Below are 55,680 nucleotides of genomic sequence, written 5' to 3' on the forward strand. Positions count from 1 at the left end.
CTCCCCGGCTGAACCGCACCCCAAGCGCGGCCCCCCCTCCTCCCTGGGCCAGCGTTGCGCGGCGGCGCCCCCTCCTCCTCCCAGGGCGCCGCCGCTTTTCCCGGACCGCTTCTGGAACCGTCCCTTCCGCGTCACGTTATCGTTGCGTCAGCGGAAAGGCGTCGCCATGGCCAAGCATCGCGTCGGATCGAAGGTCGAATGGGATTGGGGCAAGGGCACGGCCACCGGCACGATCGCCGAATCCTTTACCGAGCCGGTCGAGCGCACCATCAAGGGCAGCAGGATCAAGCGGAACGCCGACGCGGACAACCCCGCCTATCTGATCGAACAGGACGACGGCGGCCGGGTGCTGAAAAGCGATTCCGAATTGCGCAAGGCGACATAGGGCTTTCGGTGCCGACCGTCGCACGCTAAGGCGGATCATGCTCAGCTATCAGCACGCCTATCACGCCGGAAACCTGGCCGACCTGCACAAGCACGCGCTGCTGGCCGTTGCGCTGGATTACCTGACCCGCAAGGACAAGCCGCTGTCCTATCTGGAAACCCATGCCGGGCGCGGGCTTTACCACCTGGACGGAATCGAGGCGGCCAAGACCGGTGAAGCGCAAGCCGGCATCCGACGCGCCGAAACCGAGGACTGGCTGCCCGGCGACCATCCGCTTTTGGCCGCCATGACACAGGTCCGCCGATCGCATGGATCCCATGTCTATCCCGGATCGCCCCTGATCGCCGCGCATTTCCTGCGCCGGGGCGATTCCGCGCATCTGGCCGAACTGCATCCCGCCGAATTCGACGCCCTGTCCCTGGTCGCGGGCTTTGCCACCCTGCATCGGCAGGACGGGTTCCAGATGGCGCAGGCCGTGTGCCCGCCCACGCCCCGGCGCGGCCTGATGCTGATCGATCCCAGCTATGAAGTGAAAGCCGACTATGCCGCGATTCCCCGCCAGATCGGGCTGATCGCGCGCAAATGGAACGTGGGCGTCATCGCGCTGTGGTATCCGATTCTGACCGATGCCCGCCACGCGCCCATGCTGGAGGCGCTGGAAACGTCCCATCCCGGCGCGCTGCGATCCGAAGTGGCCTTTGCCCCCGCCCGCCCCGGCCATGCGATGATCGGGTCGGGGATGTGGATGCTGAACGCTCCTTTTGGCCTGGGCGATGAGGCCGCACGCATCGAAGCGGTCTTTCGCCACCGCGCCTGATCGGGGGAATTCCCCTGCCCCGGCGCTTGTGCCATGATGATTGCAGTCAACCAAGGCGGTCCCCTCATGTCGCAGCGACTTTCCATCAGCGCCACTGTTCTCATGGCCTTGTCCGTGGCATTGGGCCTGTATTTCGCCTTTGCCGCCGTCCAGGGACCGTCCGGCATCCTGCGGCGCATCCAGATCGAATCCGAAACGGCCGAACTGGCCGCCGAACGCGACCGACTGAAGGCCGAAGTGCAAGAGATGCAGAACCTGACCCGCAGGATGTCCGACGAATATCTGGACCTCGATCTGTTGGACGAACGCGCGCGAGAGGTGTTGGGGCTGATCCGCGCGGACGAGGTTCTGCTGCGCTGACGCATCGTCACCCTGGCCCCATCGTCGCGGATTGCACCCCCTTTCGTGATCGGCTACGGATAGTTTAACGCTGAACTATTCTGACCGCGCTTTGAGGAGGACCCCCCGCATGGCCAGGAAGCCTGCCCCCGCAGCCCAGACACAGACCGCCCAGGCGCCGTCCAACGTGTCCAGGGACGAGCTGCTGCAATACTATCGCGACATGCTGCTGATTCGCCGGTTCGAGGAAAAGGCGGGCCAGCTTTACGGCATGGGCCTGATCGGCGGCTTCTGCCATCTGTACATCGGCCAGGAAGCGGTCGTGGTCGGGCTGGAGGCCGCCACCAAGGACGGCGACAAGCGCATCACGTCTTATCGCGACCATGGGCACATGCTGGCCTGCGGCATGTCCGCGCGCGGCGTGATGGCCGAACTGACGGGCCGCGAGGGGGGATATTCCAAGGGCAAGGGCGGCAGCATGCACATGTTCAGCCGCGAAAAGCATTTCTACGGCGGTCATGGCATCGTCGCGGCGCAGGTGCCGCTGGGCGCGGGCTTGGCCTTTGCCGACAAGTATCTGGGCAACGACAACGTGACCTTCGCCTATTTCGGCGACGGCGCGGCCAACCAGGGCCAGGTCTATGAGACCTACAACATGGCCGTCCTGTGGGATTTGCCGGTCATCTTCGTGATCGAGAACAACCAGTACGCCATGGGCACCTCGATGAAGCGGTCAACACGCTCGACCACGCTTTATGGCCGGGGCGAGGCGTTCGGGATTCCCGGCGAACAGGTGGACGGCATGGACGTGCTGGCCGTGAAGGCGGCGGGCGAAAAGGCCGTGGCCCACTGCCGCGCGGGCAAGGGGCCGTATATCCTGGAGGTCATGACCTATCGCTATCGCGGCCATTCGATGTCCGACCCGGCGAAATACCGCACGCGCGAGGAAGTGCAGAAGATGCGCGACGAACGCGACGCCATCGAACACGTCCGCGAACTGCTGCTGCAAGGCAGCCACGCGTCCGAAGACGACCTGAAGGCCATCGACAAGGACATCAAGGACATCGTGAACGATTCGGCCGAATTCGCCAAGGAAAGCCCGGAGCCGGGCTTGGAAGAACTGTGGACCGACATTTACGCCAAGGATCTGCCGCAGGGCAGCGCCGAAGAACACGCCTGAGGGAGGGTCGAACGAATGGCTGTTGAAATCCTGATGCCCGCCCTGTCCCCGACGATGGAGGAAGGGACGCTGGCCAAATGGCTGAAAAAGGAAGGCGATGCGGTGAAATCCGGCGACATCATCGCCGAGATCGAAACCGACAAGGCCACGATGGAATTCGAGGCCGTCGATGAGGGCATCTTGGGCAAGATCCTGATCGCCGAAGGATCGCAAGGTGTGAAGGTCAACACCCCCATCGCCGTGCTGGTCGAGGAAGGCGAATCCGCCAACGACGTGAAGGCCCCTGCCCCGCAGGCCGCCCCTGCCGAGGCAAAGGCCGAAGCCCCCGCCGCGTCTGCCGTCGAACAGGTCAGGACGCCCGAACCCGACCGCAGCCCCGACTGGCCGGAAGGCACCGCGATGAAGACCATGACCGTGCGCGAGGCGCTGCGCGAGGCCATGTCCGAGGAAATGGAGCGCGACGAGACCGTCTTCCTGATGGGCGAGGAAGTCGGCGAATACCAGGGCGCCTACAAGATCAGCCAGGGATTGCTGGACAAGTTCGGTCCGCGCCGCGTCGTGGACACCCCGATCAGCGAAATCGGCTTTGCAGGCATCGGCACCGGCGCCGCCCTGGCGGGCCTGCGCCCCATCGTGGAATTCATGACCTTCAACTTCGCCATGCAGGCGATGGACCACATCATCAACTCGGCCGCCAAGACGCTGTACATGTCGGGCGGGCAGATGGGCTGTCCCATCGTGTTTCGCGGCCCGAACGGCGCCGCCGCCCGCGTGGGCGCCCAGCACAGCCAGGATTATGCGGCCTGGTATGCCTCGGTTCCCGGCCTGAAGGTGGTGATGCCCTATACCGCCGCCGACGCCAAGGGCCTGATGAAGCAGGCGATCCGCGATCCGAACCCGGTCATCTTCCTGGAAAACGAGATTCTTTACGGCCGCAGCTTCGAGGTGCCGGACCTTGAGGATTTCACCATTCCCTTCGGCAAGGCCCGCATCGCGCGGCAGGGCAAGGACGTGACCATCATCAGCTTCGGCATCGGCATGGCCCATTCCCTGGAAGCGGCCGAAAAGCTGGCCGGGGAGGGCATCGAGGCCGAGGTGATCGACCTGCGCACCCTGCGCCCCATCGACTATGCTACCATCATTGAATCGGTGAAAAAGACCAACCGCTGCGTCACGGTCGAGGAAGGCTTTCCGGTCGGCGCCATCGGCAACCACCTGTCGGCCCATATCATGGAAAACGCCTTTGATTACCTGGACGCGCCGGTCATCAACTGCACGGGCAAGGACGTGCCCATGCCCTATGCCGCCAATCTGGAAAAACTGGCCCTCATCACCGCCGCCGAGGTTGTCGAGGCGGTGAAGAAAGTCACCTACAGGTAAAGGGAACGCGTTATGCCGACAGAAATCCTGATGCCCGCGCTGTCCCCGACCATGGAGGAAGGGACGCTGGCCAAATGGCTGGTCAAGGAAGGCGACGCGGTGAAATCCGGCGACATCATCGCCGAGATCGAGACCGACAAGGCCACGATGGAATTCGAGGCCGTCGATGAGGGCAAGATCGGGAAAATCCTGATCGCCGAGGGCAGCGCCGGGGTCAAGGTCAACACCCCCATCGCCGTGCTGCTGGAAGACGGCGAGGACGCGTCCGCCGTATCCAGCCCCGCCCCCGCCAAGACCGCCGCGCCTGCCTCCGAGGAAAAGGCCGCCGCCGAAAAGGGCTATGGCGGTCCCATCGGCGCGCCGGTCGCGGGCGATGGTGGTCCGGAAAAAGCCGCGCCCGCCAAGGCGGAGGGCGGCCGGGTCTTCGCCTCGCCCCTGGCGCGCCGCATCGCCGCCGAAAAGGGCATCGACCTGTCGGGCATCACCGGCACCGGTCCGCGCGGCCGAATCGTCAAGGCCGATGTCGAGGGCGCTAGGCCCGGCGCCGCCAAGGCCGCACCAACTCCCACTGCCGCGCCGTCGGCCGCCCCGGCCCCCACAGCGGCCCAGGCGCCCAAGGCGCCCTCGGCCGACGCCATCCTGAAAATGTATGCCGACCGCGAAACGACCGAAATGCCGCTGGACGGGATGCGCCGCACCATCGCCGCCCGCCTGTCCGAGGCCAAACAGACCATCCCGCATTTCTACCTGCGCCGGTCGGCCAAGCTGGATGCGCTGATGACGTTCCGGGGCGATCTGAACAAGCAGCTTGAAGCCCGCAAGGTCAAGCTGTCGGTCAACGACTTCGTCATCAAGGCCTGCGCCCTTGCCCTGCAAGAGGTGCCGGATGCCAACGCCGTCTGGGCCGGCGACCGGATCCTGAAGCTGAAGCCGTCCGACGTGGCCGTGGCCGTCGCCATCGAAGGCGGCCTGTTTACCCCGGTCCTGAAGGACGCGCATCAAAAGACCCTGTCGGCCCTGTCGGCCGAAATGAAGGATCTGGCGGGCCGCGCCAAGACCAGGAAGCTGGCCCCCCACGAATACCAGGGCGGCAGCTTCGCCATCAGCAACTTGGGCATGTTCGGGATCGAGAACTTCGACGCCGTCATCAACCCGCCGCACGGCGCGATCCTGGCGGTCGGCGCAGGGATCCAGACCCCGGTGGTGGAAAATGGCGAGGTGGTGATCCGCAACGTCATGTCCATGACCCTTTCGGTCGATCACCGGGTCATCGACGGCGCCTTGGGTGCGCAGCTGCTGGAGGCCATCGTGAACCATCTGGAGAACCCGATGGGAATGCTGGCCTGAAACCCCTTTTTTACTCACAAGGGGCGCCCCCGTGGCGCCCCTTTCGCATCTTTGCCTTGGTGTAAATATCCTCGGGGGGTCCGGGGGGCGAAGCGCCCCCGGCCTTCGCGGAACGCAGATCAGGCCAAAGCCTTTTCGATGGCGCCGACAAAGGCGTCCAGATCGTCCGGGTTGCGGCTGGTGATGATGCCCCGGTCCACGACGACCTTCTCGTCCACCACATCGGCGCCCGCATTCTTCATGTCGGTGCGGATCGAGCCATAGCTGGTCAACCGTCGGCCCTGCGCCAAGCCCGCCTCGGCCAGCAGCCAGGGGGCATGGCAGATCGCGGCCACCGGCTTGCCCGCTTCGGCAAAGCTGCGGATCAGATCGACCGCCGTCTTGTCGGTGCGCAGGGTATCGGGGTTGATGACGCCGCCGGGCAGGACCAGGGCGTCGTAATCGTCTGCGCGGATGTCCGAAATCGCCTTGTTCGCTTTGACCGACTTGCCCCAGTCGTCCTTGTCCCAGCCCTTGATGTCGCCCGTGTCGGGGGCGGCGATGTCGACCTGATGGCCCCCGGCCTTCAGCTTTTCCAGCGGCACGAACAGTTCGGACTGTTCGTATCCGTCCGACGCCATAATCAGAACCTTTGCCATGATGGTCTCCTTTGCGCGTTCAGCCCACCCAATGCGACCTGGCCCGCGAAGTTCCGATCATTCCGCCGGTTGCCGGGGCCGGTTCAGCCCGATCCGCCGGGACACCCAGCCGGTCAGCCGGTCCTGCCCGCCATGGATCAGCGAGAACAGCGACGGCACGAACAGCAGCGACAGCACCGTAGACAACAGCAGCCCGCCGATCACCGCGATGGCCATGGGTGCGCGGAATTCGCCCCCTTCGCCCGTCGCCAGGGCCGACGGGATCATGCCGGCGCTCATGGCGATGGTGGTCATGACGATGGGGCGGGCGCGCTTGTGCACGGCGTCCAGGATGGCGTCGCGCTTGGTCGCCCCCTTTTCGATGGCGGACAACGCGAATTCCACCAGCATGATCGAATTCTTGGTGACAATCCCCATCAGCATCAGGAACCCGATGACCACGGCCATGCTGATCGAATGTCCCGTGACAAACAGTGCCAGGATCGCGCCGCCGATGGCCAGCGGCAGCGACAGCAGGATCGACACCGGCGTGATGAAGTTGTGAAACAGCAGCACCAGCACGACATAGACCAGCATAACCCCCGCCCCCATGGCCGTGCCGAAGGCACCGAACACCTCGCCCATGATCTCGGCATCGCCGGACGGCTGGATGCGGGTGCCGGGCGGCAATTCGATCCGCGCCTGCAATTCCGCCACCTGGGCGCTGACCGGGCCAAGCAACTGCCCGTCGGCAAGGTTTGCGCTGACCGTGGTCTGGAACTGGCGGTCATAGCGCCCGATCTCGGTCGCGCCAGCCGATAGGCTTACATCGGCCACGGCGCCCAGCGGCACCTGGCCCTGCGATGAATTTACCCGCAGATTCTGGACCGTCACCAGGTCGGCGCGGGCATCGGCGTCCAGCCGGACGACGATGGGGATCTGTTCGTCGCCCGCGTTGAACTTGGCCAGGTTCGATTCGACATCGCCCAGTGTCGCCACCCGCAGCGTCGTCGCCATCTCGCTGGTCGAAACGCCAAGCTGGGCGGCGACATCGGCACGCGGGGTGATCTGGATTTCGGGCCTTTGCAGCCGGGCCGTGGTCGTCACGGTTTCCAGGGACGGCAGCGCCGACATGGCGGCGGCAAGCCGTTCGGCGGCCAGCGTGGCGCCGTCCTCGGTCGTGCCCAGGACGTTGATGGTCAGGTCGTTCTGGCCGTCTTCATTTTGAAAGTTGATGCGCATGTCGGGCGTGCCGGACAGGCGTTGCTTCAGGTCTTCCTCCAGCACGAATTGCGACCGCTCGCGGGTTTCCTTCTTGCCGTAATTAATCATCGCCCGCGCCTCGGTCACGTCGGACCCGTCGCTGTAGACAAAGACCGACTGCACCTCGGGCACCTCGTCGATCCGGGCGGACAGGCTGCGGGCCGAGTCCTCGGTATCGGCGATGGTGGCGCCGGGGGGCAGTTCGACCTCGATCTGGCTGCGGCCGATGTCGGATGCGGGGATGAATTCGGTGGGCAGCAGCGTCGCGGACCAGATCGACCCCGCAAAGATCCCCAGGCCCGTCAGCAGCGTCAGCCCGCGATGGCGCAGGGTCCAGCGGACGATGCGCATCAGGCCCCGCATGACGAAGCCGTCGCGCTGTTCCGTGCCATGCACCGTGCCGCGCATCAGATAGGCGGCCATCATCGGCGTGATGATCCGCGCCACCAGCAGCGAGAACAGGACCGACACCGCGACCGTCAGCCCGAACTGCTTGAAATACTGCCCCGGAATGCCGCCCATGAAGCTGACCGGCGCAAAGACCGCGACGATGGAAAAACTGATGGCGATGACAGTCAGGCCTATCTCGTTGGCGGCTTCCTCGCTGGCCTCGTATGCGGGAACGCCCATGCCGATATGACGGACGATGTTCTCGATTTCCACGATGGCGTCGTCGACCAGGATGCCGGTGACAAGCGTGATCCCCAGCAGGCTAATGCCGTTCAGCGTGAACCCCAGCCAGTGCATCACGAAGAACGTGGGAATGATCGACAGGGGCAGCGCCACGGCGGCGACCAGTGTGGCGCGCCAGTTGCGCAGGAACAGGAACACCACGATCACGGCCAGGGCCGCGCCTTCGTACAGCGTTTCCATGGCGCTGTGATAGCTGGCCTCGGTATAGGTGGTGGCATCGTCGATCAGGGTGATGCGGACGTTCGGGAACCGTTCACCGATCTGGGCCAGGCGTTCCTTGGCCCCGTCCCCCGCCGCAAGGTCGGACGCGCCGGTGGTGCGATAGATGCCGAAGGCCACGACCGGCTGGCCGTCCAGCAAGGCAAAGCTGCGTTCCTCGGCCGGGCCGTCGATCACCCGGCCCAGCTGATCCAGCCGGATTGTCCTGCCCAGGGCGATCGAGATGGGCGCGCCCGCCAACTGTTCGACGCTGTCCGCCGCGCCCAGGGCGCGGATCGAATATTCACGCCCCACCAGATCGCCGCGCCCGCCGCCCAGATCGATGTTGCGTGCCCGCAGCTGGTTCGACACATCCGCTGCCGTCAGTCCATGGGCCAGCAGCCGGTCGGGATCCAGATCGACCTTGATCTCGCGGGCCGCCCCCCCGATCCGAGAGGTCTTGCCGACGCCCGGAACGGTGGACAGCTCGCGCCCGATCACATCGTCCACGAATTTCGACAAGGCTTCGATGGACTGGGTGGGATCGCTGACGGCATAGGTCAGAATCGGCATTCCCGTCACGTCCAGACGCTGCACCAGCGGTTCGCTGATGCTTTCGGGCATTTGCTGGCGGACGTTCGACACCGCGTCCTTGACGTCGTTCACCGCCCGGTCGCTGTCGGTTTCCAATTCGAATTCCACGACGATCATCGCCGTGCTGTCCGTCGCGGTCGAGGTGATGTGCCGCACGCCCGTGACGGATGCGATGCTGTCCTCGACCGGCTGGATGACCTGAGAGGTCAGTTCGGACGGCGCCGCGCCGGGCTGGTCGATCATCACCTGCACGATGGGCAGGTCGATATTGGGCATCGCCGTGACCGGCAGGCGGTTGAAACTGTAAAGCCCGACGATCAGCAGAACCAGAAACACCGCGATCGGCGGGACCGGATGACGGATCGACAGGGTGGAAAAGTTCATGGCCCGGTCCTCTCGGCCGCGACCGCGCGCACCCGGTCGCCCGTCCGGAAAAACGCCCCGGACCGGGCAATGACCTGTTCGCCCGCGGCCAGCCCCTCAATGATTTCGCGCCGTCCATCCCACAGCAGGCCTGCACGGATGGGGCGGGTTTCAACGACGTTGTTCCTGACGACCTGAACGCGTTCGCCCTGGCTGTCGGCCAGAACCGCGCTGGCGGGAACGGTCACGGCCTGTCTCCGGTCGGTGATGATCCAGCCGCTGGCGAACTGGCCGACCCTGATCCCGGCCGAGGAATCGACGGAAATGCGCGTGACGCCCAGCCGCGTGACCGGATCGACCGAGGCCGGGACCAGCCGCACCGTCCCCGCAACCGTTCCGATACCGGCCACGGTGATTTCGGCCGGATCGCCGACGGACAGGCCCGCCAGGGCGGTTTCAATCACCTCGGCCGACATTTCGACCGCGCCATCGGCCAGCAGGGTGAACAGCGGGTCGGCTCCGCCACCAGCCATGGCACCCAGTTCAGCGCGGCGGGCAACCACAAGGCCCGCGACCGGGGCAACAATGGCGGCACGATCCAGGTTCAGTTCCGCAATCCGCCGCGCGGCCTGGGCCTGGGCCAGTGCGGCACGGGCCACCGCCAGCCCGTCCGCAGCCGATGCCGCCTGGGCGCGGGCATTCGCCTCGGATGCGACGGCGTCGTCCAGCGTGGACTGAGAGGCGGTCCCACCCTCGCGCAGCCGCTGGACGCGCTGCAAGACCGTTCGGGCCTGGGTCAGGGACGCGGTGGCGCTGTCGATGGTGCTTTGGGCCTGGCCCACGCCCGCCTCGGCCCGCAGATATTCGGCCTGGGCCTGCTCCAGTTGGGCGGACAGCGTTTCGGTGGACAGGCGCGCCAGCACCTGCCCCTTGGCTACGCTGTCGCCCGCCTCGGCCAGGATCGCGGTGATCTCGTGGCCGGAAACCTGGGGAAAGACCTGCACTTCCCGGCGCGCGACGATGGTGCCCGACATCGGAACACGGGCCTGAACCGCGGATCGGACGGCGGCTGCGACGGTCACGGACGGCGCCGGCCGGGCCGACGCTTCGGATGCGGCGGCGGGTTCATTGGCCGAAACGGTCAACGGCAGGATCAGCGCAGCAAGAAGAACGGCAAGAAGTCGCATGGTGCATCCCGACATCCCGATGACCTGACCGGCAACATAATCACCCGACCGCCCGGCAACAACGCGTCCTGTTGGCGCAAGGTCAGAAGTTGACCGCGACCCCCGGCAGGTTCAGTTCCGCGATCAGGTCGCGCAGTTCCTGCCGCGCGGCGATGTTGGACATCGACAACTGTTCGGTGCCGATGTCCTTGAGATCGAGCAGCGTCAGCCCACGCGGAAACAGTTCGCGAAAGATGACGCGTTCGGAAAAGCCCGGCGCAACGCGGAAACCGATGCGTTTCGACAGCGATTGCAGCGCGCCGCCGACCTTGCGCTTGTTGTGCATGGCCTGTGTGCCCAATCGGTTGCGCAGCACCAGCCAGTCGATCGGTCCCGCCCCCGCCTGCGCGCGCATCTGCCGCGCGGCCCAGACCATTTCCGCATAGATCGACGGCCCCAGGATCTTTCCTTCGGGCGACAGCCGGGCCAGCAGGTCGAAATCGACAAAGCTGTCGTTCATCGGCGTTATCAGCGTATCGGCCAGCGTGTGCGCCATCTGGCTCAGCTTGGTATGCGATCCGGGGCAGTCCAGCAGGATGAAATCGCAGCACGTTTCCAATGCGGTCAGGGCGGGCGTCAGTGGATCGCCCCCGTCGCCCATGACGCCCATCACGGGCATGGGCAAATCCAGCCCTTCGCGCTGCGCGAAATGGGCCCGGTTTTCCAGATACCGGCCAAAGCTGCGCTGGCGCACGTCCAGATCCAGCCCGCCGACGCGGTGGCCCATGCGGACCAAGGCCGTCGCCACATGCATCGAGGTGGTGGATTTGCCGCTGCCACCCTTTTCGTTGCCCACAACGATGATATGCGCCACACGCCGCCCCTTGCCGGTCTTCGTTGGCGCGGACCCTAGCCGGGCACCGGGCCAAAGGAAAGCGCCGCCCGTCCGAACGCCAGCCCGATGATGCAAGAACGCCGCGCAGGGTGCCATCTGCATGATCTGCAAAGATAATCAATCACGATCAAGAAAGTCGATTTTTCTTGCGCGGCGGGTGGAAGTTTGGCCTAATGGGCCTCAAGCCGCTTTTGGGAGGAAGCCGCCATGACCCCGAACTTCATCACCGGACTTGCCGTATCCACGCCCACCGCCGTGGCCGATCCGCTGGCCTTGTGGATGGACGACCTGCCGGCCGTGCGCCGGAACCTGGGCTTTGCCACCATCGTCATTGGCGCGCGCCAGCAGGCGCAAGGCCCGGTGCTGCATTATCTGCGCGACGGGCGTGTCTGCATCGACGCAGGCGGTCGCGTGCTGACTGGCCGCAGCGTGACGCCCAAGCCCGCGCCCCGCAGTCTTTGGTCGCGACTCAGCGGTCGCCACCCCAGCTAGGGCGCAACCCTGTCGGTCCGCAGCAGCAAGGCCAAGGCGCCGAGAATGGCCAGAAGGCCGGGCAAAAGGGGGGCGCCCGGCCTTTCGGCGCCGAACGCGGCCTCCAGCAGAATGACCCACACCGGCGTCAGATAGGTATAGGCCATCACCTTGGCCGCAGGCAGGCGCAGCGCGGCATACTGGACCAGCATCGTGGACAAGGCGCTGGCAAAGACCGCCACATAGAAGATGGTGATCCAGACGATCGCGGGCAACGCGCCCCAGGCGGTCCCCGCCAGCGCCCCCCATCCCCAGACCGCCGTCAGCATCCCGCCCGCGGCCAGCGTCCCGAGAGAGGAGATCACCGGCCCCTCGCCCCGGTTCAGCCGCCGCACCAGCGGGGTATACAGCGCGTGCAGCGCGCAGCCGGCGAAATAGATCGCCTCGCCACGACCGATCTCCAGCCGGATCAGCGCGGCCGGATCGCCGCGAAAGATCACCCACAGCGCCCCTGCCCCGCCCAGGGCCAGCGCCGCCGCCAGATGCCCGGTCATGCGTTGGCGCAACAGCAGCCAGCCGAACCCGGCCGCCATGATCGGCGTCAGCGTGAACACGGCGCTGGCGGCCACGGCGGGCGCGGTCTTCAGCCCTTCGAACATCAGAACAAAGTATCCCGCGAAGGCGCCTCCCAGCGCCAGATACCGCCACGGCGCCTCCAGCAGCGCGTGCGGTCTGCCGCGGCCGGGGGCCAGCGCCGCGATCCCGGCCAGCACGCCCGCCGCGATGACGAACCGCGCCACCGTGATCGCCGCCGGGTCGATCAGGTTCGCGGTGCGCACCCCCAACGAAAAGGATCCCGCCACGACCGCCGAAAACAGTCCCATCGCGGCATGGCCGCGCAGGGCCTCGGATCGGCTCACGTCCGGCCAAGCATGTAGAATTCGTCGTTGGCGCGGAAATCCCCGGCATTGGCCATCCGGTTCGACATGCCGAAGAACGCCGCGATCGCGCCGATGTCCCAGATTTCGTCCGCGTCGAACCCGGCATCGCGCAGCGCCTGATGATCGGCATCGCCGATCCGGTGGGCGGCCACCGTGACCTTTTCGGCATAATCCAGCATCGCACGCTGCCGGTCGGTCAGGTCGGCCTTGCGCCAGTTGACCGCGATCTGGTCGGCGATCAGCGGATTCCTGGCCCGGATACGCAGGATCGCGCCATGGGCCACCACGCAGTACTGGCAGTTGTTGATGCCGCTGACCGCCACCACGATCATCTCGCGCTCGGCCTTGGTCAGGCCGGTGTCCTTGTCCATCAGTGCCTGGTGATAGGCGAAAAAGGCGCGGAATTCGTCGGGCCGGTGCGCCAGCGCCAGAAAGACGTTCGGCACGAAGCCGGATTTTTCGGCGACCTGGGCGATGGCCTCGCGCATGTCGTCGGGCAGGGCTTCCAGATCGGGCACGGAAAAGCGGCTGATGGGATGGGTCATGGGTTCCTCCTGCCCGTCACCTTGGCTTGCGCGCGGGCGCAAGAAAAGGGTCAGCCGTCGCGCAATGCGGCAAGCGCCGCCTGCACCTTGGGCATGCGGTGCAGGTCCACATGCGTGACCAGCCACAGCCGCGAATCCCATTCCGGCAAGGACATCACCTCGGCCAGCCCTTCGGCGCGCGACGGGGACAGGGGGCCGATGGCCAGGCCCGCGCGGATGGCCGCTTCGCGCGCGGCATCGTCGTTGGCGGTCAGCACGACCTGGTCCGGCCGGATCCGGTCGCGCAGCCAGACCATCAGCGGCGCGTTGCGGGCCTGCGGTCCCGGCAAGGCAAACCGATGGCCCGCGATGTCCGCGACCGGCCCATGCGCCGCGACATAGGCGTGCGCGGCATAGATCGGATGACGCACCCGGCCCATCGGGCGGACGACATAATCCGGCTCGGTCGGCTGGCTGCCTGCGCGGATCGCCACATGCGCCTCTCCGGCGTCCAGGCGGAACAGGCGCACATCGGTGGCATAGTTGATCCGCAGGCTGGGATGCCGGCGCATCAGATCGATCAGCCGCGGCATGACGACATCGGCCAGATCGGGCAGAGAGGTGACGACCAGTTCCCCCTCGATCCGGTCGCTGCCGCCCGCGATCTGCGCGGCCAGTTGGGCAAAGCGTTCGTCCGCGTCGCCCGCCACCTTCAGCATCGCCTGCCCCGATTCCGTCAGCGCGTAACCGCGCGGGTGACGCTGGAACAGCCTGGTCCCCAGCCGGGATTCCAGACTGTCGATGCGGCGGATGACAGTGGCGTGATGGACACCCAGCGCCTCGGCGGCGCCGCTGACGGTGCCGGTGCGCGCGACCGCTAGGGCAATGCGCAAATCGTCCCAACTGTCGATGCTCATGTGCACCTCCGCACAGACATTGCGCGTTTATCGCCCTTTCGTTCGCTGATGCATAGACCTAAATCCAGAACGACGCATCAGACCCGAACGGACCCCGCAATGAACATCCTGCATATCGACAGCGCCATCACCGGCGACGCCTCGGTCTCGCGCAAGCTGACGGCCGATATCGTGGCCAAGCTGACCGACGCCAATCCCGGTGCGACCGTCACTCATCGCGACCTGAACGATGGCGTGCCCGCCATCGACAGCGACTGGTTCGCCGCCGTCCGCCTGGCGCCGGAACATCCGACGCCGGAACAACAGGCGCTGATCGCCACCTCGGACGCCTATCTGGCCGAGGTTCAGGCGGCGGACGTGCTGGTGATCGGCTTGCCCGTCTATAACTTCAACCTGCCTGCGCAGTTGAAGAACTGGCTGGACCAGATTGCTCGGGCCGGAAAGTCCTTCCGCTATACCGCCGAAGGCCCGGAAGGGCTGTTGACGGGCAAGCGCGCCATCGTCGCCTACAGCGCGGCGGGCACGCCCTTCGGGTCCGACTTCGATCATGCCTCGGGCTACCTGCGCTTCATGCTGGGGTTCCTGGGCATTGCGGATGTCGATTTCGTGGCCGCCGACCGGCTGGCCATGGACCGCGACGCAGGCCTTGCCCGCGCGCAGGACGCGCTGGACAAGCTGGCGGCCTGATCTGCATTGTTAAAGAGTGTGGCGGCCTGCGTTGACTCGCGGGCCGTTTTTGCGTATCAGGCCCCGGATTCCCGGAAGGATTGGCCTTCCGGTCCCTGCGCCATCGTGGGGATCGACCCCCGTCAGCGCGTCGCGCCCACGGGGGCCGCACTGTTTTGGACCCAAGGAGGCCCGGCGATGTTCGAGAACCTTTCCGACCGTTTGGGCGGCGTCTTCGACCGGCTGACCAAGCAGGGCGCCCTGACCGAGGACGACGTGACCGCCGCCATGCGCGAGGTCCGCGTGGCCCTGCTGGAGGCGGACGTGTCGTTGCCGGTCGCGCGCAACTTCGTCAAGGCCGTCACGTCCAAGGCCACCGGATCCGCCGTCACCAAATCGATCACGCCCGGCCAGCAGGTCGTCAAGATCGTCCATGACGAACTCATCAAGACCCTGCAAGGCGATGACGCGCCCGACGCGCTGCGCATCGACAACCCGCCCGCGCCGATCCTGATGGTCGGGCTGCAAGGGTCGGGCAAGACCACCACCACCGCAAAGCTGGCCCTGCGCCTGAAGGACCGCGAGAAAAAGCGTGTGCTGATGGCCTCGCTGGACACCAACCGCCCGGCGGCGATGGAGCAGTTGGCGATCCTGGGCCAGCAGATCGGGGTCGATACCCTGCCCATCGTGCCGGGCCAGACCGCCACGCAGATCGCGAGCCGCGCGAAACAGCAGGCCAGCCTCGGCGGCTATGACGTGGTGATGCTGGACACCGCCGGACGTCTGCACATCGATCAGACGCTGATGGACGAGGTTCAGGCCGTCCGCGACATAGCAGGGCCGCGCGAGACCCTGCTGGTGGTCGATGGCCTGACCGGCCAGGACGCGGTGAACGTCGCGACCGAGTTCGACGGCAAGGTCGGCATCAGCGGCGTCGTGCTGACCCGGATGGACGGCGACGGACGCGGCGGCGCGGCGCTGTCGATGCGCGCCGTTACCGGCAAGCCGATTCGTTTCGTCGGGCTTGGCGAAAAGATGGACGCGCTGGAAGCCTTTGACGCCGGGCGCGTCGCGGGCCGGATCCTCGGCATGGGCGACATCGTGGCCCTGGTGGAAAAGGCCCAGCAGGTGCTGGAGGTCGAGCAGGCCGAACGCATGATGAAGCGGTTCCAGAAGGGGCTGTTCAACATGAACGACCTGCGGGGCCAGCTGGAACAGATGCAGAAGATGGGCGGAATGCAGTCCATCATGGGCATGATGCCCGGAATGGCCAAGATGGCCAAGCAGGCCGAGGCCGCAGGCATGGACGACACGGCCATCACCCGCCAGATCGCCCTGATAAATTCCATGACGAAAAAGGAACGCGCCAATCCCGACATGCTGCAAGCCAGCCGCAAGAAACGGATCGCCGCAGGCGCGGGCATGGACGTGTCGGACCTGAACAAGCTGCTGAAGATGCAGAAGCAGATGGCCGACACGATGAAAAAGCTGGGCAAGATGGGCAAGGGCGGGATGCTGAAACAGGCCATGCGCGCCATGACCGGCAAGGGCGGCGGGCTGCCCGACATGGAAAACTTCGATCCCGCCAAGATGGCCGAAGCCCAGAAGATGTTGCAGGATCCGCGCGGCCTTGGCGGCCAGTTGGGCAAGGCCGGCCTGCCGGGCGGGCTGTCGGGCCTGTTCGGGAAGAAGTGATGGACGCCCCCACCGATAACGCGACCGATCCCGTCGCCCGCGCCGCCGCCCTGTTGCGCGACCACCGCGCCAGCATCGACCGGCTGGACGCGATCCTGGTCTATACGCTGGCCGAACGCTTCAAGCACACCCAATCCGTCGGCCGCCTCAAGGCCGAACACGATCTTCCGCCGTCCGATCCCGCCCGCGAAGCGCAGCAGATCGAACGGCTGGAACGCCTCGCGCGCGAGGCCGACCTGGACCCGGAATTCGCGCGCAAATTCCTGAACTTCGTGATCGCCGAAGTGATCCGGCACCACGAAACCTTCCAATCCTAGGGGCATTGCCCCACCACGCCATTCTGCAAGGAGAAACCCAATGGCAACGAAAATCCGTCTGGCCCGTGGCGGCAGCAAGAAGCGCCCGCATTACGCCATCGTCGTGTCCGATTCCCGAATGCCGCGCGACGGTCGCTTTCTGGAAAAGCTGGGCACCTACAACCCGCTGCTGGCCAAGGACAGCGAGGACCGCATCACGCTGGACTTGGACCGCGCCAAGCACTGGCTGGACCAGGGCGCCCAGCCGACCGACCGCGTGGCCCGCTTCCTGGAAGCCGCCGGCGTTCGTGAAAAGGCCACCCGCGCCAACATGAAAAAGGCCGAGCCGGGCAAGAAGGCCAAAGCCCGCGCCACCGAAAAGGCCGCGAAAGCCGCCGCCCCGGCCGAGGCCGAATAATCCGGACGGGCGGGGGCGACCCCGCCCTTTGCCTTTCACGGGGGCCGCATGACACAGGACCGCATCTGCGTGGGCGCGATCGCCGGGGCCTTCGGGGTCCGGGGCGAGGTGCGGCTGAAAAGCTTTTGCGCCGAACCGGCGGATATTGCCACCTACGGCCCTTTGACGACCGAGGACGGCAAGCGCAGCTTTGCCGTGAAACTGACCCATCCCGTCACCGGCGGCCTGGGCGCGCGGCTGTCGGGCGTCGCCACGCGCGAGGATGCCGAGGCCTTGCGGGGCGCGACCCTTTGGGCGCCGCGCGCCGCCCTGCCCTCGCTTCCCGACGACGAATTCTATCACGCCGACCTGATCGGGCTGGAGGTCGTCGATACCGGCGGCGCCCCTCTGGGCCGGGTCCGCGCGATCTTCGACCACGGCGCGGGCGACATCCTGGAGGTGGTGGGCGGCAAGGACGTGCTGCTGCTGCCCTTTACCCGCGGCGTGGTGCCGACCGTGGACCTGACCGCGCGCCGCATCGTGGCCGATCCCCCGGCCCCGGATGAGTGACCAGCCCAAATCCCATGGCCGGCTGTCCATCACAGCCAGCCTGCGCCCGCGCGAACTGATGGCGGAACCGCAGGTGCACGGCGCCTGGACCGCCAGCATCGTCACCCTGTTCCCCGAGGCGTTTCCCGGCATCCTGGGCCTGTCCCTGACCGGCAAGGCCCTGGCGCAGGGGCTGTGGAACCTGCGCACCATCCCCCTGCGCGACTTCGGCATGGGCAAGCACCGCAACGTGGACGACACGCCCGCAGGCGGGGGCGCGGGCATGGTGATCCGCGCCGACGTGATGGACGCCGCCCTGCGCGAGGCCCGGCAAGGCCCGCCCCGCCCGGTGATCTACATGTCCCCGCGCGGCGCCCCACTGACCCAAGCCCGCGCCCGCGATCTGGCGCAAGGCCACGGCGTCACCCTGATCTGCGGCCGGTTCGAGGGCGTGGACCAGCGTGTCCTGGACGCCCACGCCATCGAGGAAATCAGCATCGGCGATTATGTCCTGACCGGAGGAGAGATCGCCGCCCAGGTCTTGATCGACGCGACGGTTCGCCTTATACCGCGCGTGCTGGGGAATCACGACTCTCTGGCCGAGGAATCCTTTTCCATCGGCAACAGGGGGCTTCTGGAAGCCCCCCAGTTCACGAAGCCCGCCCAATGGGACGGCCGCGCGATACCCGAGGTTCTGCTGTCGGGCAATCACGCGGCCATTCAGCGTTGGCGGGCGAGTGAGGCCGAAAGGCTGACCAAGCAACGCCGCCCCGACCTGTGGCGGGCATACCAGGACGGTATGGACCCGGCAAAGGACCGACAGCTCTCGGGCGCATCAGACCAATCGCGGAACCACCGCGAGCATGACAAGGATCAACAGCGATGAACCTGATCGCAGAACTCGAAGCCGAGCAGATCGCCCAGCTTGGCAAGACCATCCCGGATTTCAAGGCCGGCGACACCATTCGCGTCGGCTATAAAGTGACCGAAGGCACGCGGTCGCGCGTCCAGATGTATGAAGGCGTCTGCATCGCGCGCAAGGGCGGCAGCACCATCAGCGCCAGCTTTACCGTGCGCAAGATCAGCTTTGGCGAAGGCGTGGAACGCGTGTTCCCCCTGTACTCGACCAACATCGATTCGATCGAGGTCGTGCGTCGCGGCAGGGTCCGCCGCGCCAAGCTGTATTACCTGCGCGACCGTCGCGGCAAATCGGCCCGCATCGTCGAGAAAACCAACTACCGTCCCAAAGCCGACGCGTAAGCCCAAAGGTCACGAACGATGAAAAAAGACATCCATCCCGACTACCATGCCATCGAGATCAAGATGACCGATGGCACCACATACCAGACCCGCTCGACCTGGGGTTCGGAAGGTCAAACCATGACACTGGACATCGACCCCACCGTGCACCCAGCCTGGACCGGCGGTTCGGCCAAGCTGATGGACACCGGCGGCCGTGTGTCGAAGTTCAAGTCGAAATACGCGGGCCTGGGCTTCTGATCCGCCTGCCCTGCAATTTCGAAACGCCGCCCCAATCGGGCGGCGTTTTTCATGGTTCCGGCCGATCTTGTCTTCTTCATGACAATATCCCGCAGGGGGTCCGGGGGACGCGAAGTCCCCCGGCATTCGCGGGACGCAATCACTCGGCGGCCTCGGCCACCGGCCCGACCAAAGCCACGATATCCATCATGATCGTGTTCAACTGGAAATCCTTGGGCGTATAGACCCGTGCCACGCCCATGGCCCGCAGGCGCGCCGCGTCGTCGTCGGGGATGATGCCGCCCACGATGACCGGAATGTGGTCCAGACCCGCCGCGCGGATACGGGCCATCAGATCCTCGATCAGCGGCAGATGGCTGCCCGAGAGGATCGACAGGCCTACGACATGGGCGTCGTCTTCCTGCGCGCGGGCCACGATCTGTTCGGGCGTCAGGCGGATCCCCTCATAGGTGATGTCCATGCCGCAATCGCGGGCGCGGAAGGCGATCTGTTCGGCGCCGTTGGAATGTCCGTCCAGACCCGGCTTGCCGACCAGGAACTTCAGCCGCCGCCCCAGACGCGCGCTGACCGCATCGACCGCCTCGCGGATCTCCTCCAACCCCTCGGTCCGGTTCGACGGGCTGGCCGACACGCCGGTCGGACCGCGATATTCGCCGTGGACCTGGCGCATGACGTCCGCCCATTCGCCGGTCGTGGCACCCGCCTTGGCCGCAGCGATGGAAGGGGGCATCACATTCTCGCCCCGCGCGGCCGCATCGCGCAGGGCGTCCAGCGCCTGCCGCACCGTGCCCTCGTCGCGCCCGACGCGCCAAGCGCGCAACCGTGCGATCTGGTCCTGTTCCACCGCCGGGTCCACCACCATGATCCCGCCGTCGCCCGCCGTCAGGGGCGAGGGTTCGCCCCCCTGCCAGCGGTTGACGCCGACCACCACGGTCTCGTTCGTCTCGATCCGGCCTAGCCGTTCGGCGTTCGATTCGACCAGACGCGACTTCATGTAATCGATGGCGGCGATCGCCCCGCCCATGTCGTCCAGCAGCCGCAACTCGTCCCGCGCGCCCTGCTTTAACTCCGCGACCCTGGCGGCGATGACCGGGTTGCCGTCGAACAGGTCGCCGTATTCCAGCAGGTCGGTTTCATAGGCGACGATCTGCTGCATCCGCAGCGACCACTGCTGGTCCCAGGGGCGCGGCAGGCCCAGCGCCTCGTTCCAGGCAGGCAATTGCACCGCCCGCGCCCGCGCGTTCTTGGACAGCGTGACGGCCAGCATCTCCAGCAGGATGCGATACACGTTGTTTTCGGGCTGCTGTTCCGTCAGCCCCAGGCTGTTGACCTGCACGCCGTATCGGAAACGACGGTATTTTTCCTCCGTGATGCCGTAACGCTCGCGCGTGATCTCGTCCCACAACTCGGTAAAGGCGCGCATCTTGCACATCTCGGTGACAAAGCGGATGCCCGCGTTCACGAAAAAGCTGATGCGCCCGACCATCTCGGGGAACGTATCAGACGGAACCTTGCCCTTGAGGTCGTCCAGCACCGCGATGGCGGTCGCCAGCGCATAGGCCAGCTCCTGCTGCGGCGTCGCGCCCGCTTCCTGCAAGTGATAGGAACAGACGTTCATCGGGTTCCACTTGGGCAGGTGTTCCCGCGTATAGGCCGCGACGTCCGTAATCATCGCCAGGGACGGCGCGGGCGGGCAGATATAGGTGCCGCGCGACAGGTATTCCTTGATAAGGTCGTTCTGGACGGTTCCCTGCAACCGGCCGACATCGGCCCCCTGTTCCTCGGCCACGGCGATATACAGCGCCAACAGCCACGGCGCCGTCGCGTTGATCGTCATCGAGGTGTTCATCTGTTCCAGCGGAATCCGGTCGAACAGCGCGCGCATGTCGCCCAGGTGGCCGATCGGCACCCCGACCTTGCCGACTTCGCCCCGCGCCAGGACATGATCGCTGTCATATCCGGTCTGCGTGGGCAGGTCGAAGGCCACGGACAGGCCCGTTTGTCCCTTGGCCAGGTTGCCACGGTAAAGGGCGTTCGATTTCGCGGCCGTGGAATGGCCCGCATAGGTGCGGAACAGCCAGGGTTTGTCCTTGTCGGCCATGCGGCACCTCGCAACATTCTTTCGATTGGACCAGACTTACAGAAACAAACATGCGCCGTCAATTCGCCGCATTGCGGCAATAGATTCGATCATTGGGGCATTTTATTACCGTTTGATCGTCATTGATGTTGCAATATTGCGCGCCTGCATTTTACCTGTGTGGTCAGACCGCGGTGATTCTGCGCCGCAGCAGATGACAGGAGAAGCTGATGGCCCTTGATGCGCCGACCTCGATCGCACCCTATGACGCGCCGGTCAAAGACCTGTACGACATCGGCGAAATGCCCCCCCTGGGTCATGTTCCGTCGCGGATGCACGCTTGGGCGATCCGCCGGGAACGCCATGGCGAACCCGACAAGGCCATGCAGCTTGAGGTCGTGGACACCCCCGGCATCGACAGCAACGAGGTGCTGGTGCTGGTTATGGCGGCGGGCGTCAACTACAACGGCATCTGGGCCGGCCTGGGCCAGCCGATCAGCCCCTTTGACGGACACAAGGCGCCCTATCACATCGCCGGGTCCGATGCGTCGGGGATCGTCTGGGCCGTGGGGGACAAGGTGAAACGCTGGAAGGTCGGCGACGAGGTCGTTGTCCACTGCAACCAGGACGACGGCGACGACGAGGAATGCAACGGCGGCGACCCGATGTATTCGCCCACCCAGCGCATCTGGGGCTACGAGACGCCGGACGGCAGCTTTGCCCAGTTCACCCGCGTCCAGTCCCAGCAGCTGATGCCCCGCCCCCACCACCTGACGTGGGAGGAATCGGCCTGCTACACCCTGACGCTGGCCACCGCCTATCGGATGCTGTTCGGGCACGAGCCGCACGAGCTGAAGCCCGGCATGAACGTGCTGGTCTGGGGCGCGTCCGGGGGCCTCGGATCCTATGCGATCCAGCTCATCAACGCGGCGGGCGGCAACGCCATCGGCGTCATCAGCGAGGAAGACAAGCGCGAGTTCGTCATGGGCCTGGGCGCCAAGGGCGTCATCAACCGCAAGGAATTCAAGTGCTGGGGGCAGTTGCCCACCGTGAACACGCCCGAATACAAGGAATGGTTCACCGAGGCGCGCAAGTTCGGCAAGGCCATCTGGGACATCACCGGCAAGGGCAACAACGTCGATATCGTCTTTGAACATCCCGGCGAGGCGACCTTTCCCGTGTCCACCCTGGTCTGCAAGAAGGGCGGCATGGTCGTCATCTGCGCGGGCACCACCGGATTCAACTGCACCTTCGACGTGCGCTATCTGTGGATGCACCAGAAACGGATCCAGGGGTCGCATTTCGCGCATCTGAAACAGGCTTCGGCGGCCAACAAGCTGATGCTGGAACGCCGCCTGGATCCCTGCATGTCCGAAGTGTTCCCCTGGGCGGAAATCCCGGCCGCGCATGTCAAGATGATGAAGAACCAGCACAAGCCCGGCAACATGTCGGTGCTGGTGCAGGCCCCCACCACCGGCCTGCGCACCTTCGAGGACGCGCTGGAGGCAGGTCGTCCGTTCTGACGACAGCCATGGCGGGGCTGACAGGACAGGTCTTGCGACGGTCCCGCCAGCCCCCATGCCGCCCAGCGGCGGGGTCAGGCCTCGGCCTGCCGTTGTTCGATGGGCCGGCAGATCCACTCCCGAACGGTCTCCTTGGGGTATCTGGCCAGCCATTTGGCAATCTCCTGCTGGCCATGGATCATGCAGGTCATCACGCTCATGTCGGTAAAGATCAGGCTGCGATCCCGGCAGCTGGCGGGTTCGGCTGAAAGGCAACTTACGAACAACAACTCGATCACTGGATCATCCTTTCGTGCTTCCTGCGTTGACCCCCTTGGCAACCAAGCTACGCCAAAGATCTCATGCGGACGTGATTCCAGCGTGAATTTCCGCCAAGCAACCGGGATCGCACGCGAATCAGCCGCATGTTGTGCGGATGCGACGCGGTTTTGGGCATCAACGCGACGGACGCAGGCCTAGATCGGGGTTTCGTTCCGATCGGCATAGCGGCATTTCCATTCGCGAACCTGTTCGGTCGGATGCGTCTGAACCCAACGGACAAGTTCGCTCTGGCCTTGCAGCATGCAGGTGAACAGGCCGTTCTGTTCCTCGAACAAAAGGCTGTGGTTGCTGCAACGGTCGGGTTCGGCGATCAGGCAGGTGACGAAGAACAGCTCGATCATCGGAAATCCTTTCAGGGATTTTCATGACACGCGCAAAGGCCGGAAAAAGTTGCATGGGCTTTCGCCAAGACCCGCGCTAGAGGGGGGCCATGACCGTGTCCGCCCCCATCCTGTCTTCCGATCAGTCCGAAGCCTGGGACAGCCTGGCCGAAACCTTCGGGGCGGCGGGCATCGACCTGATCGCCAGCGAACTGCACCCGCCGCAACCCGGCAAGGCGCGGGTGATGGCCGTGATCGGCAAGGCGGGGTCGGGCAAGACGCTGCTGCTGTCGCAGATCACCAAGACGCTGCGCGATGCGGGGGTCGAAATCGTCAGCGGCGATTACGAAGGCCGCCGCCGCAAGGACCGGCGCAGCGTGGCGATCCTGGCGCCGACGAACAAGGCCGCCTTCGTGCTGCGGATGCGCGGCGTTCCCGCGACGACCATTCATCGGATCCTGTACACCCCGGTCTATGACCCGGAATACGAAAAGCTGGCCGAATGGCTTGCCGGGACCGGCGACCGGCCCGCGGTCGAGGGCATGACCGATGCCGCCCTGGACCGGGCCAAGGCGTTTCACGACCAGCACGCCTCGATCCCCGGCGCGCTGGCGGCGGCAGGATTGCGCGGATCGGACTTCATCCGCGGCTGGAAACGGCGCGAGGATGCGCTGGACGTGGGCCTGATCGACGAGGCGTCGATGCTGGACGAAAAGCAATTCGACGATCTTCGAGAGATTTTCCCGCTGCTGGTGCTGTTCGGCGATCCGGCCCAGCTTGCCCCCGTGGGCCAGTCGGGCGAGATGGTGTTCGACCGCCTGGCCGCCAATCAAAAGCTGATCCTGAACCGTATCCACCGTCAGGCGGACGACAGCCCGATCCTGGATCTGGCCCATGCCCTGTCCGACGACAGCCTGACGTTCGACGGGTTCGAAAGCCTGATCCGTGCCGCCGCCCGCCGCGACGGCCGTGTCGTGTGGGCCGAACGGGTCGAAAGCGACCTGATGGCCCGCAGCCCGGTGCTGGTGTGGCGCAACGCCACGCGGATCCGGCTGATCCACGCCTTTCGCGCGGCGTTCGGCGCGCCGGGCGACGCCCTGCTGCCGGGCGAGCCGCTGATCTGCGACGGGCTGGAACTGCCGTTGAAGCATCGCAAGAAGCGGATCGACCTGGAAGCGCGCGGGCTGATAAAGGGCGCTCAGGTCGTTTATCTGGGACCGGGCCGCAAGCCGGGCTTTTCGCGCCTGCATGTGATCGGCGCCGAGGATCCGCGCCTGTCGGCCGCCAGCATCGTCAAGATCGAACTGCCCGACCAAGAGGAGCCATTCATCCCCTATGCCGCCCGCATGGGCGCAACCTTCCTGCATGGCGCGGCGGTAACGATCCATAAATCGCAGGGATCGCAATGGCCCGATGTGCAGGTCTTCGGCCCTGATATTTCCGCCGCCGCCTGGTCGAACCGCTCGGAAGCCGGGATCCCCTTGTGGAAACGGCTGGCCTATGTCGCGATAACCCGCGCGCAGGAACGGCTGCTGTGGGTGACGAAGGCCCGACTGGCCCGCCCGTCGTCGCCGCTGGGCACCCAGGATCTGGACGCGCCTGTGGCCGATCTGGTCTTGGCGACCGACGAGGAATAGCGTCCCGCAAAGGCCGGGGCGCGTCGGTCCCCGGAACTTTCCGGGATGTTTCAAAAGGCAGAAGGGCGCATCAGCGCGCGGCCCTGCGATGGTCCAGCCGTTCGATGGAGAGACGCAGCGCCTCGACCAGGGCCTCCTTGGGGATGCCGGTTTCATGGGACAGGCGCATGATCCCGAAATGGACGCGGGCCAGTTCCTGGTAATAGCGCGTGAAGGTATAGTTGATTGACGCCCCGACGACGGCGCCAAAGATCGGGGCGGCCTGGGCCGCCAGCTTCTGCCCCATGGACACCGAAAGACGCGGCGCGACCTTGCTGATAAGGCCCTGCACGGTCTGGCCCGTCACCGACAGCCGCGCCGCCAGCAGGCCGATGTCGGTCGAATCATCCTCGGCCATCGGTCCGGCGGCGGCAAAGATGCGCAGGCATTCCATGCGCACCTCCTCGCTTTCGGGATCGAGGCCATGTTCCACCGCGATGTCCAGCATGGCCCGCAGCAACAAGGTGATCGTCACCGGAAGCTCGATCATCGCCCCCGCGAACCCGGCCACGCCGCCCGCCGCGCCCGACAGGGTGGACGCCATGCGATTGAACCAGTCGCCCCGGTCGCGCACCATCCGCCGCGAACTGCTGGCCGCCGTGAAGGCCCGGTCCAGGGCCGCGCGGGTAATCCTGTCCATGCGGCCCCGCACAAAGGACGGCAGCTTATCGATCAGGTTCTCGGCGCTGTTGCCGACGACGGCCATTGCCTCCATCCCCAGGCCGCCCGCGTCCAGATAACGCCGCGCCAGGCGGTCGATCTGGGCATGAACGGACGGATCATTGATCGGCGGAAGCACCAGTTGCTGATTGGTTGGCATCGGTATCCTCGTGTGGGTGATCGACCGTGACGCAGGGCGGCCGGGGGTCGGTGGCGCGCGCCGGTTCCGCCATGCCTTCCAGCACGCCGGACGAGGTTTCGCGGCTGACAAGCCCCGCCACATCAACCCAGGCGCCGGGGCGAAGTTCCAGCCCCAGCACCCGGTCGGGGTTGGTGGGCGGCGGCATGACCACATGGTCCAGCCGCGAAAATCCGAAGCGGCTGTAATAGGGGGCGTCCCCGACCAGCAGCACCCTGGCCCAGCCCAGCTTGCGCGCCCGCGTCAGGCTGTCGCGCATCAGAAGACCGCCCAGCCCTTCGCCCTGCGCGGTCGGGTGGACGGCGATCGGTCCCAGAAGCAGCACCGGCCTGCGCGCCACGCGCACCGGCCAGAACCGGATCGCGGCCATCAGGATGCCAGACGGATCGCGCAGCACCAGGCACAGGTCGGCAACCCTGGGCACGCCCTCGCGCAGGCGGTATGACGACAGGGCGGTCCGGCCGGGGGCAAAGCACAGGTCGTACAAGGCCTCGACCTCAGGTTCGTCGGCGGCAGTTTCGGGGCAGATTTCGTACATCGCGCCTTCCTGTCGGGTCTTGGCGGCCCTTAGCATGGCCTTGCCCGCGATGAAACCGGCAGCGGCCATTGCGGGTTCGGGCGTCCGATGGCAGGTTGGCGCGGCACAGGATCAGAAAGGCCCGCGATGTTCTACCGCCCCGAAAACGGCCACGGGCTGCCTCACAACCCCTTCAATGCCATCGTCGCCCCGCGCCCGATCGGCTGGATTTCGACACGGGGCGGTGTGGGCGACAACCTGGCGCCTTATTCGTTCTTCAATGCGGTGGCCTATGTGCCGCCGCAGGTGATGTTCGCGTCCACCAGCGCCAAGCCGGATCGGAACGGGACAAAGGACAGCGTGGCGCAGATCATCGAATCTGGGGTGTTCTGCGTGAACATCGCCACGGGCGACCTGCGCGATCAGGTGAACGCGTCGTCGGCCCCCCTGCCCGCCGGCACCAGCGAATTCGACGCGGCGGGGATTGCGGCCGCCGAATGCGACACCATCGCCTGCCCTCGCGTGGCAGGCGCCGCCGCCGCCCTGGAATGCCGGATGACCCGCGTGCTGCCCCTGGCGGGGGATGCAAACTATGTCGTGTTCGGCGTGGTGACAGGCGTGCATCTGCGCGACGATTGCGTGGTCGATGGCCGTTTCGATCCCCGCGCGGCGGGCGGCTGGATCGCGCGGCTGGGCTACAAGGATTACTGCGCCGTGACCGAGTTGTTCGAAATGGAACGTCCCGCATGAGCTTGAACGTCAAGGATTACATCCGCACCATCGCCGATTTCCCGCACGAAGGGATCCTGTTCCGCGACGTGACGACGCTGTTCGCCGACGCGCGCGGCTTCCGCATCGCGGTGGACCAGTTGCTGGCCCCCTATGCCGGGGCGCGGATTGACAAGGTGGTGGGGCTGGAAGCGCGCGGCTTCATCCTGGGCGGCGCTGTGGCGCATCAGCTTTCCACCGGCTTTGTCCCCATTCGGAAAAAGGGCAAGCTGCCCGGCGCGGTGATTTCCCAGGCCTATCACCTGGAATACGGAGAGGCGGTGGTCGAGGTGCATGACGATGCCTTGAAACCGGGCGAGCGGGTGCTGATCGTGGACGACCTGCTGGCCACCGGCGGCACGGCGGCGGCGGGGATCGCGCTGTGCGAGAGGCTGGGGGCGAAGGTGGTGGGCTGCGCCTTTGTCATCGACCTGCCGGACCTGGGTGGGCGGAAGGTGCTGGAAGGGCTGGGGCATGAGGTTCATGCGCTGACGGCGTTCGAGGGGGAGTAGAGGCACGGAATCTCGTCGCTTGACTTATCATTAAATTCTATATGAGATAGCATAGAACAAACAGGAAACTTACTCATGCGAGAGCAAAGCTCACCCTATCGAGACAACTACCGCAACTCGCTTTGATATGACTTCTTAGAGATTCGCGACCGCACTGAAAAACAAAGAGGTAACGTCTCAACTGCTAGTAGTGACTTCTCTAGGATGCTTTCGGCAGAAGAAACGATCACCAATTGCGATTTCAATGTTGCATCGGCGAAATATGTGGCGTGTGAGAACTTTCGAGCAGAACATAACAAGCTTTGCCGTGTAAGAATGCTTGAAGGTGAATTGGAAGAAGAACTGTTTCGCCACGCCGAGGATTACCGTTAGACGCGCGAAAGTCTATTACGTGCGTGCTACGCCAGTTATAGTGCGCGCGATTTCATGCACTACCCTTGACGGCCAACTGGTGCGTGCAAGTACGCACCCTACGCCAAGATTACCCCCGGATTCATGATCCCCGCCGGGTCCAGCACATTCTTGATCGCCCGCATTGCTGCCAACCGCGCGGGATCGCCCCATTCGGCCAGTTCCGCCGCCTTCAGCCGCCCCACCCCGTGTTCCGCCGAGAACGAGCCGCCGCGCGCCACCACCATCTGGTGCACCGCCCGCGACAGATCGCGCCGGATCCCGTCATAGGGGTCCCGCGTCCGACCCTCGGCCGGGAACAGGTTGAAATGCAGGTTGCCGTCGCCCAGGTGGCCGAAGCAGTTGATGCGCAGGTCCGCCATGCCCGCCAGCAGGGCGCTGCAATCGCGGATGAAGCGGGCGACCCCGGACAGGGGCAGGCTGATGTCGTGGCTGGCGATGGCGCCGATGTGGCGGTTGGCCTCGGGGATCATTTCGCGCACCGCCCACAGGTCGGCGGCCTGCTGGCCGGATCGGGCGATCACGCCGTCGCTGACCAGGCCCGCCTCGGCGGCATCGGTGAACAGGTCTTCCAGCGCGGCGTCCACAGGCAAGCCCGCAGGCAAGCCGACCTCGATCAGGACCAGCCAGTCGGGGCGGTCGGCAAAGGGCTGGCGCAGCGTGGGAAAGGCCGCGTCCAAGAACCGCAGCCCCTGCCCCGAGATCAGCTCGAACGCCGTCACCCCCCCGGCCATGCGCGCCTGGGCCAGCGACAGCAGGCTCAGCGCGGCCTCGGGCGAGTCCACGACCAGCATTGCCACGCCGGTTTCCGCAGGCACTGGCGCCAGCACCAGCGACGCCGCCGTGATGATGCCCAGCGTGCCCTCGGCCCCGATCAGCAGGTCGCGGATGTCGTATCCGGTGTTGTCCTTTCGCAGACGTTTCAGGTCGTGCATGATCTGGCCCTGCGGCAGCACCGCCTCGACCCCCAGGCACAGGGCGCGGGCGTTGCCGTATCGCAGCACATTCACGCCGCCCGCATTGGTGGCCAGCACGCCGCCGATCTGCGCGGTCCCCTGGGATGCCAGCGACAGCGGGAACTGCCGCCCGACCGCCGCCGCAGCGTCGCGCACCTGGTGCAGGGTCGCGCCCGCCTCGGCCACGATCACGCCTTCCTCGGGGTAAATGGCGCGGATGGCGGTCATCCGTTCCAGCGACAGGACCAGGGGCGCCGTGCCATCGGGCATCACCTGCCCGCCGACCAGTCCCGTGCCGCCGCCGCGCGGGACGATGGGCACGCGCGCATCCGCGCAGGCGCGGACGATGGCCGCGACCTCATCCACCGTGCGGGGGGCGGCGATCAGACCGGCGCGGCCCTTGTAACGGCCACGCGGTTCCTCGAGATAGGCAGGCGCCATGTCGCGCAGCACGCCGTCAGGCAGCAGCCGCGCCAATGCGTCGGTGGCGTCGTTCAGCATCCTGTCCCCTTACCGCGCGTCGCTGCGGCCGCGCCGGTCGCCGCGCAGGTTGGCATACAGCACATGGTTGCGCCATCGTCCGTCGATTTGCAGATAGCTTTGCGCGACGCCTTCGTACTTGAAACCCGACTTTTCCAGCACCCCGCGAGAGGCTGCGTTTTCCGGCAGGCAGGCGGCCTCGACCCGGCTCAGGTCCAGGGCGGTAAAGGCATGATGGACCAAAACGCCGATCCCCTCGCGCATGTAACCTTGGCGGGCAAAGGGCTGGCCGATCCAGTAACCGATGGTGCCCGACTGCGCCGGGCCGCGGCGGATGTTGTCCAGCGTGATCGCCCCCAGCAACACTCCGTCGCGGCGCACCAGAAACAGCGGCAAGGCGGTGCCGCCCCGGCTGGCGCGGGCAGCCCAATAGACGCGATTGACGAAACTTTTGCGGGTCAGATGGTCCGGGGACCAGACGGGTTCCCACGGGGTCAGGAAATCCCGGCTGGCATCGCGCAGGGACATCCAGGCACGAAAGTCGCTATGGGCAGGCAGGCGCAGCACGATCCGTTCGGTTTCCAGCCGCACGGGCCGGGCGCGCAGGAACATCAGGCGGCAAGCCTTTCGGCCAGGGCGCCCAGCGCGGGCGCGGCCTTGACGGGACCGTAGAGAGCCAAGGCCGGACGAGCCTGCGCGATCAGGGCCTCGGCATGGGCGCGCACCTCGGCCACGGTCACGGCGGCGATGCGGTCCGCGACCTCGGCCGCGTCGGGCACCCGGCCCCAGATCGCCAGCGTGCGGGCCATCCGTTCGGCCTGCGACGACGGGCTTTCCAGCGACATCAGCAGACTGGCGCGCAGTTGCGCCTTGGCGCGGGCGACCTCGGCCTCGGACATGTCTTCGGCGGCGCGCTTGATCTCGTCGATGGTCAGAGTGGACAGATCGGCCAGATCCTCGGCCCCCGTCCCCGCATAGATGGTCAGCATCCCGGTGTCGTCATGAAACCCGGACTGCGCAAAGATCGTATAGCACAGCCCGCGTTCCTCGCGCAGCTTCTGGAACAGGCGCGACGACATGCCCCCGCCAAGGGCGGATGAGAAGATCTGCGCGGCATAGAAATCCGGCGCCAGATAGCCCGGTCCTTCCAGGGCCAGGGCGAAATGGGCCTGTTCCAGCTTCTTGACCTTGCGCGTTTCCAGGCCCTGCCAGCGCGCGGCCTCTCGCGGGGCCTGGGTCACGGTGGCCAGATGACCGAACGCGCGTTCGGCCAGCCGCACGATCCGGTCGTGATCGACCGCGCCCGCCGCCGCCACGACCATCTGGCCGGGACCATAGTTTTCGGCGACAAAGCCCGACAAGTCGGACCGGCCGAAACGGCTGACGCGTTCGGCGGGGCCAAGAATGGTACGGCCCATCGGCTGGTTCGGATAGGCGGCCTCTTGCAGCCAATCGAAGATCACGTCGTCGGGCGTATCCATGGACTGCCCGATTTCCTGGAGGATCACGCCGCGTTCGATCTCGATTTCCCGTTCGTCGAAGATCGGGTTCAACACGATGTCCGACATCACGCCGAAGGCCAGATCGACATCGTCTTCCAGCACCCGGACGTAATAGGCGGTCGCATCGCGCGAGGTATAGGCGTTGATGTAACCGCCCACATCCTCGATCGCCTCGGCGATTTGAAGCGCGGTCCGCGTCGCGGTGCCCTTGAAAGCCATGTGTTCCAGGAAATGCGCGATGCCGTTCTGTTCCGGGCGTTCGTTGCGCCCGCCCGCACTGACCCAGATGCCCAAGGCGGTCGAATGCAGCCCCGGCATCAGGCGGGTCGCCACACGCAGGCCGTTGGGAAGGGTCGTCACATGCAGGTTGGGGTCTTTGTTCACTGGGTTCTCCGGTCAAGGATCAGCGATTTAAGCGCCTCGACGTCGTTTTCAACCCGCGTCACGCGTTCGGGCAGGTCGAACAGGCGGGCCATGTGCGGCGGCAAGGCCGGGCGCAGGCCGATAGCGGCCTCCACAGCATCGGGAAACTTGGCGGGATGGGCGGTGGCCAGCGTCACCATCGGCACGCCGGGTTCGATGTGCCGACGCGCGACGGCCACGCCCACGGCGCTGTGCGGGCACAGGATCTCGCCCGTCTCGGCCCGGATGGTGCGGATCATCGCCAGCGTCTCCTCCTCGGATACCCGGCCCGACAGATACTGCTCGCGCAGCGCCTGCAACGCGCCCTGGCTGATGGCAAAGCCGCCGCCGCGCAGTTCGTCCATCAGTTGCGAAACCGCCGGCGCATCGCCGCCATAGGCCAGATACAGCGCCCGTTCGAAGTTGGAACTGACCTGGATGTCCATCGACGGGCTGATCGAGGGTTCGACCGTTCCCATGCGATATTCGCCCGTGGTCAGCGCGCGGTGCAGGATGTCGTTCTGGTTGGTGGCCACGATCAGCCGACGGATCGGCAGGCCCATGGCGCGGGCCACGGACCCCGCGAAAATGTCGCCGAAATTGCCGGTCGGCACCGTGAAATCCGTCGGCCGCATTCCCAGGCTGGCGCAAGCGGTGACGTAATAGACGATCTGCGCCACGATCCGCGCCCAGTTGATGCTGTTGACCCCGGCCAGCCCCACCGCGTCGCGAAAGGCGTGGTCGTTGAACAGATCCTTCAACCGTGCCTGGCAGTCGTCGAAATGCCCTGTCACGGACAGGGCGTGGACGTTTTCGGCGGTGGGCGTGGTCATCTGGCGGCGCTGCACCTCGGACACGCGGCCATGGGGGAACATGATGAACACGTCCACGTTGTCGATGCCCTTGAACGCCTCGATGGCCGCAGAGCCGGTATCGCCCGAGGTCGCGCCGACAATGGTGATCCGCCGTCCCGACCGTTTCAAGGCAATCTCGAACAGCTGCGCGATCAGCTGCATCGCGAAATCCTTGAAGGCCAGCGTCGGGCCGTGGAACAGTTCAAGCAGGTGATGGCCGGGGGCAAGTTGTCGCAACGGTGCCTTGGCCGCATGTTCGATGCGCGCATAGGCGCGGTCGATGGCGCCGCGCAGTTCGGCGTCGGAAAAGCTGTCGCCGGTAAAGGGGCGGATAACGCGGAAGGCAACCTCGTCATAGGGCAGGCCGTCCAGATCGTTCAGCCCGGAAAGCGTCGGGATCGTTTCGGGCAGATACAGCCCGCCATCGCGCGCCAGACCCGACAGCATGGCCCCTTCAAAATTCAGCACGGGGGCCTTTCCCCGCGTCGAGACGTAACGCATCCGCATTCCCTCAGTATTTCCGCTGCCTGATACGCCAGATCAGGGCCAGTGTCATCCCTGCCCAGGTCGCCGCGATCACGAACCACTGGATGGCATAGGTCAGGTGATTGTTGGGAATGCCCTGGATGGAAACGGGGATCGGTTCGACGCCTTGCGCATCCCCCTCCACGAAACTGGCCACGACCAGCACAGGTTCGGTATCCAGAACCTTGGCCATGGCCGGCACGTCACGGGCGAACCAGATGTTCTCATCCATGTTCGGATCCGGCGTGGCGCTGCCTTTTTCGTCAGGCCAGTGCAGGTTGCCGCGGATGTTCAGCCGCACCGGGCCGCGTTCGGCACGACGCAGTTCCTGGGGCACGAAGCCCCGGTCCACCATGATGGCGCGGCCGTCATCGGTGACGAACCGCGACACGACCTGATAGCCCCCGCCCTGTTCCTTGGTGTGGGACAGGACGTCGATCTCGGCCCCCGTGGTGGTGCCGCTGACGGTCACGGGCATGTATTTCATCGATGGGTCGGGATCGGCAGGCAAGGGCATGGGCGCGGCTTCGATGCTGGCCTGGATTTCGTCCAGAACTCCGTCCTTCCAATCGGCCCGGCGCAATTGCCACAGCCCCAGCTGGATCAGGATCGCGCAGCCGACCACGCCAAGGATCAGGGGAAACAGGATGCGGCGCATGATTCAGGTCCGTCGGACAAAAAACGCGCGGAGAAGCCTCCGCGCGTCGCGTTTCGGATCGGGCGGCGGTCAGCTGCCCCAGACATAGACCACGGCGAACAGGAACAGCCACACAACATCGACGAAATGCCAGTACCAGGCGGCGGCCTCGAAGCCGACATGCTTTTCCTGGCTCATCTGGCCCTTCATCAGGCGCACCAAGCAGACCGCCAGGAAGATTGTCCCGATCAGGACATGCAGCCCGTGAAAGCCCGTCGCCAGATAAAAGGCGCCAGCATAGGCCGTATCGCTCAGGCCGAAGGCCGCATGGCTGTATTCATAGATTTGCAGAAACGAAAAGACCGCGCCCAGGATCACAGCGACGATCAGGCCGTTGATGGTGGTCTTGCGGTCGTTGTCGTGAACAAGCGCATGGTGCGCCCAGGTCACGGCCACGCCCGACAGCAGCAGGATCAGCGTGTTGATGAACGGCAAATGCCAGGGATCAAACGTCACGATCCCCTCGGGCGGCCAGACGCCGTCCTTGATCGGGCTTTCCGGCCCCATCGGATACATGGCCTGCTTGATGAAATTCCAGAACCACGCAACGAAGAACATCACTTCCGAGATGATGAACAGGATGAAGCCGTATTGCAGGCCGATCCGCACCACCGGGGTATGATCGCCCGACTGGCTTTCGCGCACCACGTCGGCCCACCAACTGTACATCACATACAGCACGCCGACAAAGCCGATCAGGAACAGCCAGGGTCCGCGGACCGGAATGCCCAGCAGGCTGACATTGCCCGTGTGCATCCAGCCCACGGCACCGTACAGCATCAGGAACGCCGACACGGCAGCGACGAGGGGCCAGATCGACGGCGGAAGAATGTGATAATCGTGGTTCTTTGCGTGCGCCATGAGCGGTCCCCGTCGGTTTTCGTATCAGTTGACGTTGTCGGCCGGGGCGGCGTCAAGCGACGCCTGCTTCGGCTCGGTCCGGTGAAAGGTATAGGACAGGGTGATGTCCCTGATCCAGCTTGCATCGCGGTCCTTGACCAGTTCAGGATCCACGAAGAAGCTGACGGGCATCTCGATCCGTTCGCCGGGCTGCAAGGTCTGTTCCGTGAAGCAGAAGCATTCGATCTTGCTGAAGTAATATCCCGCGATGTCCGGCGCGACGTTATAGCTGGCCGTGCCGGTGATCGGCACGTCCGAGGTATTGACGGCCTCATAGAGGGCCAGGCCGTTCTCGCCGATCTTCAATTCCATGCTGGTCTGCATGGGGCGGAAGGTCCATTCCAGGCTCGGCTCGACATTGGCGTCGAAACGGACGCGGATGACCTGATCCAGAACCTGATCGGGCGCGGCCTGCGACACCTGCGTGGTGCCGCCATAGCCGGTGACGCGGCAGAACCAGTCATAGAATGGCACGGCGGCCCAGGCCAGCGCGCCCATGGTCACGACCACGCCCACCAGCCAGGCCACGGTCCGGGTTTCGGGGGACATGCGGCGGCTCATCGGCTTGCCTCTGGCTCCGGTGGCAGGACCGACACGCGGGGCTGGTGGTCGAACCCTTCCATCATGTCGCCCTGCTTGACCTTGACGACCGTCAGGCCAAAGACCAGGACCACAAAGCTCACAAGCACCAGGGCCAGCCCGACGTTGCGCGACCGGCGGCGGCGATGGATTTCATGTTCGGCATTCAAAGTCATCACCACGTCCCCATCCAGTTCTGCACAAGAAGGGCCACGAAATGCAGGAACAGGTAATAAAGCGACAGCTTGAAGACCCGTCTCTCCACAGCGTAGCCATCGGCGATCGATTCTTTTTCGTCCCGGCGCAGGATCTGCCAGCCGCCATGGATGAACAGCACGTTCAGCACGACCGAGGCTGCCATATAGATCGGCCCGCCAACCGGGGTCAGACCCAGCCAGATCGCGAAAGGCGCCAGCACCAGCGTATAGGCAAAGATGTGGCGCCGCGTGGCGGCGTGGCCGTGCGTGACCGTCAGCATCGGCACCTTGGCCTCGTGATAGTCGGATTTCATGAACAGCGCCAACGCCCAGAAATGCGGCGGAGTCCAGAAAAAGATCAACGCGAACATCAGCAGGGATTCGATGCTGATGCCGCCCGTGGCGCAGGCCCAGCCGATCATCGGCGGAAAGGCCCCGGCAGCCCCGCCGATGACGATGTTCTGCGGCGTCCACCGCTTCAGCCAGATGGTATAGACGACGGCATAGAAGAAAATCGTGAAGGCCAGGAAAGCCGCCGCGAACCAGTTCGCCGCCAGCCCCAGCATCATCACCGCAAAACCCGCCAGGATCAGGCCAAGGGCCAGGGCCGTGCCTTCCTCGATCCGGCCCGACGGGATCGGGCGCCCCTTGGTGCGCCGCATCACGGCGTCGATGTCGGCGTCATACCACATGTTCAGCGCGCCCGACGCGCCGCCGCCCACCGCGATGAACAGGACCGAACAGAAGGCCACGAAGGGATGCACCTCCACCGGCGCCACCCACAGGCCCACAAAGGCCGTGAAGACGACCAGCGACATGACGCGCGGCTTCAACAGCGCGACGAAATCGCCGAATTCGGCCTCGGGGACGCCAGGGTATGCGTTGGTATCGGTCATCGTTTCTTCGATCTGGCTGTCATGCTGGTCCGACCACCCGATCACTCGGCCGCGGCCACCGTCACGGTCGATGCGGGCGCATCGGCTGCGGCGGTCGCGGCCTCGCCTTCCAGTGTGCCGCCCTGTTCGGCGACCCAGGCGGCATAGACTTCGGGGCTGACCGCCTTGACGACGATGGGCATATAGGCGTGGTTGATCCCGCAAAGCTCGCTGCACTGTCCGAAATAGATGCCTTCCTGCTCGACGTTGAACCAAGCCTGCGCGATCCGGCCCGGAACGGCGTCCTGTTTCACGGCAAAGGCGGGGATGGTCCAGCTGTGGATCACGTCGTTGGCCGTGACTTGCAGCAGCACGGTCTGGCCCACCGGCACGACGACGGCGGTGTCGGTCGCCAGCAGGTATTCATCCTCGGCATAGCCGTAATCGGCCAGTTCCTCGCGCGTCAGCATGATCGAATCGAAGCTGATGCCGTTTTCGGGATATTCGTAGGACCAGTACCACTGGTTGCCGATGGCCTTGATGACGACGTCGGGATCGGCGGGCATTTCCTGGCTGCGGAACAGCGCGGGCAGCGAGAAGGCCCCGATGGCCACCAGGATCAGCACGGGCACCAGCGTCCAGACGATCTCGACCGGGGTGTTGTGGGTGAACCTTGCCGGGACGGGGTTCGACCGGCTGTTGTACCGCAGGATCACGATCAGCAGCAGCGCGCACACGAAGACGGTCACGACCGCGATGATGATGAGCACGAAATGATCCAGCCACTGCTGGTCGCGCGCAAGTTCCGTCGCGGCGGGCTGAAAGCCCACCCCCCGCGGGACCGGCTTGCCGATCGTGGGCAGTTCGCCCAGCACGTCCTGCGCCGCTGCCGAACTGGCTATCATTCCCATGGTCGCAAGCCCGGACGCTGCCGCGGCTGCACGGCGAATCATCGCTATTGCCATCATTCCATCCCGTTATCCTGGCGCGGCCGCGCGACCGCAAGGCGCCCGAGCGGCCACCCTTTTCCTTTAACAATCCCCGTTCTATGACCATATCTCGACCCTACGGGCAAGTGATACATAAGCCCGCCCGTGCAAAAACACCGCCATGGCGCCGCCCGGCCGGGCCGCAGCGCCGCCGACACAAGGACGACGTTTCCGCCATGAGCCGTTCCCGCTTCGATCCCTTTGCCACCCACCTGGACCGCGACCGGGCGCTGGCCATCCTGCGCGATGCCCTTGCCGGGGCCGAGGATGGCGAGCTGTTCCTGGAACGGTCCGTATCGGAGTCGCTGGTCTTCGACGACGGCCGGCTGCGCAACTCGGGCTACAGCGCCGAACAGGGTTTCGGCCTGCGCGCCGTCCGGGGCGAGGTGACGGGTCATGCCCATTCGACAGAGATTTCGGAACCCGCGCTGCGACGCGCATCGGAAACGGCGCGGCTGGCGGTGGCACAGGGCGGCGGCGTCCTGGCGCCCGCCGCGCCGATGCAGGTCAGGCCGCTGTACATGGCCGAGGATCCGGCGCAAGGCATTCCTTTCGCTGCCAGAATCGGGCTTTTGCGCGAGATCGACGATTATGCCCGGACGCGCGATCCACGCGTGGTTCAGGTCTCGGTGTCGCTGGGATCGTCCTTGCAGGAAATCGCGATCCTGCGCCCCGAAGGGGGGCTTGCGACCGACGTTCGCCCCATGGCGCGATTGAACGTCAGCGTGATGGTCGAAAACAACGATCGCCGCGAATCCGGCAGCTTTGGCGGCGGCGGGCGCGTGTCGCTGGCCGGATTGATGGATCCCGCGCACTGGCAACCCGCCGTGGACGAGGCGCTGCGCATCGCCTTGGTCAACCTGCGGTCCGTCCCCGCGCCCGCCGGTGTGATGGACGTGGTGCTGGGTCCGGGCTGGCCCGGCATCCTGCTGCACGAGGCCGTGGGGCACGGGCTGGAGGGCGATTTCAACCGCAAGAAAGCCTCGGCCTTCGCGGGGCTGATGGGACAACGTGTCGCGGCCCCCGGCGTCACGGTCGTCGATGACGGCACCATCCCGGACCGGCGGGGCAGCATCGGCGTGGACGACGAAGGAATGACCCCCGCCCGCAACGTGCTGATCGAGGACGGGATCCTGGTAGGCTATATGCAGGACCGCCAGAACGCCCGGCTGATGGGGGTGGAACCCACCGGCAACGGGCGGCGGCAAAGCTTTGCCCACGCGCCGATGCCGCGGATGACGAACACCTACATGCCCGGCGGCAATGCTGACCCGGCCTCGATCCTGGCCGATCTGCGCGACGGCATCTATGCCGTGGGCTTTGGCGGCGGGCAGGTGGACATCACCAACGGCAAGTTCGTGTTTTCCTGCACCGAGGCGTATCGCGTGAAGAACGGCGTCGTCGGCGATCCGATCCGGGGCGCGACGCTGATCGGCGATGGCGCCACCGCGCTGCGGCAGGTCCGCGCCATCGGCAACGACATGGCTCTGGATCCCGGCATCGGCAACTGCGGCAAGCAGGGTCAATGGGTTCCGGTGGGCGTAGGCCAGCCGACGCTGCTGATCGGTGGGCTGACGGTGGGGGGATCGGCCGCGTGACAGGCCGCTAACCAGTTGTTAACGCCTTTTCCGCTAGGGTGATTCCCGGATGAGGCGGAGGCAGCATGGATACCGGGCATCTTCCTTTCAACGCACCGACGTCCCCCACGGCGGCCAAGGACGACGACCTGACGGTCCTGCGCCTCATCCGTTCCCGCCGGGTCGGTCCGGCGACCTATCACCGGCTGGTGGCCGAACACGGCAGCGCGCGCGCGGCCCTGGATGCCCTGCCCGCCATCGCGGCGGCGGCGGGGATCACCGATTACGAAGCCTGCCCCGAAGGCGTGGCGGCGACCGAGCTGGCGGCCGGCCGCAAGGCGGGCGCCCGGCTGATCCGCTGCGATTCGCATCTTTACCCCCCGGCGCTGTTGGACATCGACGGGGCGCCGCCGATCCTGTGGCTGCGCGGCGATCCGGCCTGGCTGGCGCACGATCCGGTGGCGGTGATCGGGGCGCGCAATTCATCGTCGCTGGGCCTGCGCATGGCGCGGGGCATGGCGACGGGCCTGGGCGAGGCCGGGCATACGGTTGTCGCGGGCTTGGCGCGCGGCATCGACACCGCTGCCCATAACGCCGCGCTGCCCACCGGCACCATCGCCGTCATGGCAGGAGGCGTCGATGTGATCTATCCCGCCGAAAACATCGTCCTGGCGGCGCAGATCGCGGAAAAGGGCGCGCTCGTGTCCGAACAGCCGCCCGGCACCGAACCGCAGGCACGCCATTTCCCGACCCGCAACCGCATCGTGTCCGGGTTGTCGCTGGCCGTCGTCGTGATCGAGGCCGCGCATCGGTCCGGCACCCTCATCACCGCCAGGAACGCGCTTGACCAGGGGCGCGAGGTCATGGCCGTGCCCGGACATCCCATGGACGCCCGCGCGGGCGGCTGCAACCAGCTGATCCGGGATGGTGCCCTGCTGGTGCGCAGTTCGGCCGACGTTTGCGCGGCGCTGGGGTCAAGGATCGAAACCAAAGGGGCGGCCGAACCCGTCCCCGTCCCCGCCCCGCGTCCCGATCCCGTCGATGCCGGAGAGATCGAGACCCGGATCCTGTCGCGTCTCGGCCCCTCGCCCTCGGATGAAAACGACGTGATCCGCGATCTGGGCCTGCCGGCATCGGCGGCCAGCGCGGCGATCCTGTCGCTGGAATTGCAGGGGCGGCTGTTGCGCGTGCCGGGCGGACGGCTGGCGCTTGGATAAAGGGCGGCACACGCGCCGGATGATCGCCGCCGGTTGACACCGGCAGGCCCCGGACCCATGTTCCCGGCCCATTGCAGGTCCGCCCCCGAGGTAAGAATGCCCGTCGTCGTCGTCGAATCCCCGGCCAAGGCCAAGACCATCGAGAAATACCTGGGCGGCGATTACCGCGTGCTGGCCAGCTTCGGCCATGTCCGCGACCTGCCCCCCAAGGACGGCAGCGTCGACCCCGACGCCGATTTCGCCATGAAGTGGGAAGTCGCGGCGGACAGCAAAAAGCATCTCAAGGCCATCAGGGATGCCCTGAAGGATGACCAGAACCTGATCCTGGCCACCGACCCCGATCGGGAAGGCGAGGCGATTTCCTGGCACCTGCTGGAGGCCCTGCAACCCGCGCTGAAAAAGGGCAGCGCCGTCAACCGCGTCACCTTCAACGCCATCACCAAGACCGCCGTGACCGAGGCGATGGCCAATCCGCGCCAGATCGACCAGCCGTTGGTCGATGCCTATCTGGCCCGTCGCGCCCTGGATTACCTGGTCGGCTTCAACCTGTCCCCGGTCCTGTGGCGCAAGCTGCCGGGCGCGAAATCGGCGGGCCGGGTGCAATCCGTCTGCCTGCGCCTGATCGTGGACCGGGAGATGGAGATCGAGGCCTTCAAGGCCCGCGAATACTGGTCGGTCCATGCCCGCCTGGCGACGCCGGACGGCGCGGAATACGATGCGACGCTGGTGTCGCTGGCCGGATCGAAGCTGGACCGTTTCGATCTGCCCGACGCGGAACGCGCCGCGATGGCGGTCAGCGCGGTCGCCAGCCGCGACCTGCGCGTGACCAGCGTGGCGGCCAAGCCCGCGACCCGCAATCCCTGGCCGCCCTTCATGACCTCGACCCTGCAACAGGAGGCGTCGCGCAAGCTGGGCATGGGCGCCAAGGCCTGCATGTCGGCGGCGCAGCGTTTGTACGAGGCGGGGCTGATTACCTACATGCGGACCGACGGCATCGACATGGCGCCCGAGGCGGTCCATGCCGCCCGCGACGCCATCAAGGCCAAGTTCGGCGAAAAATACGTCCCCTCCAGCCCGCGGATGTACAAGAACAAGGCCAAGAACGCGCAGGAAGCGCACGAATGCATCCGGCCCACCGACATGATGCTGTCGCCTGACAAGCTGCGCGTCAGCGCGGACGATCAGCGCAAGCTGTATGACCTGATCTGGAAACGCACCATCGCCAGCCAGATGGAAGCCGCGCGCATGGAGCGCACCACGGTCGAGATCGCCAGTCAAGACAACCAGGTCGGCCTGCGCGCCACCGGCCAGGTGATCCTGTTCGACGGATTCCTGCGCGTCTATGACCAGGGCCACGACGATGACGATGCCGAGGACGGCGCCCGGCTGCCCGCGATCCGGCAGGGCGAGGCGGCCAGGCCGGTTGCCAAGGCCTTCGATTCCGAATTCGCCAAGGCCCGCGACAAGGACGACCCCGTGCCCGCCGCCCCTGCGGGCCAGCGCGCCGCGCCGGGCCTTCTGGTGAACGACAGCGCCGCCGTGGCGGCGCGCCAGCATTTCACCCAGCCGCCGCCCCGCTATACCGAGGCGACGCTGGTCAAGCGGATGGAAGAACTGGGCATCGGCCGCCCCTCGACCTATGCCAGCATCGTCACCACGATCCAGGACCGCGAATATGTCCGCAAGGACAGGAACCGCCTGATCCCCGAGGACAAGGGGCGGCTGGTCACGATTTTTCTGACCAAGTATTTCCCGCGCTATGTCAGTTACGACTTTACTGCGGATCTGGAAAACGAGCTGGACGAGATCAGCGCGGGCGATCTGTTGTGGCGCGAGGTTCTGGGGCGGTTCTGGAAGGATTTTTCCAAGGCGCTTGAGGGCACGTCCGACCTGCGCATCACCGAGGTGCTGGAGGCCATCGACGACGCCCTGGCCCCGCATCTGTATCCCCCCCGCGCCGATGGCGGCGATCCGCGCGAATGCCCACTGTGCGGCAAGGGGCGGCTGAATCTCAAGACCGCGCGGTCGGGCGGGGCCTTCATCGGGTGCACCAACTATCCAGAATGCCGCTATACGCGCCCGATCTCGGCCCCCGACGGAGAGGAGGCCGTGGGCGACCGCATTCTGGGCGAGGACGGTGGCGATCCGATCAGCCTCAAGACCGGGCGCTTTGGCCCCTATGTCCAAAGGGGCGAGGCCAGCGAGGACAATCCCAAGCCCGCCCGATCCTCGATCCCTAAGGGCTGGAATCCGGCCACGCTGGATCTGGACCGCGCGGTGCAATTGCTGTCGCTGCCGCGTCCCGTCGGCAATCACCCCGAGGACGGCGAGTTGATCGAGGCCGGGATCGGCCGGTTCGGTCCCTATGTGAAGCACGGATCGAAATACGCGAACCTGCCCGAGGTGGACGAGGTGTTCACCATCGGCATGAACCGCGCGGTCGAGGTGCTGGCCGCCAAGCAGACGCGGGGCCGCGCGGCGGCCGCGGCGCCCTTGCGGGAACTGGGCGATCACCCGAACGGCGGCGCCATCCAGGTGATGAGCGGGCGTTACGGTCCCTATGTGAAATGGGAAAAGGTGAACGCCACCCTGCCCCGCGATGTCGCGCCCGAGGATCTGACGATCGAAAAGGCGCTTGAGCTGATCGCGGCAAAGGCGGGCAAGTCGCCTGCCAAGAAAAAGGCGGCCCCCAAGGCCAAGACTGCGACTGCAACCAAGAAACCGGCGGCCGCGAAAGCCGTGGCGAAAAAGGCCCCGGCCAGGAAGGCCCCGAAAAAGGCGGCCAAGGGTTAGGCCCTTGGCAAGGATTCCCGGCGGCCTGAGTCGGAAACCCGCGTGAACTGCCGCCAGCGGATCGGCGCGACACCGTTCATCCATGCCGCACCGCCGCATTGACTTGACCCGGCGCGCAAGCGACAAACCGGCAGCGGTATTCATTTGGGGGGGACGATGAAAAAGGTTTACGCCACGGCTGCCGAGGCGCTGGAGGGCCTGCTGCACGACGGAATGTTCATCGCGGCGGGCGGGTTCGGCCTGTGCGGCATCCCCGAGCTGCTGATCGCGGCCATTCGCGACGCGGGCACCAAGGATCTGACGGTCGCGTCCAACAATTGCGGCGTCGATGATTTCGGTCTGGGGATCCTGCTGCAAACGCGCCAGATCCGGAAGATGATCTCCTCCTATGTCGGGGAAAACGCCGAGTTCATGCGCCAATACCTGTCCGGCGAACTGGAACTGGAATTCAACCCGCAGGGCACCTTGGCCGAGCGGATGCGGGCGGGCGGCTGCGGCATTCCCGGCTTCTACACCAAGACCGGCGTCGGCACCGTCATCGCCGAGGGGAAAGAGGTCAAGACCTTCGACGGTCAGGACTATATCCTGGAACGCGGCATCGTGGCGGATCTGTCCATCGTCAAGGCCTGGAAGGCCGACGACACCGGCAACCTGGTGTTCCGCAAGACCGCCCGCAACTTCAACCCGCCCGCTGCCATGTGCGGCAAGGTCTGCGTGGCCGAGGTCGAGGAAATCGTCCCGCGCGGCAGCCTCGACCCCGACCTGATCCACCTGCCCGGTATCTATGTGCACCGGATCGTGCAGGGCACCCATGAAAAGCGCATCGAGCAGCGCACTACCCGCAAGAAGGAGGCCGCGTGATGCCTTGGGATCGCAACCAGATGGCCGCGCGGGCGGCGCAGGAACTGGAAGACGGGATGTATGTGAACCTGGGCATCGGGATCCCGACGCTGGTGGCCAACTATGTCGGCGACAAGGACATCACCCTGCAATCCGAAAACGGGATGCTGGGGATGGGACCGTTCCCATATGAAGGCGAGGAAGACCCCGACCTCATCAACGCCGGCAAGCAGACCATCACGGAACTGAACCGCACCGCCTATTTCGACAGCGCCACCAGCTTCGGCATGATCCGGGGCGGCAAGATCGCCGCCGCGATCCTGGGCGCGATGGAGGTGGCCGAGAACGGCGACCTGGCCAACTGGATGATCCCCGGCAAGCTGGTCAAGGGCATGGGCGGGGCCATGGATCTGGTCGCGGGCGTGGGCCGCGTGATCGTGGTCATGGACCACACCAACAAGGCGGGCGAATCCAAGGTCTTGCGCGAATGCACCCTGCCCCTGACCGGCAAGGGCGTGGTGGACCGCATCATCACCAACCTGGGCGTGCTGGACGTGGTGCCGGGCGGCCTGCGCATCGTCGAATGCGCCGATGGCGTGACCCAGGACGAACTGCGCGCCGCAACCGAGGCGACGATCGTTTCCTGAAGCATGGCACCGGTCAAGGAAGGTGTCGGGGGTCTTGCCCCCGTCGCTATTCAGGCGCCCCTTTGGGACAGCGGGGCCACGGTGAAAGGATGGGCATGACGGCGGATCAGATTGCCGCATTGTTCACCCGCGCCGACGGGACGTTCCTGTGTGCCCGCTGGGCGCGTCCGGTGGCGCCGGTGATCTTTGGGCTGGCGGATGAAAGCCTGGACATTTTTCGCAGCGCGATCCGGGCGGGGTTTGCCCATGCCCGGCATCCGTTGACCGACGCCGATCCCGACATGGGCGCGAACCTGATGCTGTTCTTCGTGCGCGATTGGCCGGATCTGGGGGATGTTCCCGACCTTGACCGGCTGACCGGCATGCCCGATCTGGTTGATCGGCTGTCGCGCGCGCGGGCCGACCAGTACCGCATGTTCCGATTCGACACGGACGGCGGCATCCGCGCCTGCATGGGATTCATTCGTATGGGCGGACCCCTGGCGCACAGCCATCCCGGCCATCTGGCCGAGACGCTGTTCATGCGCTGCGCTCTGACCTTTGCGCGGGATATCGTGCCCGCGGCGGACATGGCCCTTTTGATCCGGGCGGCCTATGACCCCGTACTGCCGGTGGCGGCATCGGATCGCGCCCATGCCCTGCGCTTGGCGGCCCGGATCGGAGAGGCCTGATGCATCGGTTCGCGGTTCGCGTCTATTACGAGGATACCGATCTGGCCGGGATCGTCTATTACGCGAACTATTTCCGGTTCATCGAACGCGGACGGACCGAATGGCTGCGCGAACTGGGCATCGATCAGGCGGCGATGAGGCGTGACAGCGGTCATGTCTTCGCCGTCCGCCGGGTCGAGGGCGATTACCTCCGTCCGGCCCGGTTCGACGATCTGCTGGTCGTGGAAACCGGGCTGTCGCGGTTGACCGCGGCCCGGATCGTGCTGGACCAGACCGTTCGGCGCGACAGCATGGCGCTGTTTGCGGCGCGCGTGACACTGGCCTGCCTGGACGATGGGGGCAGGCCCGTGCGCCTTCCGGCGGCCCTGTCGGACACCCTGGCGCGGCAGGGCCATATTGCTGAAAAGTGACGGCATTGTGTTGCAGCAAGGGGCTGCAACCTTTGCTAGGAAGGGTCTAGAAGACCCGCAAGCCGACCGGGTCGCCGGTCGGATCCGCGATGGATGACGACGAAAAGGCAGTGAAGATGGAACCGATCCAGGCCGCGCAGGCCCTTGATTTCTCGCTGATGGCGCTGTTTGCGCGCGCCTCGCTGACGGTGCAGGTGGTCATGGTGCTGCTGGTCGTGGCGTCGGTCTGGGCCTGGGCGATCATCATCCAGAAATTCCTGGCCTTCGCGCAGGCCCGCCGAGAGGCTGCGCGTTTCGACCGCAGCTTCTGGTCGGGCGAGCCGCTGGACGACCTGTACGACCGTCTGGGCGACCGCCCGTCCGGCGCGTCCGAACGCATCTTCGCGGCGGGCATGACCGAATGGCGCCGCAGCCACCGCGACGACGGCGCGCTGATCCCCGGCGGCACGGCGCGCATCGACCGCGCCATGAACGTCGCCATCCAGCGCGAGGAATCGCGGCTGTTCCGGGGCCTCTCCTTTCTGGCGACGGTCGGATCCACCGCGCCCTTCATCGGGCTGTTCGGCACCGTCTGGGGCATCAAGACCGCGTTCGAGGGCATCGCCATGTCCCAGGACACCAGCCTGGCCGTCGTCGCCCCCGGCATCGCCGAGGCGCTGCTGGCGACCGCGCTTGGTCTGCTGGCGGCGATTCCGGCCGTGGTCTTCTACAACAAGCTGTCGGGCGACGCCGAACGCGTGACCGGCAACTGGGAGGCGTTCGCCGACGAATTCTCGACCCTGCTGTCGCGCCAGATGGACGAGGCCTAGGGGATGTCCGCCGCCGTCGTCAAACGGGTCAGCCGAAAAGGCCGGGGCCGCCGCCGCAACGCACCGATGTCGGAAATCAACGTCACGCCCTTTGTGGACGTGATGCTGGTGCTGCTGGTGATCTTCATGGTGGCCGCGCCGCTGATGACGGCGGGCGTGCCCCTGAACCTGCCGCAGACCGCCGCCACCGCCGTCCCGACCGAGCAGGAGGAGCCGCTGGTCATCTCGATCCCCGCGTCGGGTGACGTGATGCTGATGGATGCGCCGGTGGCGCAGGACCAGATCGTCACCAGCCTGCGCGCGGTTCTGGCGGAACGCCAGTCGGACCGGGTGTTCCTGCGCGCGGATGGTGCGATCCCCTATGCCCGCGTGGTGCAGGTGATGGGCGCGCTGAACGCGGCGGGTCTGACGAATATCGTGCTGGTGACGGATACCGGCGGCCCGAGGATGGACGGCTGAGGCGATGGACGACCGCGAAGGGCGCATCGGTTGGTGGGTTTCGGGAACGGCGCACGGGGCGCTGATCCTGTGGGCGATCCTGGGTGGCGTGTTCCTGCGTCCCCAGCCCTCGGCCCCCCTGCGCACGACCGAAGTTGCGACCATCAGCGGTGCCGAGTTCGAGGCGCTTGCCGCCGCGTCCCGCGGCGCGGGTCCGGTTGGGCGCGACGCGACGGCGATGGCGTCGCTTCCGGTGCCAGCGGCCGAGGATGACGCGGGACAAACGCCCGCCGCGGCCAGCCTGCCCGACGCCGAGGATGCGGCCCAGGCACTGCCGGCGCCCGACGCATCCGAGGCTGAACCCGACCTGACCGATTTTGCGCGGCCCGATCCGGTGGCGGTAGCGACCGATCTGGGACGCCCGGCCGAAAACAGGACGGTCGAGGATGCGGCCCCGGCCATGCCTGCGGATGCGGGCGCCCCGTTGGCCGATACCCAGCCCGCCCGCCCCCAGGCCCCCGCGGCCGATCCGGCAGCGCGGCCGGTGGCACCCCGATCCGAACTGGCCCTGGATCGATCCGCCCTGCCGCGGCTGCGCCCCGAGGGTCTGGTCGAACGCCGCAATGCCCGTCTGGCCCGACAAGAGGCCGAAGAGCGGGCCGCCGCCGATGCCGCCCGCGCCGCCGAGGAGGCCGCAGCCGAGGCTGAGGCGCAGGCGCAGGCCGAGGAGGAGCGTCGCCTGACCGCCGAACGCGAAGCCGCCGCCGAGGCCCGCCGGGCCGAACGGGCGGCGGCCGAGGCCGCGGAACGGCAAGCCGAGGCGGATCGGCTGGCCGAAGCCGAACGCCGGGACGCCCAGGCGCGGCGCGAGGCTGCGGAACGCCGCGAGGCCGTCGAACGGGCCGAACGCGACGCGCAGGAGCAGCAAGAGGCCGAAGCCCGTGCCGAGGAGGAGCGTCGCGCGGCCGAGGCCGAACGTCAGGCGCGCGAAGAACGCCGGGCCGCCGAAGCGCGTGCCGCCGAGGAAGCCCGCCGGGAACGGGCCGAGGCGGAGAGACGCGAAGCCGAACGTCGGGAAGCCGAGGCTGTAGAGGCCGAGCGTCGTGCCGAGGAAGTTCGGCGGGCCGAGGCCGAACGCCGCGCCGAAGAAGAACGCCGCGCCGCCGACGCCGCCGCGCGGGAGGCCGAGGAACGCCGCCTTGCCGAGGAACGCGAGGCCGCGGAGGAACGTCGCGAGGCCGAGGAACGAGAGGCCGCCGAGCAGGCCGAGGCGCAGCGTGCCGCCGAGGCCGCCCGCCAGCAGGCGCTGGAAGACGCGCTGCGCGAGGCCCAGAGCGGCACCGCAGGGACCGAAGGCACCGACACCGCCTCGACGGGCGATGCCGGAGGCGGCGAAAGCCAGACAATCGACGGCGGATCGGGCGCCTCGGCCGCGCAGGATCCGCTGGCGGCGGCCTTGGCGGGGGCCATGTCCGGCCAGGGTGCCGCCGACCGTCCGGCGGACGCGGGCGGCGTTGCGGAACCCTTGCAGCTTGCGCCGTCGGCCATCCGCCCGACCCCGCTGGACGGAATCGACATGTCCGGCCTGTCGGGGGCCGAACCGCTGTCCCTGGCCGAAAAGGACGCCTTTCGCGCGGCCTTGCGCCGGTGTTGGAACGAAGGCGCCCTGTCGGTCGAGGCATCGCGGATGTCGGTGTCCGTGGGCTTCAGCATGACGGCGGACGGCCGGCCCATCGACGGCAGCCTGCGGATCGCCGATTTCCGGGGCGGATCCGAAGCGGGGGCGACCCACGCCTTTGACGTGGCCCGGCGGGCGATCATGATGTGCGGCGGCGCGGGCTTTCCGCTGCCCTTCGACAAATATACCCGGTGGCGCGACGTGGTGGTGGAATTCCGCCCGGATGGAATCGGATTCGACTGACGCCGGGCCGAACCCGGTCCCGTCCCAATGGTTATGAGGACATGATGTTTCGCAAGCTGACTTTGACCCTGTCCCTGGTGTTCGCGGCAGCCCTGCCCGCCCTGCCCGTACTGGCGCAGGACGGCCCGCTGAGAATCGAGATCACCGACGGCGTGACCGAACCCATGGCCATCGCCATTCCCGCCTTTCATGGCGACGCCGAGGTTGCGGGGCGTATCCGCGACGTGGTGGCGGCCGACCTGACGGGCACCGGGCTGTTTCGCGAAATTCCCCGCGATGCCCCCGTCGCACAGCCCGCCAGCTTTGGCGAGGCGATCGCGCATGACGACTGGCGGGCGGCCGGCGCGCAGGCGCTCGTGTCGGCCGAGGTCACGCAGTCGGGCGACGCGATCAGCGTCAAGTTCCGGCTGTTCGATGTCTATGCCGGACAGGCGCAGGGCGACGGGATGCAGTTCGACGCCCGCGCGGCCGATTGGCGCCGCGCCGCACACAAGATCGCCGATCAGGTCTATGCACGGCTGACGGGCGAACAGCCCTATTTCGACAGTCGCGTGGCCTTTGTGCAGGAAACCGGTCCCAAAGATGCGCGGATCAAGCGGATCGGCGTCATGGACTATGACGGCCAGAACATCCTGTGGATGACCGACAGCTCGTCACTGGTGCTGGCGCCGCAATTTTCGCGCGACGGGCGGCGGCTGGTCTATACCAGCTTCGACAGCGGATTCCCGCAGATCCGGGTGATGGAGGTGGCGACGGTCACGTCCCGGCCCCTGACCCAGGACGCCAGCAGCATGGCCTTTTCGCCCCGCTTCAGCCCGGATGGCCGCTGGATCGCCTATTCCCGCGAACAGGGGGGCAACACCGACATCTGGCTGATGGACGCCGCATCCGGCGCCCAACGTCCGCTGGTTCAGTCGCCCGCCATCGACACCGCCCCCAGCTTCAGCCCCGATGGGCAGCGGATCGTGTTCGAATCCGACCGTTCGGGCAATCCCCAACTGTATGTCGTCGGCGTGAGCGGGGGCGAGCCGACCCGGATCAGCTTCGGCGACGGCCGCTATGGATCGCCCGCCTGGTCCCCCAAGGGCGACCTGATCGCGTTCACCAAACAGATGGGCGAACGCTTCCATATCGCCACCATGCGCATCGACGGATCGGCTGAACGGAACCTGACCGAATCTTTCCTTGACGAGTCCCCCACATGGGCACCCAATGGCCGCGTGGTGATGTTCACGCGGGTGGCGCCGGGCGGGAACGGCCAGCCGCGCCTGCATTCTGTGGACATCACGGGGCGAAACATGCGACCGCTGAGCCTTGACTTTGCCGCCTCGGATCCCTCTTGGGGTCCGTTGATGCCCTGATACCGCGCCAAAAGGACAACCCGATGACCGTCTGGACGAAACCTGTTGCCGCCGCCCTTCTTCTGACCCTGGCCGCCTGCGCCCAGCCCGCGCCGCCGGTCACGCAAACGGCGGTGGTGGACCCATACGCCAGCGCGGGCGGGGGGGCCTTGTACCAGGGCGATCTGGCCGGCGGCACCTTGGGGGCCGAGGCGACGGCGCAGTATTTCAACGATACCGTGGGCAATACCGTGCTGTTTGCCGCCAACCAGACGGCGCTGACGGCCGAGGCCCGATCGATCCTGGCCCGGCAGGCCCAGTGGCTGAACACGCACACGAATTTCAGCGCCGTCGTCCAGGGCCATGCCGAAGAAACCGGAACGCGCGAATACAACCTTGCCCTGGGCGCGCGCCGCGCCGGTGCCGTGCAGGAATACCTGATCGCGCAGGGTGTGGGGGCCGATCGGGTCCGCACGCTGAGCTTTGGCAAGGAACGCCCGCGCGAGGTCTGTTCGGACGAGGCGTGCTATGCCCAGAACCGCCGTGCGGTGACGGTGGTCAACATCGTCGGGGCCGGATCGTGATCCGCCGCGCCGTCGCCGCAGCCGCCCTGGCCGTGACGACGGCTTGGCCCGTCATGGCGCAGGATCCGACCCTGGCCGACCTGCGGGCCGAACTGGACGCGGTGCGCGGCCAGTTGCAGACCCTGCGCCAGGAACTGGTCGCCTCGGGCGCAGCGGGGTTTCAGGCGGCGGGCGGGGATGCGGCCATCGACCGGATGAACACGATGGAAACCCGCCTGGCGCGGCTGACCGATCGAACCGAACAGCTGGGAAATCGCATCGACCGCATCGTTTCCGACGGCAGCCGCCGCATCGCCGATGTCGAATTCCGCCTGTGCGAGATGGACGAAACCTGCGACCTGGCCACGCTGACCATGCAGGATCTGGGCCGCGCGGGCAATCCGGTGCCGAACCTTGGTCCCGCGGCCCCGCAGCAAGGCGGCAACGGCAAGCCCGCAAACGCGGGGGAACAGGCCGATTTCGCCGCCGCCCAGCAGGTCATGGCCAGCGGTGATTTCCGACGCGCGGCGGACATGTTCGGCGCCGTGGCCGAGGCTCATGCCGGCGGCGCCCTGACGGCCGAGGCGCTGTTCCTGCGCGGCGCGGCTCTGGACAGCGCAGAGGATCCCAGGGGCGCCGCGGCCGCCTGGCTGGAAGGTTTTTCCGCCGACCCCAACGGACCGCGCGCTGCAGAAAGCCTTCTGGGCATCGCCCGCGTCATCGCGGACGAGGGCGACCCCACCGCCGCCTGCCTGTATCTTGCGGAAATTCCCGCCCGTTTTCCCGGCACGCCCTTCGCCGTCGAAGCGGAAACACGGCTCAGCCGCCTGGCCTGTGCCAGCAACGATTTGGGGGCCGCGCAGCCGGGGAACGATGTCGATTTCGGGGCCGTCGATCCCGAAGCCGCCATCGATCCGGGCGATCTTCGATAGCCTGCCGATGTCCCTGCCCGCCGCCGATCCAGCGTTTCGCGTTCATGCAGCCCTTGATCGACTGGCCGCCGACATGCCCGCGCTGGGCATCGCCGTATCGGGCGGAGGCGATTCGACGGCCCTGATGCACATGGTTGCGGACTGGGCACGGGGCCGGACGATCATGGTCGCCACCGTCGATCATGGCCTGCGCCCCGGCAGCGCCGCCGAGGCGCGCCAGGCGGGCCGCGCCGCCCGTGCGCTTGGCCTGCCTCATGTCACCCTGCTGTGGCAGCGGGAAACCGAGACCGGGAACCTGATGGCCAATGCCCGCGACGCGCGGCTGCGGCTGCTGGCCGGATGGGCGCAGCGCAACGGGCTGCCCGCCGTCCTTCTGGGCCATACCGCCGACGATCAGGCGGAAACGCTGCTGATGCGCCTGGCACGGGGGTCGGGGATCGACGGGCTGGCCTCGATGGCGGAATGGCGCGACCGTTTCGGGATCCGCTGGCTGCGCCCGATGCTGGGCGCCGGGCGGCAGGAACTGCGCGACTGGTTGCAGGCGCGCGGAACGGCATGGACCGACGATCCCAGCAACGAGAACGACGATTTCGACCGCATCCGCATCCGCAAGGCGATGACCGCCTTGGACATGGACATCCCCGCCCTGGCCCGCGCCGCGAACCACATCCAGGAAGCCCGCGATGCCCTGTCCCATTATGCCGCCCATGCCGCGCGCGACGTGACGATCCGCAACGGCAGCATCACCCTGCCGCGCCGCGACTATCAGGACGCCCCGACGGAAATTCGCAGGCGGCTGATTGTCGCAGCCTGCCGCTGGATCACCGGGGCCGATTATCCGCCGCGCCGCAACACGGTGCTGCACGCGCTCAACGCCCTTGCGACCGGGCACCGCGTCACCCTGGACGGCGCGCTGATCGAACCCGCGGGCGACCGGATCCGCCTGTTTCGCGAAGCCGCCGCCGCCATGCGCGCGCCCGACAGCCACGGCGGCACATGGGACAATCGATGGAAGATCAGCGGCTTGAAAGCGGGCCAGCATGTCGCCGCCCTGGGGATGAGCGAGGTGGCGCGGGTCAAGTGGCGCCTGTCGGGCCTGGGCCGCGACGAGGCCGCCGCCACCCCGGCCATCTGGCAAGGCGACCGCCTGGTCGCCGCGCCGCTGGTCCGCGCGACCGCCCCCTATGACGTTCGTCCCCTGCGCGATTCCGGGGATTTCCACAGGCTGGTGATGGCGCATTGAATACCTGCCGATAATCCTTATTTTCGGAACAAACCGATATTCCGCCGGAGGACCCTTATTTGGGCAACGCACGAAACCTCGCCTTCTGGGTCGTTCTGTTCCTGATGATCCTGGCGCTGTTCAATCTGTTCAGCGACGGCGCCACGACCATGAACAGCCGGCAGATCAGCTATTCGGAATTCATCGACCGTGTGGAGAACGACCAGATTTCCGCCGTGACGATCGACGGAGAGGTCCTGGCGATCACCGGCGCCGACGGCAACCAGTATTCGACGGTGCGTCCGCAGGGCGAAGACATCGCCGACCGCCTGATCGCCAAGAACGTCGATGTCAAGGTGACGCGCCAGCAGCAGTCCGGCTTCATGTCGCTGCTGGGGGTGTGGCTGCCGTTCATCCTGCTGATCGGGGTCTGGATCTTTTTCATGAACCGGATGCAGGGCGGCGGCAAAGGGGGCGCGATGGGCTTTGGCAAGTCGCGCGCCAAGCTGCTGACCGAAAAGCATGGCCGTGTCACCTTCGACGACGTGGCGGGCATCGACGAGGCCAAGGAGGAGCTTGAGGAGATCGTCGAGTTCCTGCGCAATCCGCAGAAGTTCAGCCGCCTGGGCGGCAAGATCCCGAAAGGCGCGTTGCTGGTCGGCCCGCCGGGCACGGGCAAGACGCTGCTGGCGCGCGCCATCGCTGGCGAGGCCGGGGTGCCGTTCTTCACCATTTCCGGTTCGGACTTCGTGGAAATGTTTGTGGGGGTTGGTGCGTCCCGCGTCCGCGACATGTTCGAGCAGGCCAAGAAATCGGCCCCCTGCATCGTCTTCATCGACGAGATCGACGCGGTTGGCCGGGCGCGGGGCGTCGGCATCGGCGGCGGCAACGACGAACGCGAACAGACGCTGAACCAGCTTTTGGTGGAAATGGACGGGTTCGAGGCGAACGAGGGCATCATCATCGTGGCCGCCACGAACCGCCGCGACGTGCTGGATCCCGCGTTGCTGCGTCCTGGCCGGTTCGACCGCCAGATCCATGTTCCGAATCCGGACATCAAGGGGCGCGAAAAGATCCTGTCCGTCCATGCCCGCAAGGTGCCGGTCGGTCCCGATGTGGATCTGCGAATCATCGCGCGCGGCACCCCCGGATTTTCGGGTGCCGATCTGATGAACCTGGTGAACGAGGCCGCGCTGATGGCGGCCCGCATCGGCCGCCGTTTCGTCAGCATGGAGGATTTCGAGAATGCCAAGGACAAGGTGATGCTGGGCGTCGAACGCCGCAGCATGGTCCTGACGCCCGAACAAAAGGAAAAGACCGCCTATCACGAGGCGGGTCACGCGGTGGTTGGCCTGTCGCTGCCCAAATGCGACCCGGTTTACAAGGCGACGATCATCCCGCGCGGCGGCGCGCTTGGCATGGTGGTCAGCCTGCCGGAAATGGACCGCCTGAATTTCCACAAGGACGAGGCCAAGCAGAAACTGGCCATGACCATGGCCGGCAAGGCCGCCGAAATCATCAAATATGGTGAGGAAGGCGTGTCGAACGGCCCCGCCGGCGACATCCAGCAGGCCAGCCAGCTTGCGCGCGCCATGGTGATGCGCTGGGGCATGTCCGACAAGGTCGGCAGCATCGACTATGCCGAGGCGCACGAGGGCTATAACGGTTCGACCGGCGGCTTCTCGATCTCTGCCGCGACCAAGGAGCTGATCGAGCAAGAGGTCCGCGACCTGATCGAGGAAGGCTATCGCGAAGCCCGCCGCATCCTGATCGAAAAAGAGGTGGAATTCGAACGGATGGCCCAAGGGCTGCTGGAATACGAAACCCTCACTGGCGAGGAGATCGGCAAGATCCTGCGAGGAGAGCCTTTGGGCGGCGACGATGACACGCCCGGCAGCCTGATCCCTGCGGTCACGGCGATTCCCAAGGCGGGCAAGACGGCGCCCGGCGGCGATCCCGCCCCGGCATGAGAACAGCAGCCCCGGCCCCCGTGCCGGGGTTTCTTTATGTCTTGCGCCCCGGTGCGGTCCGGTGCATCCCCCGCCCACATGATGGAGGGTCCGATGCAGATAGACGACATCTCGGACATGGCGACGTTGCGCGCCCACATAGACGCCGTGGACGAACGGTTGATCGGCCTGCTGGCGCAACGCCATGCGCTGATCGCCCGCGCGGCCCGGATCAAGGAACGGATCGGCCTGCCTGCCCGAATCGATGATCGGGTCGAGGAGGTTGTCGCAAATGCGGGCCGTCACGCCGCTTCGCGCGGGCTGGATCCCGCCCTGATCGAAGATATCTGGCGGCAACTGGTCGAAGCCGCCATTGCGCAGGAAGACCGCTATCTGAACGGAGACCGCCCGTGACCGCAACCTCGCCCATGACCGCACGCCTGATCGACGGCAAGGCTTTCGCGGCCGACCTTCGCGCCCGCGTCAAGGCCGAGGTGGCGGCAATGCGTGCCAAGGGCATCACGCCGGGCCTGGCCGTCGTGCTGGTGGGCGAGGATCCGGCAAGCCAGGTCTATGTCCGGTCCAAGGGCCGGATGACGCGCGAGGTCGGGATGAATTCCTTTGAACACCGCCTGCCCGCGGAAACCCCGCAGGCCGACCTGCTGACGCTGATCGGCCGGCTGAACGCCGATCCGGCGGTGAACGGCATCCTTGTGCAACTGCCGCTGCCCGGTCACATGGATCAATCCGCCATCCTCGACGCGGTTGACCCCGCCAAGGATGTGGATGGTTTCCATGTCCTGAATGTGGGCCGCCTTGCTGCCGGGCAAAAGGCCATGGTGCCCTGCACGCCGCTGGGTTGCCTGATGCTGCTGCGCGATCAATTGGGCGATCTTGCGGGCCGGAACGCGCTTGTGATCGGCCGCAGCAACATCGTCGGCAAGCCGATGGCCCAGTTGCTGCTGCGCGACAACGCGACCGTGACGGTGGCACATTCGCGGACCGCCAACCTGCCTGACCTGTGCCGGCGCGCCGATATCGTGGTCGCGGCGGTGGGACACGCGCGATTCGTCAAGGGCGACTGGATCAAGCCGGGCGCGACGGTGATCGACGTGGGCATCAACCGCACCGATGACCGTCTGGTCGGCGATGTCGATTCCGACGCCGCCCGTCAGGTCGCCGGCGCGATCACTCCGGTTCCGGGGGGTGTCGGGC

At 66.4% G+C, this 55,680-nt stretch carries 57 protein-coding genes and 1 pseudogene (1 of these 58 only partly in view); 36 read left to right on the plus strand and 22 right to left on the minus strand.

Translation table 11 applies throughout. The features are described from left to right. Positions 1-166 precede the first annotated feature (166 nt). From CHB77_RS05425 to CHB77_RS05450, 6 genes are all read left to right on the plus strand, one after another. Positions 167-385 (plus strand): hypervirulence associated TUDOR domain-containing protein, encoded by a 219-nt coding sequence (locus CHB77_RS05425; protein ID WP_089387189.1) that lies wholly within the window; start codon positions 167-169, stop codon positions 383-385. A gap of 37 nt (positions 386-422) precedes the next feature. After that, a complete protein-coding gene (rlmJ, locus tag CHB77_RS05430; protein ID WP_089387190.1) occupies positions 423-1,202 on the plus strand; it encodes a 23S rRNA (adenine(2030)-N(6))-methyltransferase RlmJ in 780 nt (259 codons plus the stop codon). A gap of 66 nt (positions 1,203-1,268) precedes the next feature. Further along, positions 1,269-1,562 carry an FtsB family cell division protein gene (locus CHB77_RS05435; RefSeq protein WP_089387191.1) on the plus strand — a complete coding sequence of 98 codons (294 nt, stop codon included), beginning with the start codon at positions 1,269-1,271 and terminating at the stop codon, positions 1,560-1,562. Between the two features lie 109 nt (positions 1,563-1,671). Continuing rightward, positions 1,672-2,721 carry a pyruvate dehydrogenase (acetyl-transferring) E1 component subunit alpha gene (pdhA, locus tag CHB77_RS05440; RefSeq protein WP_089387192.1) on the plus strand — a complete coding sequence of 350 codons (1,050 nt, stop codon included), beginning with the start codon at positions 1,672-1,674 and terminating at the stop codon, positions 2,719-2,721. A 15-nt stretch (positions 2,722-2,736) separates the two neighbouring features. After that, positions 2,737-4,101: a pyruvate dehydrogenase complex E1 component subunit beta gene (locus tag CHB77_RS05445; RefSeq protein WP_089387193.1), complete on the plus strand. Its 1,365-nt coding sequence runs from the start codon at positions 2,737-2,739 to the stop codon at positions 4,099-4,101. Positions 4,102-4,113: 12 nt separating this feature from the next. Beyond that, complete coding sequence (locus tag CHB77_RS05450; RefSeq protein ID WP_089387194.1) at positions 4,114-5,448, plus strand: pyruvate dehydrogenase complex dihydrolipoamide acetyltransferase; 1,335 nt, start codon at positions 4,114-4,116, stop codon at positions 5,446-5,448. A gap of 119 nt (positions 5,449-5,567) precedes the next feature. On the opposite strand, the gene CHB77_RS05455 is transcribed toward CHB77_RS05450, so the two are convergent. The 4 genes from CHB77_RS05455 to CHB77_RS05470 all read right to left on the minus strand — a co-directional run bounded on the left by CHB77_RS05455 (position 5,568) and on the right by CHB77_RS05470 (position 11,216). After that, positions 5,568-6,086, minus strand: coding sequence for a type 1 glutamine amidotransferase domain-containing protein (locus CHB77_RS05455; RefSeq protein ID WP_089387195.1), 519 nt, complete (start codon positions 6,084-6,086; stop codon positions 5,568-5,570). A 57-nt stretch (positions 6,087-6,143) separates the two neighbouring features. Then, positions 6,144-9,197, minus strand: a complete 3,054-nt coding sequence (locus tag CHB77_RS05460; RefSeq protein WP_089387196.1) for an efflux RND transporter permease subunit — start codon at positions 9,195-9,197, stop codon at positions 6,144-6,146. Next, positions 9,194-10,363: an efflux RND transporter periplasmic adaptor subunit gene (locus tag CHB77_RS05465; RefSeq protein WP_242626540.1), complete on the minus strand. Its 1,170-nt coding sequence runs from the start codon at positions 10,361-10,363 to the stop codon at positions 9,194-9,196. The genes CHB77_RS05460 and CHB77_RS05465 overlap by 4 nt, the downstream gene beginning before the upstream one ends. Before the next feature lie 82 nt (positions 10,364-10,445). Then, positions 10,446-11,216 carry a division plane positioning ATPase MipZ gene (locus CHB77_RS05470; protein ID WP_089387198.1) on the minus strand — a complete coding sequence of 257 codons (771 nt, stop codon included), beginning with the start codon at positions 11,214-11,216 and terminating at the stop codon, positions 10,446-10,448. 228 nt (positions 11,217-11,444) lie between these two features. On the opposite strand from CHB77_RS05470, the gene CHB77_RS05475 reads away from it, so the two are divergent. After that, a complete protein-coding gene (locus CHB77_RS05475; RefSeq protein WP_089387199.1) occupies positions 11,445-11,729 on the plus strand; it encodes a hypothetical protein in 285 nt (94 codons plus the stop codon). On the opposite strand, the gene CHB77_RS05480 is transcribed toward CHB77_RS05475, so the two are convergent. The 3 genes from CHB77_RS05480 to CHB77_RS05490 are packed head-to-tail and all read right to left on the minus strand — an operon-like array spanning position 11,726 to position 14,090. Beyond that, complete coding sequence (locus tag CHB77_RS05480) at positions 11,726-12,592, minus strand: DMT family transporter (protein ID WP_089387574.1); 867 nt, start codon at positions 12,590-12,592, stop codon at positions 11,726-11,728. The genes CHB77_RS05475 and CHB77_RS05480 overlap by 4 nt on opposite strands. A 32-nt stretch (positions 12,593-12,624) precedes the next feature. Next, positions 12,625-13,194, minus strand: a complete 570-nt coding sequence (locus CHB77_RS05485) for a peroxidase-related enzyme (RefSeq protein ID WP_089387200.1) — start codon at positions 13,192-13,194, stop codon at positions 12,625-12,627. Positions 13,195-13,244: 50 nt separating this feature from the next. Beyond that, complete coding sequence (locus CHB77_RS05490; RefSeq protein WP_089387201.1) at positions 13,245-14,090, minus strand: LysR family transcriptional regulator; 846 nt, start codon at positions 14,088-14,090, stop codon at positions 13,245-13,247. A 99-nt stretch (positions 14,091-14,189) separates the two neighbouring features. On the opposite strand from CHB77_RS05490, the gene CHB77_RS05495 reads away from it, so the two are divergent. From CHB77_RS05495 to rpmE, 8 genes are all read left to right on the plus strand, one after another. Next, positions 14,190-14,777 carry an FMN-dependent NADH-azoreductase gene (locus CHB77_RS05495; protein WP_089387202.1) on the plus strand — a complete coding sequence of 196 codons (588 nt, stop codon included), beginning with the start codon at positions 14,190-14,192 and terminating at the stop codon, positions 14,775-14,777. Positions 14,778-14,954: 177 nt separating this feature from the next. Further along, positions 14,955-16,451, plus strand: coding sequence for a signal recognition particle protein (gene ffh / locus CHB77_RS05500; RefSeq protein WP_089387203.1), 1,497 nt, complete (start codon positions 14,955-14,957; stop codon positions 16,449-16,451). Beyond that, entirely contained in the window at positions 16,451-16,768 is a 318-nt protein-coding gene (locus CHB77_RS05505; RefSeq protein WP_089387204.1) for a chorismate mutase, read from the plus strand. Before ffh ends, CHB77_RS05505 begins: the two co-directional genes overlap by 1 nt. A gap of 40 nt (positions 16,769-16,808) precedes the next feature. Beyond that, positions 16,809-17,165, plus strand: coding sequence for a 30S ribosomal protein S16 (gene rpsP / locus CHB77_RS05510; protein WP_089387205.1), 357 nt, complete (start codon positions 16,809-16,811; stop codon positions 17,163-17,165). A 48-nt stretch (positions 17,166-17,213) separates the two neighbouring features. Further along, positions 17,214-17,714 carry a ribosome maturation factor RimM gene (gene rimM / locus CHB77_RS05515; RefSeq protein WP_089387206.1) on the plus strand — a complete coding sequence of 167 codons (501 nt, stop codon included), beginning with the start codon at positions 17,214-17,216 and terminating at the stop codon, positions 17,712-17,714. Next, on the plus strand, positions 17,707-18,579 hold the full coding sequence (gene trmD, locus CHB77_RS05520; protein ID WP_089387207.1) for a tRNA (guanosine(37)-N1)-methyltransferase TrmD: 873 nt from the start codon (positions 17,707-17,709) through the stop codon (positions 18,577-18,579). The genes rimM and trmD overlap by 8 nt, the downstream gene beginning before the upstream one ends. Next, positions 18,576-18,953 carry a 50S ribosomal protein L19 gene (gene rplS, locus CHB77_RS05525; RefSeq protein ID WP_089387208.1) on the plus strand — a complete coding sequence of 126 codons (378 nt, stop codon included), beginning with the start codon at positions 18,576-18,578 and terminating at the stop codon, positions 18,951-18,953. The genes trmD and rplS overlap by 4 nt, the downstream gene beginning before the upstream one ends. 18 nt (positions 18,954-18,971) lie before the next feature. Beyond that, entirely contained in the window at positions 18,972-19,193 is a 222-nt protein-coding gene (gene rpmE / locus CHB77_RS05530; protein ID WP_089387209.1) for a 50S ribosomal protein L31, read from the plus strand. 139 nt (positions 19,194-19,332) lie between these two features. On the opposite strand, the gene CHB77_RS05535 is transcribed toward rpmE, so the two are convergent. Then, positions 19,333-21,294 (minus strand): protein meaA, encoded by a 1,962-nt coding sequence (locus CHB77_RS05535; protein ID WP_089387210.1) that lies wholly within the window; start codon positions 21,292-21,294, stop codon positions 19,333-19,335. A gap of 209 nt (positions 21,295-21,503) precedes the next feature. Between CHB77_RS05535 and ccrA the strand changes: the two genes are divergently transcribed. Next, complete coding sequence (gene ccrA / locus CHB77_RS05540) at positions 21,504-22,796, plus strand: crotonyl-CoA carboxylase/reductase (RefSeq protein WP_089387211.1); 1,293 nt, start codon at positions 21,504-21,506, stop codon at positions 22,794-22,796. 74 nt (positions 22,797-22,870) lie between these two features. Here the strand turns inward: ccrA and CHB77_RS05545 are convergent, their stop codons facing one another. Both CHB77_RS05545 and CHB77_RS05550 read right to left on the minus strand, forming a co-directional pair. Continuing rightward, positions 22,871-23,074 (minus strand): hypothetical protein, encoded by a 204-nt coding sequence (locus CHB77_RS05545; protein ID WP_089387212.1) that lies wholly within the window; start codon positions 23,072-23,074, stop codon positions 22,871-22,873. Positions 23,075-23,251: 177 nt separating this feature from the next. Then, complete coding sequence (locus tag CHB77_RS05550; RefSeq protein WP_089387213.1) at positions 23,252-23,458, minus strand: hypothetical protein; 207 nt, start codon at positions 23,456-23,458, stop codon at positions 23,252-23,254. Between the two features lie 89 nt (positions 23,459-23,547). Here CHB77_RS05550 and CHB77_RS05555 point away from each other — a divergent pair, with 89 nt between their 5' ends. Next, entirely contained in the window at positions 23,548-25,074 is a 1,527-nt protein-coding gene (locus CHB77_RS05555; RefSeq protein WP_089387214.1) for an ATP-dependent DNA helicase, read from the plus strand. 70 nt (positions 25,075-25,144) lie between these two features. Here the strand turns inward: CHB77_RS05555 and CHB77_RS05560 are convergent, their stop codons facing one another. Continuing rightward, positions 25,145-25,933: an EcsC family protein gene (locus CHB77_RS05560; protein ID WP_089387215.1), complete on the minus strand. Its 789-nt coding sequence runs from the start codon at positions 25,931-25,933 to the stop codon at positions 25,145-25,147. Positions 25,934-26,030: 97 nt separating this feature from the next. Further along, positions 26,031-26,510, minus strand: a pseudogene (locus CHB77_RS05565) (GNAT family N-acetyltransferase); the annotation flags it as partial. A gap of 126 nt (positions 26,511-26,636) precedes the next feature. On the opposite strand from CHB77_RS05565, the gene CHB77_RS05570 reads away from it, so the two are divergent. Both CHB77_RS05570 and CHB77_RS05575 read left to right on the plus strand, forming a co-directional pair. After that, positions 26,637-27,239, plus strand: a complete 603-nt coding sequence (locus CHB77_RS05570; RefSeq protein ID WP_089387216.1) for a flavin reductase family protein — start codon at positions 26,637-26,639, stop codon at positions 27,237-27,239. Beyond that, positions 27,236-27,769 (plus strand): adenine phosphoribosyltransferase, encoded by a 534-nt coding sequence (locus tag CHB77_RS05575; protein ID WP_089387217.1) that lies wholly within the window; start codon positions 27,236-27,238, stop codon positions 27,767-27,769. Before CHB77_RS05570 ends, CHB77_RS05575 begins: the two co-directional genes overlap by 4 nt. Positions 27,770-28,239: 470 nt before the next feature. On the opposite strand, the gene CHB77_RS05580 is transcribed toward CHB77_RS05575, so the two are convergent. From CHB77_RS05580 to coxB, 10 genes are all read right to left on the minus strand, one after another. Further along, positions 28,240-29,637: an FAD-binding oxidoreductase gene (locus CHB77_RS05580; RefSeq protein ID WP_089387218.1), complete on the minus strand. Its 1,398-nt coding sequence runs from the start codon at positions 29,635-29,637 to the stop codon at positions 28,240-28,242. Between the two features lie 9 nt (positions 29,638-29,646). Then, entirely contained in the window at positions 29,647-30,228 is a 582-nt protein-coding gene (locus CHB77_RS05585; protein WP_165456208.1) for a GNAT family N-acetyltransferase, read from the minus strand. Beyond that, positions 30,228-31,502 (minus strand): M16 family metallopeptidase, encoded by a 1,275-nt coding sequence (locus CHB77_RS05590; protein WP_278185008.1) that lies wholly within the window; start codon positions 31,500-31,502, stop codon positions 30,228-30,230. Before CHB77_RS05590 ends, CHB77_RS05585 begins: the two co-directional genes overlap by 1 nt. Further along, entirely contained in the window at positions 31,499-32,875 is a 1,377-nt protein-coding gene (gene thrC, locus CHB77_RS05595; RefSeq protein WP_089387220.1) for a threonine synthase, read from the minus strand. The genes CHB77_RS05590 and thrC overlap by 4 nt, the downstream gene beginning before the upstream one ends. 10 nt (positions 32,876-32,885) lie before the next feature. Further along, positions 32,886-33,557, minus strand: coding sequence for an SURF1 family protein (locus CHB77_RS05600; protein WP_089387221.1), 672 nt, complete (start codon positions 33,555-33,557; stop codon positions 32,886-32,888). A 69-nt stretch (positions 33,558-33,626) separates the two neighbouring features. Beyond that, entirely contained in the window at positions 33,627-34,457 is an 831-nt protein-coding gene (locus CHB77_RS05605; protein ID WP_089387222.1) for a cytochrome c oxidase subunit 3, read from the minus strand. Positions 34,458-34,481: 24 nt separating this feature from the next. Then, positions 34,482-35,057 (minus strand): cytochrome c oxidase assembly protein, encoded by a 576-nt coding sequence (locus CHB77_RS05610; RefSeq protein WP_089387223.1) that lies wholly within the window; start codon positions 35,055-35,057, stop codon positions 34,482-34,484. Continuing rightward, positions 35,054-35,251, minus strand: a complete 198-nt coding sequence (locus tag CHB77_RS05615) for a hypothetical protein (protein ID WP_089387224.1) — start codon at positions 35,249-35,251, stop codon at positions 35,054-35,056. The genes CHB77_RS05610 and CHB77_RS05615 overlap by 4 nt, the downstream gene beginning before the upstream one ends. Further along, positions 35,251-36,168: a heme o synthase gene (gene cyoE / locus CHB77_RS05620; RefSeq protein WP_089387577.1), complete on the minus strand. Its 918-nt coding sequence runs from the start codon at positions 36,166-36,168 to the stop codon at positions 35,251-35,253. The genes CHB77_RS05615 and cyoE overlap by 1 nt, the downstream gene beginning before the upstream one ends. Before the next feature lie 41 nt (positions 36,169-36,209). Continuing rightward, positions 36,210-37,100 carry a cytochrome c oxidase subunit II gene (gene coxB, locus CHB77_RS05625; protein WP_242626541.1) on the minus strand — a complete coding sequence of 297 codons (891 nt, stop codon included), beginning with the start codon at positions 37,098-37,100 and terminating at the stop codon, positions 36,210-36,212. A gap of 212 nt (positions 37,101-37,312) precedes the next feature. Here coxB and tldD point away from each other — a divergent pair, with 212 nt between their 5' ends. The 17 genes from tldD to folD form a co-directional block, all read left to right on the plus strand. Further along, positions 37,313-38,734 carry a metalloprotease TldD gene (gene tldD, locus CHB77_RS05630; RefSeq protein ID WP_089387226.1) on the plus strand — a complete coding sequence of 474 codons (1,422 nt, stop codon included), beginning with the start codon at positions 37,313-37,315 and terminating at the stop codon, positions 38,732-38,734. Between the two features lie 65 nt (positions 38,735-38,799). Continuing rightward, on the plus strand, positions 38,800-39,930 hold the full coding sequence (gene dprA, locus CHB77_RS05635; protein WP_089387227.1) for a DNA-processing protein DprA: 1,131 nt from the start codon (positions 38,800-38,802) through the stop codon (positions 39,928-39,930). 96 nt (positions 39,931-40,026) lie between these two features. Beyond that, positions 40,027-42,723 carry a type I DNA topoisomerase gene (gene topA, locus CHB77_RS05640; protein WP_089387228.1) on the plus strand — a complete coding sequence of 899 codons (2,697 nt, stop codon included), beginning with the start codon at positions 40,027-40,029 and terminating at the stop codon, positions 42,721-42,723. 156 nt (positions 42,724-42,879) lie between these two features. After that, entirely contained in the window at positions 42,880-43,584 is a 705-nt protein-coding gene (locus tag CHB77_RS05645) for a CoA transferase subunit A (RefSeq protein WP_089387229.1), read from the plus strand. After that, positions 43,584-44,210, plus strand: coding sequence for a CoA transferase subunit B (locus CHB77_RS05650; protein ID WP_089387230.1), 627 nt, complete (start codon positions 43,584-43,586; stop codon positions 44,208-44,210). Before CHB77_RS05645 ends, CHB77_RS05650 begins: the two co-directional genes overlap by 1 nt. Before the next feature lie 95 nt (positions 44,211-44,305). Then, positions 44,306-44,881 (plus strand): hypothetical protein, encoded by a 576-nt coding sequence (locus CHB77_RS05655; protein ID WP_089387231.1) that lies wholly within the window; start codon positions 44,306-44,308, stop codon positions 44,879-44,881. Beyond that, positions 44,878-45,291: a tol-pal system-associated acyl-CoA thioesterase gene (gene ybgC / locus CHB77_RS05660; protein ID WP_089387232.1), complete on the plus strand. Its 414-nt coding sequence runs from the start codon at positions 44,878-44,880 to the stop codon at positions 45,289-45,291. The genes CHB77_RS05655 and ybgC overlap by 4 nt, the downstream gene beginning before the upstream one ends. An 89-nt stretch (positions 45,292-45,380) precedes the next feature. Beyond that, positions 45,381-46,100 carry a protein TolQ gene (tolQ, locus tag CHB77_RS05665; RefSeq protein WP_425320182.1) on the plus strand — a complete coding sequence of 240 codons (720 nt, stop codon included), beginning with the start codon at positions 45,381-45,383 and terminating at the stop codon, positions 46,098-46,100. Between the two features lie 3 nt (positions 46,101-46,103). Continuing rightward, positions 46,104-46,559, plus strand: coding sequence for an ExbD/TolR family protein (locus CHB77_RS05670; RefSeq protein ID WP_089387233.1), 456 nt, complete (start codon positions 46,104-46,106; stop codon positions 46,557-46,559). Positions 46,560-46,563: 4 nt separating this feature from the next. Further along, positions 46,564-48,459 carry a hypothetical protein gene (locus CHB77_RS05675; RefSeq protein ID WP_089387234.1) on the plus strand — a complete coding sequence of 632 codons (1,896 nt, stop codon included), beginning with the start codon at positions 46,564-46,566 and terminating at the stop codon, positions 48,457-48,459. Between the two features lie 44 nt (positions 48,460-48,503). Then, positions 48,504-49,820: a Tol-Pal system beta propeller repeat protein TolB gene (tolB, locus tag CHB77_RS05680; protein ID WP_089387579.1), complete on the plus strand. Its 1,317-nt coding sequence runs from the start codon at positions 48,504-48,506 to the stop codon at positions 49,818-49,820. Between the two features lie 23 nt (positions 49,821-49,843). Then, positions 49,844-50,383, plus strand: coding sequence for a peptidoglycan-associated lipoprotein Pal (gene pal / locus CHB77_RS05685; protein ID WP_089387235.1), 540 nt, complete (start codon positions 49,844-49,846; stop codon positions 50,381-50,383). Then, the gene (locus tag CHB77_RS05690; RefSeq protein ID WP_089387236.1) at positions 50,380-51,294 is read left to right on the plus strand and encodes a tol-pal system YbgF family protein; all 915 of its coding nucleotides are present in this window, start codon (positions 50,380-50,382) and stop codon (positions 51,292-51,294) included. The genes pal and CHB77_RS05690 overlap by 4 nt, the downstream gene beginning before the upstream one ends. Continuing rightward, positions 51,236-52,537, plus strand: a complete 1,302-nt coding sequence (gene tilS / locus CHB77_RS05695) for a tRNA lysidine(34) synthetase TilS (RefSeq protein ID WP_242626542.1) — start codon at positions 51,236-51,238, stop codon at positions 52,535-52,537. Before CHB77_RS05690 ends, tilS begins: the two co-directional genes overlap by 59 nt. Positions 52,538-52,596: 59 nt before the next feature. Then, the gene (gene ftsH, locus CHB77_RS05700; RefSeq protein WP_089387237.1) at positions 52,597-54,486 is read left to right on the plus strand and encodes an ATP-dependent zinc metalloprotease FtsH; all 1,890 of its coding nucleotides are present in this window, start codon (positions 52,597-52,599) and stop codon (positions 54,484-54,486) included. Between the two features lie 93 nt (positions 54,487-54,579). Further along, positions 54,580-54,879, plus strand: coding sequence for a chorismate mutase (locus CHB77_RS05705; RefSeq protein ID WP_242626543.1), 300 nt, complete (start codon positions 54,580-54,582; stop codon positions 54,877-54,879). Between the two features lie 14 nt (positions 54,880-54,893). Next, on the plus strand, positions 54,894-55,680 hold the 5' portion of the coding sequence (gene folD, locus CHB77_RS05710) for a bifunctional methylenetetrahydrofolate dehydrogenase/methenyltetrahydrofolate cyclohydrolase FolD (RefSeq protein ID WP_089387238.1). Its footprint extends 89 nt past the window's final position; only the first 787 of its 876 coding nucleotides appear in the window; it begins with the start codon at positions 54,894-54,896; the stop codon falls past the right edge of the window.

Origin of the sequence: Paracoccus sediminis, assembly GCF_900188295.1 — a bacterium.
Classification (GTDB): domain Bacteria; phylum Pseudomonadota; class Alphaproteobacteria; order Rhodobacterales; family Rhodobacteraceae; genus Paracoccus; species Paracoccus sediminis.

Coding starts and splice junctions, on each gene's coding strand:
- cyoE (WP_089387577.1), bottom strand. CDS start 36,168: ATGACCGATACCAACGCATACCCTGGCGTCCCCGAGGCCGAATTCGGC.
- CHB77_RS05465 (WP_242626540.1), bottom strand. CDS start 10,363: ATGCGACTTCTTGCCGTTCTTCTTGCTGCGCTGATCCTGCCGTTGACC.
- dprA (WP_089387227.1), top strand. CDS start 38,800: ATGGATACCGGGCATCTTCCTTTCAACGCACCGACGTCCCCCACGGCG.
- CHB77_RS05455 (WP_089387195.1), bottom strand. CDS start 6,086: ATGGCAAAGGTTCTGATTATGGCGTCGGACGGATACGAACAGTCCGAA.
- rlmJ (WP_089387190.1), top strand. CDS start 423: ATGCTCAGCTATCAGCACGCCTATCACGCCGGAAACCTGGCCGACCTG.
- CHB77_RS05475 (WP_089387199.1), top strand. CDS start 11,445: ATGACCCCGAACTTCATCACCGGACTTGCCGTATCCACGCCCACCGCC.
- rimM (WP_089387206.1), top strand. CDS start 17,214: ATGACACAGGACCGCATCTGCGTGGGCGCGATCGCCGGGGCCTTCGGG.
- CHB77_RS05490 (WP_089387201.1), bottom strand. CDS start 14,090: ATGAGCATCGACAGTTGGGACGATTTGCGCATTGCCCTAGCGGTCGCG.
- CHB77_RS05650 (WP_089387230.1), top strand. CDS start 43,584: ATGCCTTGGGATCGCAACCAGATGGCCGCGCGGGCGGCGCAGGAACTG.
- CHB77_RS05480 (WP_089387574.1), bottom strand. CDS start 12,592: ATGGGACTGTTTTCGGCGGTCGTGGCGGGATCCTTTTCGTTGGGGGTG.
- CHB77_RS05615 (WP_089387224.1), bottom strand. CDS start 35,251: ATGACTTTGAATGCCGAACATGAAATCCATCGCCGCCGCCGGTCGCGC.
- CHB77_RS05560 (WP_089387215.1), bottom strand. CDS start 25,933: ATGCCAACCAATCAGCAACTGGTGCTTCCGCCGATCAATGATCCGTCC.
- CHB77_RS05645 (WP_089387229.1), top strand. CDS start 42,880: ATGAAAAAGGTTTACGCCACGGCTGCCGAGGCGCTGGAGGGCCTGCTG.
- CHB77_RS05535 (WP_089387210.1), bottom strand. CDS start 21,294: ATGGCCGACAAGGACAAACCCTGGCTGTTCCGCACCTATGCGGGCCAT.
- tolQ (WP_425320182.1), top strand. CDS start 45,381: ATGGATGACGACGAAAAGGCAGTGAAGATGGAACCGATCCAGGCCGCG.
- CHB77_RS05675 (WP_089387234.1), top strand. CDS start 46,564: ATGGACGACCGCGAAGGGCGCATCGGTTGGTGGGTTTCGGGAACGGCG.
- rplS (WP_089387208.1), top strand. CDS start 18,576: ATGAACCTGATCGCAGAACTCGAAGCCGAGCAGATCGCCCAGCTTGGC.
- topA (WP_089387228.1), top strand. CDS start 40,027: ATGCCCGTCGTCGTCGTCGAATCCCCGGCCAAGGCCAAGACCATCGAG.
- CHB77_RS05550 (WP_089387213.1), bottom strand. CDS start 23,458: ATGATCGAGCTGTTCTTCGTCACCTGCCTGATCGCCGAACCCGACCGT.
- pdhA (WP_089387192.1), top strand. CDS start 1,672: ATGGCCAGGAAGCCTGCCCCCGCAGCCCAGACACAGACCGCCCAGGCG.
- pal (WP_089387235.1), top strand. CDS start 49,844: ATGACCGTCTGGACGAAACCTGTTGCCGCCGCCCTTCTTCTGACCCTG.
- CHB77_RS05505 (WP_089387204.1), top strand. CDS start 16,451: ATGGACGCCCCCACCGATAACGCGACCGATCCCGTCGCCCGCGCCGCC.
- CHB77_RS05445 (WP_089387193.1), top strand. CDS start 2,737: ATGGCTGTTGAAATCCTGATGCCCGCCCTGTCCCCGACGATGGAGGAA.
- CHB77_RS05670 (WP_089387233.1), top strand. CDS start 46,104: ATGTCCGCCGCCGTCGTCAAACGGGTCAGCCGAAAAGGCCGGGGCCGC.
- CHB77_RS05495 (WP_089387202.1), top strand. CDS start 14,190: ATGAACATCCTGCATATCGACAGCGCCATCACCGGCGACGCCTCGGTC.
- rpsP (WP_089387205.1), top strand. CDS start 16,809: ATGGCAACGAAAATCCGTCTGGCCCGTGGCGGCAGCAAGAAGCGCCCG.
- CHB77_RS05435 (WP_089387191.1), top strand. CDS start 1,269: ATGTCGCAGCGACTTTCCATCAGCGCCACTGTTCTCATGGCCTTGTCC.
- CHB77_RS05575 (WP_089387217.1), top strand. CDS start 27,236: ATGAGCTTGAACGTCAAGGATTACATCCGCACCATCGCCGATTTCCCG.
- CHB77_RS05610 (WP_089387223.1), bottom strand. CDS start 35,057: ATGAGCCGCCGCATGTCCCCCGAAACCCGGACCGTGGCCTGGCTGGTG.
- CHB77_RS05460 (WP_089387196.1), bottom strand. CDS start 9,197: ATGAACTTTTCCACCCTGTCGATCCGTCATCCGGTCCCGCCGATCGCG.
- CHB77_RS05580 (WP_089387218.1), bottom strand. CDS start 29,637: ATGCTGAACGACGCCACCGACGCATTGGCGCGGCTGCTGCCTGACGGC.
- CHB77_RS05555 (WP_089387214.1), top strand. CDS start 23,548: ATGACCGTGTCCGCCCCCATCCTGTCTTCCGATCAGTCCGAAGCCTGG.
- rpmE (WP_089387209.1), top strand. CDS start 18,972: ATGAAAAAAGACATCCATCCCGACTACCATGCCATCGAGATCAAGATG.
- ffh (WP_089387203.1), top strand. CDS start 14,955: ATGTTCGAGAACCTTTCCGACCGTTTGGGCGGCGTCTTCGACCGGCTG.
- coxB (WP_242626541.1), bottom strand. CDS start 37,100: ATGATTCGCCGTGCAGCCGCGGCAGCGTCCGGGCTTGCGACCATGGGA.
- CHB77_RS05605 (WP_089387222.1), bottom strand. CDS start 34,457: ATGGCGCACGCAAAGAACCACGATTATCACATTCTTCCGCCGTCGATC.
- CHB77_RS05485 (WP_089387200.1), bottom strand. CDS start 13,194: ATGACCCATCCCATCAGCCGCTTTTCCGTGCCCGATCTGGAAGCCCTG.
- CHB77_RS05600 (WP_089387221.1), bottom strand. CDS start 33,557: ATGCGCCGCATCCTGTTTCCCCTGATCCTTGGCGTGGTCGGCTGCGCG.
- CHB77_RS05655 (WP_089387231.1), top strand. CDS start 44,306: ATGACGGCGGATCAGATTGCCGCATTGTTCACCCGCGCCGACGGGACG.
- thrC (WP_089387220.1), bottom strand. CDS start 32,875: ATGCGTTACGTCTCGACGCGGGGAAAGGCCCCCGTGCTGAATTTTGAA.
- tldD (WP_089387226.1), top strand. CDS start 37,313: ATGAGCCGTTCCCGCTTCGATCCCTTTGCCACCCACCTGGACCGCGAC.
- CHB77_RS05450 (WP_089387194.1), top strand. CDS start 4,114: ATGCCGACAGAAATCCTGATGCCCGCGCTGTCCCCGACCATGGAGGAA.
- tolB (WP_089387579.1), top strand. CDS start 48,504: ATGTTTCGCAAGCTGACTTTGACCCTGTCCCTGGTGTTCGCGGCAGCC.
- trmD (WP_089387207.1), top strand. CDS start 17,707: ATGAGTGACCAGCCCAAATCCCATGGCCGGCTGTCCATCACAGCCAGC.
- ccrA (WP_089387211.1), top strand. CDS start 21,504: ATGGCCCTTGATGCGCCGACCTCGATCGCACCCTATGACGCGCCGGTC.
- CHB77_RS05570 (WP_089387216.1), top strand. CDS start 26,637: ATGTTCTACCGCCCCGAAAACGGCCACGGGCTGCCTCACAACCCCTTC.
- tilS (WP_242626542.1), top strand. CDS start 51,236: ATGTCGATTTCGGGGCCGTCGATCCCGAAGCCGCCATCGATCCGGGCG.
- CHB77_RS05705 (WP_242626543.1), top strand. CDS start 54,580: ATGCAGATAGACGACATCTCGGACATGGCGACGTTGCGCGCCCACATA.
- CHB77_RS05425 (WP_089387189.1), top strand. CDS start 167: ATGGCCAAGCATCGCGTCGGATCGAAGGTCGAATGGGATTGGGGCAAG.
- CHB77_RS05585 (WP_165456208.1), bottom strand. CDS start 30,228: ATGTTCCTGCGCGCCCGGCCCGTGCGGCTGGAAACCGAACGGATCGTG.